At 73.3% G+C, this 55622-nt stretch carries 50 protein-coding genes and 4 pseudogenes (1 of these 54 running past the window's edge); 26 read left to right on the top strand and 28 right to left on the bottom strand.

Annotated elements, in window-relative coordinates; all coding sequences use genetic code 11:
• Positions 1–124: pseudogene (locus tag ACPT94_RS30230) on the top strand (MarR family winged helix-turn-helix transcriptional regulator); the annotation flags it as partial.
• 43 nt (positions 125–167) lie between these two features.
• Here ACPT94_RS30230 and ACPT94_RS30235 read toward each other — a convergent pair.
• Both ACPT94_RS30235 and ACPT94_RS30240 read right to left on the bottom strand, forming a co-directional pair.
• Positions 168–920 carry a maleylpyruvate isomerase family mycothiol-dependent enzyme gene (locus tag ACPT94_RS30235; protein ID WP_360331933.1) on the bottom strand — a complete coding sequence of 251 codons (753 nt, stop codon included), beginning with the start codon at positions 918–920 and terminating at the stop codon, positions 168–170.
• A 49-nt stretch (positions 921–969) separates the two neighbouring features.
• Positions 970–1938, bottom strand: a complete 969-nt coding sequence (locus ACPT94_RS30240) for an alpha/beta hydrolase (RefSeq protein WP_425247289.1) — start codon at positions 1936–1938, stop codon at positions 970–972.
• Between the two features lie 161 nt (positions 1939–2099).
• On the opposite strand from ACPT94_RS30240, the gene ACPT94_RS30245 reads away from it, so the two are divergent.
• A complete protein-coding gene (locus ACPT94_RS30245; RefSeq protein WP_360352188.1) occupies positions 2100–2582 on the top strand; it encodes a MarR family winged helix-turn-helix transcriptional regulator in 483 nt (160 codons plus the stop codon).
• A 59-nt stretch (positions 2583–2641) separates the two neighbouring features.
• Here ACPT94_RS30245 and ACPT94_RS30250 read toward each other — a convergent pair.
• Positions 2642–3442 (bottom strand): annotated as a pseudogene (locus tag ACPT94_RS30250) (prolyl oligopeptidase family serine peptidase); the annotation flags it as partial.
• A 44-nt stretch (positions 3443–3486) separates the two neighbouring features.
• Between ACPT94_RS30250 and ACPT94_RS30255 the strand changes: the two are divergent.
• The 3 genes from ACPT94_RS30255 to ACPT94_RS30265 all read left to right on the top strand — a co-directional run bounded on the left by ACPT94_RS30255 (position 3487) and on the right by ACPT94_RS30265 (position 4804).
• Complete coding sequence (locus ACPT94_RS30255) at positions 3487–3783, top strand: hypothetical protein (RefSeq protein WP_360352191.1); 297 nt, start codon at positions 3487–3489, stop codon at positions 3781–3783.
• Between the two features lie 122 nt (positions 3784–3905).
• On the top strand, positions 3906–4082 hold the full coding sequence (locus tag ACPT94_RS30260) for a hypothetical protein (RefSeq protein ID WP_360352194.1): 177 nt from the start codon (positions 3906–3908) through the stop codon (positions 4080–4082).
• Entirely contained in the window at positions 4079–4804 is a 726-nt protein-coding gene (locus ACPT94_RS30265) for an SDR family NAD(P)-dependent oxidoreductase (RefSeq protein ID WP_425247290.1), read from the top strand. Before ACPT94_RS30260 ends, ACPT94_RS30265 begins: the two co-directional genes overlap by 4 nt.
• 108 nt (positions 4805–4912) lie before the next feature.
• Here ACPT94_RS30265 and ACPT94_RS30270 read toward each other — a convergent pair whose 3' ends face one another.
• Complete coding sequence (locus ACPT94_RS30270) at positions 4913–5902, bottom strand: aldo/keto reductase (RefSeq protein ID WP_360352199.1); 990 nt, start codon at positions 5900–5902, stop codon at positions 4913–4915.
• A gap of 2 nt (positions 5903–5904) precedes the next feature.
• Positions 5905–6810 (bottom strand): helix-turn-helix transcriptional regulator, encoded by a 906-nt coding sequence (locus tag ACPT94_RS30275; protein ID WP_360352202.1) that lies wholly within the window; start codon positions 6808–6810, stop codon positions 5905–5907.
• Positions 6811–7155: 345 nt separating this feature from the next.
• Here ACPT94_RS30275 and ACPT94_RS30280 point away from each other — a divergent pair, with 345 nt between their 5' ends.
• Entirely contained in the window at positions 7156–9582 is a 2427-nt protein-coding gene (locus ACPT94_RS30280; RefSeq protein WP_360352204.1) for an MFS transporter, read from the top strand.
• A 290-nt stretch (positions 9583–9872) separates the two neighbouring features.
• Here ACPT94_RS30280 and ACPT94_RS30285 read toward each other — a convergent pair whose 3' ends face one another.
• The 6 genes and pseudogenes from ACPT94_RS30285 to ACPT94_RS30305 all read right to left on the bottom strand — a co-directional run.
• The gene (locus tag ACPT94_RS30285; RefSeq protein ID WP_425247291.1) at positions 9873–11444 is read right to left on the bottom strand and encodes an FAD-dependent monooxygenase; all 1572 of its coding nucleotides are present in this window, start codon (positions 11442–11444) and stop codon (positions 9873–9875) included.
• Between the two features lie 100 nt (positions 11445–11544).
• Positions 11545–11661, bottom strand: coding sequence for an LWPPW motif RiPP peptide (locus tag ACPT94_RS42135; RefSeq protein ID WP_463403347.1), 117 nt, complete (start codon positions 11659–11661; stop codon positions 11545–11547).
• A gap of 82 nt (positions 11662–11743) precedes the next feature.
• Positions 11744–12127: a hypothetical protein gene (locus tag ACPT94_RS30290; RefSeq protein ID WP_360351614.1), complete on the bottom strand. Its 384-nt coding sequence runs from the start codon at positions 12125–12127 to the stop codon at positions 11744–11746.
• A complete protein-coding gene (locus ACPT94_RS30295) occupies positions 12120–13277 on the bottom strand; it encodes an aKG-HExxH-type peptide beta-hydroxylase (protein WP_360351611.1) in 1158 nt (385 codons plus the stop codon). Before ACPT94_RS30295 ends, ACPT94_RS30290 begins: the two co-directional genes overlap by 8 nt.
• A gap of 363 nt (positions 13278–13640) precedes the next feature.
• Positions 13641–13739: pseudogene (locus ACPT94_RS30300) on the bottom strand (MerR family transcriptional regulator); the annotation flags it as partial.
• 1 nt (position 13740) lies between these two features.
• Positions 13741–13990, bottom strand: a pseudogene (locus ACPT94_RS30305) (VOC family protein); the annotation flags it as partial.
• A 163-nt stretch (positions 13991–14153) separates the two neighbouring features.
• Between ACPT94_RS30305 and ACPT94_RS30310 the strand changes: the two are divergent.
• Complete coding sequence (locus ACPT94_RS30310) at positions 14154–15035, top strand: SIS domain-containing protein (RefSeq protein WP_425247292.1); 882 nt, start codon at positions 14154–14156, stop codon at positions 15033–15035.
• A 28-nt stretch (positions 15036–15063) separates the two neighbouring features.
• On the top strand, positions 15064–15924 hold the full coding sequence (locus ACPT94_RS30315; protein ID WP_425247293.1) for a class II fructose-bisphosphate aldolase: 861 nt from the start codon (positions 15064–15066) through the stop codon (positions 15922–15924).
• Here ACPT94_RS30315 and ACPT94_RS30320 read toward each other — a convergent pair.
• The gene (locus ACPT94_RS30320; RefSeq protein WP_360351622.1) at positions 15911–17047 is read right to left on the bottom strand and encodes a methyltransferase; all 1137 of its coding nucleotides are present in this window, start codon (positions 17045–17047) and stop codon (positions 15911–15913) included. The two genes, ACPT94_RS30315 and ACPT94_RS30320, sit on opposite strands and share 14 nt — an antisense overlap.
• A gap of 67 nt (positions 17048–17114) precedes the next feature.
• Here ACPT94_RS30320 and ACPT94_RS30325 point away from each other — a divergent pair, with 67 nt between their 5' ends.
• The 3 genes from ACPT94_RS30325 to ACPT94_RS30335 are packed head-to-tail and all read left to right on the top strand — an operon-like array spanning position 17115 to position 19261.
• Entirely contained in the window at positions 17115–17777 is a 663-nt protein-coding gene (locus ACPT94_RS30325; RefSeq protein ID WP_360351603.1) for an alpha-ketoglutarate-dependent dioxygenase AlkB family protein, read from the top strand.
• 28 nt (positions 17778–17805) lie between these two features.
• Positions 17806–19050, top strand: coding sequence for an ROK family protein (locus ACPT94_RS30330; protein ID WP_360351600.1), 1245 nt, complete (start codon positions 17806–17808; stop codon positions 19048–19050).
• On the top strand, positions 19031–19261 hold the full coding sequence (locus tag ACPT94_RS30335) for a hypothetical protein (RefSeq protein WP_425247333.1): 231 nt from the start codon (positions 19031–19033) through the stop codon (positions 19259–19261). The genes ACPT94_RS30330 and ACPT94_RS30335 overlap by 20 nt, the downstream gene beginning before the upstream one ends.
• A gap of 49 nt (positions 19262–19310) precedes the next feature.
• On the opposite strand, the gene ACPT94_RS30340 is transcribed toward ACPT94_RS30335, so the two are convergent.
• Entirely contained in the window at positions 19311–20267 is a 957-nt protein-coding gene (locus ACPT94_RS30340) for a LysR family transcriptional regulator (RefSeq protein ID WP_360351598.1), read from the bottom strand.
• Positions 20268–20413: 146 nt separating this feature from the next.
• Here ACPT94_RS30340 and ACPT94_RS30345 point away from each other — a divergent pair, with 146 nt between their 5' ends.
• Both ACPT94_RS30345 and ACPT94_RS30350 read left to right on the top strand, forming a co-directional pair.
• The gene (locus ACPT94_RS30345; protein ID WP_360351595.1) at positions 20414–20944 is read left to right on the top strand and encodes an SRPBCC family protein; all 531 of its coding nucleotides are present in this window, start codon (positions 20414–20416) and stop codon (positions 20942–20944) included.
• Positions 20945–20953: 9 nt separating this feature from the next.
• Positions 20954–21838, top strand: coding sequence for an NAD(P)-dependent oxidoreductase (locus tag ACPT94_RS30350; RefSeq protein WP_360351593.1), 885 nt, complete (start codon positions 20954–20956; stop codon positions 21836–21838).
• Positions 21839–21863: 25 nt separating this feature from the next.
• Here ACPT94_RS30350 and ACPT94_RS30355 read toward each other — a convergent pair whose 3' ends face one another.
• From ACPT94_RS30355 to ACPT94_RS30370, 4 genes are all read right to left on the bottom strand, one after another.
• Positions 21864–22049 (bottom strand): DUF1272 domain-containing protein, encoded by a 186-nt coding sequence (locus tag ACPT94_RS30355; RefSeq protein WP_360351590.1) that lies wholly within the window; start codon positions 22047–22049, stop codon positions 21864–21866.
• Positions 22050–22167: 118 nt separating this feature from the next.
• Positions 22168–23076 (bottom strand): phosphotriesterase family protein, encoded by a 909-nt coding sequence (locus tag ACPT94_RS30360; protein WP_360351620.1) that lies wholly within the window; start codon positions 23074–23076, stop codon positions 22168–22170.
• The gene (locus ACPT94_RS30365) at positions 23073–23666 is read right to left on the bottom strand and encodes a DUF4865 family protein (RefSeq protein WP_360351587.1); all 594 of its coding nucleotides are present in this window, start codon (positions 23664–23666) and stop codon (positions 23073–23075) included. The genes ACPT94_RS30360 and ACPT94_RS30365 overlap by 4 nt, the downstream gene beginning before the upstream one ends.
• A gap of 12 nt (positions 23667–23678) precedes the next feature.
• Positions 23679–24272 carry a TetR/AcrR family transcriptional regulator gene (locus ACPT94_RS30370; RefSeq protein ID WP_425247294.1) on the bottom strand — a complete coding sequence of 198 codons (594 nt, stop codon included), beginning with the start codon at positions 24270–24272 and terminating at the stop codon, positions 23679–23681.
• A 187-nt stretch (positions 24273–24459) separates the two neighbouring features.
• On the opposite strand from ACPT94_RS30370, the gene ACPT94_RS30375 reads away from it, so the two are divergent.
• Entirely contained in the window at positions 24460–24741 is a 282-nt protein-coding gene (locus ACPT94_RS30375) for an SHOCT domain-containing protein (protein WP_425247295.1), read from the top strand.
• 33 nt (positions 24742–24774) lie between these two features.
• Here the strand turns inward: ACPT94_RS30375 and ACPT94_RS30380 are convergent, their stop codons facing one another.
• Positions 24775–25317: an ATP-binding protein gene (locus ACPT94_RS30380; protein ID WP_360351579.1), complete on the bottom strand. Its 543-nt coding sequence runs from the start codon at positions 25315–25317 to the stop codon at positions 24775–24777.
• Positions 25318–25529: 212 nt separating this feature from the next.
• Entirely contained in the window at positions 25530–25853 is a 324-nt protein-coding gene (locus ACPT94_RS30385; protein WP_360351576.1) for a hypothetical protein, read from the bottom strand.
• A gap of 343 nt (positions 25854–26196) precedes the next feature.
• Between ACPT94_RS30385 and cds1 the strand changes: the two genes are divergently transcribed.
• Complete coding sequence (cds1, locus tag ACPT94_RS30390) at positions 26197–27321, top strand: L-cysteine desulfhydrase Cds1 (RefSeq protein ID WP_360351573.1); 1125 nt, start codon at positions 26197–26199, stop codon at positions 27319–27321.
• A gap of 241 nt (positions 27322–27562) precedes the next feature.
• On the opposite strand, the gene ACPT94_RS30395 is transcribed toward cds1, so the two are convergent.
• Together ACPT94_RS30395 and ACPT94_RS30400 are read right to left on the bottom strand one after the other, a co-directional pair.
• Positions 27563–28039, bottom strand: coding sequence for an SRPBCC family protein (locus ACPT94_RS30395; protein ID WP_425247296.1), 477 nt, complete (start codon positions 28037–28039; stop codon positions 27563–27565).
• Between the two features lie 56 nt (positions 28040–28095).
• Positions 28096–28926, bottom strand: coding sequence for a DeoR/GlpR family DNA-binding transcription regulator (locus tag ACPT94_RS30400; RefSeq protein WP_360335902.1), 831 nt, complete (start codon positions 28924–28926; stop codon positions 28096–28098).
• 303 nt (positions 28927–29229) lie between these two features.
• Here ACPT94_RS30400 and ACPT94_RS30405 point away from each other — a divergent pair, with 303 nt between their 5' ends.
• Positions 29230–31626: an alpha/beta hydrolase family protein gene (locus ACPT94_RS30405; protein WP_425247297.1), complete on the top strand. Its 2397-nt coding sequence runs from the start codon at positions 29230–29232 to the stop codon at positions 31624–31626.
• A 93-nt stretch (positions 31627–31719) separates the two neighbouring features.
• On the opposite strand, the gene ACPT94_RS30410 is transcribed toward ACPT94_RS30405, so the two are convergent.
• The 4 genes from ACPT94_RS30410 to ACPT94_RS30425 all read right to left on the bottom strand — a co-directional run bounded on the left by ACPT94_RS30410 (position 31720) and on the right by ACPT94_RS30425 (position 36368).
• The gene (locus tag ACPT94_RS30410) at positions 31720–34161 is read right to left on the bottom strand and encodes a right-handed parallel beta-helix repeat-containing protein (protein WP_425247298.1); all 2442 of its coding nucleotides are present in this window, start codon (positions 34159–34161) and stop codon (positions 31720–31722) included.
• Between the two features lie 108 nt (positions 34162–34269).
• Positions 34270–34875: an Rv1733c family protein gene (locus tag ACPT94_RS30415; RefSeq protein WP_360335899.1), complete on the bottom strand. Its 606-nt coding sequence runs from the start codon at positions 34873–34875 to the stop codon at positions 34270–34272.
• 191 nt (positions 34876–35066) lie between these two features.
• A complete protein-coding gene (locus tag ACPT94_RS30420; protein WP_425247299.1) occupies positions 35067–35891 on the bottom strand; it encodes an MOSC domain-containing protein in 825 nt (274 codons plus the stop codon).
• Positions 35892–35933: 42 nt separating this feature from the next.
• Complete coding sequence (locus ACPT94_RS30425) at positions 35934–36368, bottom strand: DUF6643 family protein (RefSeq protein WP_360335895.1); 435 nt, start codon at positions 36366–36368, stop codon at positions 35934–35936.
• 304 nt (positions 36369–36672) lie between these two features.
• Here ACPT94_RS30425 and ACPT94_RS30430 point away from each other — a divergent pair, with 304 nt between their 5' ends.
• Positions 36673–37956, top strand: a complete 1284-nt coding sequence (locus tag ACPT94_RS30430) for a TerD family protein (RefSeq protein WP_489686598.1) — start codon at positions 36673–36675, stop codon at positions 37954–37956.
• Between the two features lie 15 nt (positions 37957–37971).
• Here the strand turns inward: ACPT94_RS30430 and ACPT94_RS30435 are convergent, their stop codons facing one another.
• Positions 37972–39165, bottom strand: a complete 1194-nt coding sequence (locus ACPT94_RS30435) for a glycosyltransferase (RefSeq protein ID WP_425247300.1) — start codon at positions 39163–39165, stop codon at positions 37972–37974.
• A gap of 39 nt (positions 39166–39204) precedes the next feature.
• Here ACPT94_RS30435 and ACPT94_RS30440 point away from each other — a divergent pair, with 39 nt between their 5' ends.
• Together ACPT94_RS30440 and ACPT94_RS30445 are read left to right on the top strand one after the other, a co-directional pair.
• The gene (locus ACPT94_RS30440; protein WP_360335889.1) at positions 39205–39990 is read left to right on the top strand and encodes a glutamate racemase; all 786 of its coding nucleotides are present in this window, start codon (positions 39205–39207) and stop codon (positions 39988–39990) included.
• 105 nt (positions 39991–40095) lie between these two features.
• Positions 40096–40644 (top strand): hypothetical protein, encoded by a 549-nt coding sequence (locus ACPT94_RS30445; RefSeq protein ID WP_360335887.1) that lies wholly within the window; start codon positions 40096–40098, stop codon positions 40642–40644.
• 2 nt (positions 40645–40646) lie between these two features.
• Here ACPT94_RS30445 and ACPT94_RS30450 read toward each other — a convergent pair whose 3' ends face one another.
• Entirely contained in the window at positions 40647–41732 is a 1086-nt protein-coding gene (locus tag ACPT94_RS30450; RefSeq protein WP_425247301.1) for an O-antigen ligase family protein, read from the bottom strand.
• A 223-nt stretch (positions 41733–41955) separates the two neighbouring features.
• Here ACPT94_RS30450 and lnt point away from each other — a divergent pair, with 223 nt between their 5' ends.
• From lnt to ACPT94_RS30470, 4 genes are all read left to right on the top strand, one after another.
• A complete protein-coding gene (lnt, locus tag ACPT94_RS30455; protein ID WP_425247302.1) occupies positions 41956–43563 on the top strand; it encodes an apolipoprotein N-acyltransferase in 1608 nt (535 codons plus the stop codon).
• A gap of 67 nt (positions 43564–43630) precedes the next feature.
• Entirely contained in the window at positions 43631–44110 is a 480-nt protein-coding gene (locus ACPT94_RS30460; protein ID WP_360335881.1) for an NUDIX hydrolase, read from the top strand.
• Positions 44111–44164: 54 nt separating this feature from the next.
• Positions 44165–44965, top strand: coding sequence for a 3-hydroxybutyrate dehydrogenase (locus tag ACPT94_RS30465; RefSeq protein WP_360335879.1), 801 nt, complete (start codon positions 44165–44167; stop codon positions 44963–44965).
• 76 nt (positions 44966–45041) lie between these two features.
• Positions 45042–46991, top strand: coding sequence for a helix-turn-helix domain-containing protein (locus ACPT94_RS30470; protein WP_360335878.1), 1950 nt, complete (start codon positions 45042–45044; stop codon positions 46989–46991).
• A 51-nt stretch (positions 46992–47042) separates the two neighbouring features.
• On the opposite strand, the gene ACPT94_RS30475 is transcribed toward ACPT94_RS30470, so the two are convergent.
• A complete protein-coding gene (locus ACPT94_RS30475) occupies positions 47043–48437 on the bottom strand; it encodes an MFS transporter (protein ID WP_425247303.1) in 1395 nt (464 codons plus the stop codon).
• Positions 48438–48833: 396 nt separating this feature from the next.
• On the opposite strand from ACPT94_RS30475, the gene ACPT94_RS30480 reads away from it, so the two are divergent.
• The 3 genes from ACPT94_RS30480 to ACPT94_RS30490 all read left to right on the top strand — a co-directional run.
• Positions 48834–52055 (top strand): FtsX-like permease family protein, encoded by a 3222-nt coding sequence (locus ACPT94_RS30480; RefSeq protein ID WP_425247304.1) that lies wholly within the window; start codon positions 48834–48836, stop codon positions 52053–52055.
• Positions 52052–54826, top strand: a complete 2775-nt coding sequence (locus tag ACPT94_RS30485; protein WP_425247305.1) for an ABC transporter permease — start codon at positions 52052–52054, stop codon at positions 54824–54826. Before ACPT94_RS30480 ends, ACPT94_RS30485 begins: the two co-directional genes overlap by 4 nt.
• A 74-nt stretch (positions 54827–54900) precedes the next feature.
• Positions 54901–55622: the 5' portion of an ABC transporter ATP-binding protein gene (locus tag ACPT94_RS30490; protein ID WP_360335871.1), read on the top strand. The gene runs 274 nt beyond the window's last position; the window shows 722 of its 996 coding nt (coding positions 1–722); it begins with the start codon at positions 54901–54903; its stop codon lies beyond the right edge, outside the window.

The following is a 55622-nucleotide window of genomic DNA, read 5'->3' on the forward strand; positions in this document are numbered from 1 at the left end:
GCGCGGCTGGGGCCCCGAGGACCGCAGGGGCGTCCAGGTGGTGCTCACGGGCAAGGGGCGCGCGCTGCACGGCGAGGTGCTGCCGGTGCAGCGCGCGGTGCTGTCGAGGATGCTCGCGAACTGACGGCCGGGGGAACTCGTGCTTCCCGGCCGCCGGTTCGGGGGGATCAGCTCATGACGATGGCGGACTTCTCGTGCCACAGGTCGGCGAGCGCGAGGTCCCCGATGACGGAGGGGAACGGCAGCCGGTTCCACAGCGCCAGGTGGAGCTGCGCCACCGTCCCCGTCACCTCGCAGTCGGCGTCCCCCGCCCCGCCACGCTCCGCGGCGGGCGGCTCCGACGACAGCCGTACGGTCCACACGGCGTCGTCCATGTCGGTCGCCCGCACCCGCAGGACCCGGGGTGTCTCCGTGCGCACCCTGCTCTTCGCGCGCGCGTGGAAGGCGAGGAGCAGCTCGTCGACGCCGTCCGCCGCGAACTCGCGGGACACGGCGGCGGCGAGCTCCTCGGGTGCCGTACCGCGCGCCGACTCCGCGTCCACCCGGTGCACGGCCGTCTCGTGCGCCTGCCGCCTGGCCCAGAAGGCGAGCGGCGAGGGCGCGGGCAGGAAGTGCCAGCACTCCACGTCCGGCGGGGCGGCGGACAACGTGTCGACGAGCCGCCGGTGCCCTTCCTGGAACCAGTCCAGCAGCGCGGTGCCGTCGAGGTCCGGGAGCGCCTCCGGTGGGCGGGGGGTGGCGTGGCCCTCGGCGATGAACGACCGCGCCCAGCGGTGCACGGTGCCCGTGTGCCGCAGCAGGTCCCGGACCTGCCAGTCCGGGCAGGTCGGGACCTTGGCGTCGGGCCCCGCCACGGCCGCCGCGGCGGCGAGGGACCGGCCCTCCTGATCGAGGATGCGGATGAACTCGGCAGTCTCCATGCGGGTCATGCGGTGAGTGTGCCGGATGGAGTGCACTCCACGGCAAGCGTCAGGCGGTGGCGAAGGCCGTACGCAGGGTGCCGACGGCCTGGTTGACGGCGGCCTCGGCGGCGGGGGTGGGGCGCAGGGCGTTGAGCATCACGAAGTCGTGGATGATGCCCTGGTAGCGCACGGCGGTGACGGGGACGCCGGCTTCGCGCAGCTTGTTGGCGTACGCCTCGCCCTCGTCGCGCAGGACGTCGGCCTCGGCGGTGATGACGAGGGCCGGGGGCAGGCCGGTGAGCTGCTCGGTGGTGGCGCGCAGCGGGGACGCGGTGATCTGGGCGCGCTCGGCCTCGTCGGTCGTGTACTGGTCCCAGAACCACTGCATGGCATCGCGGCGCAGGAAGTAGCCGGTGGCGAACTGGTGGTAGGACGGCGTGTCGAAGCTCGCGTCGGTGACCGGGTAGAACAGCACCTGCTGCACCAGCGGCACGTCCCCGCGTTCCTTGGCCATCAGGGTCAGCGCGGCGGTCATGTTGCCGCCGACGGAGTCACCGGCGACGGCGATGCGGGTGGCGTCCAGGCCCTTCGACGCGCCCTGCTCGACGACCCACCGGGCGACGGCGTAGTTCTGCTCGATGGCGACCGGGTAGCGGGCCTCGGGCGAGAGGTCGTACTCGGGGAAGACGACGGCGGCCTCGGCGCCGACGGCGAGTTCGCGGACCAGGCGGTCGTGGGTGTGGGCGTTGCCGAACACCCAGCCCGCGCCGTGGATGTAGAGGACCACCGGCAGGGTGCCCTGGGCGCCGGCGGGCTTGACGATGCGGGCACGGACGGAGCCGGTGGGGCCGCCGGAGACGGTGATCCATTCCTCGTCCACGTCCGGCTTGTCGATCTCCCCGGACTGGACCTCGTCGACGGTCTTGCGCCCTTCGACCGGACCGAGGTCGAACAGGTACGGCGGGTTCGCGGTCGCCTCGGCGAAGGATTGGGCGGCGGCTTCGAGGACGGGGCGGGTGGGGGTGGTGTCGGTCATGGCGACCTCCTCGGTTCGGGTGCCCCGGGCAGCTTCCGACGCTAGTCGTGACCGGAAGCGGTGGCACACCGAGAAGAGTAGCGCGCTATTAAGTCGTGCACAATCAATTAGCTCACGACAGAATCGGGAGGACTCGAACGCTAGGCTGGGTGACGCACGCGATGACCAGCACAGAAACCAGGAGCCGTGCCGTGGACCGAGCCGCCGAAGCGACCGACGGATCGCTGCTCCTGGACGACCAGCTCTGCTTCGCCCTGTACGCGGCCTCGCGCGCGGTCACCGCGCGCTACCGGCCCCTCCTCGAGGAACTCGGGCTGACCTACCCCCAGTACCTGGTCATGCTCGTGCTCTGGGACCAGGACTCCGTCTCCGTACGGGATCTGGGAGCCGCGCTCCAGCTGGAGTCCAGCACGCTGTCACCTCTGCTGAAGCGCCTGGAGGCGGGCGGCCTGCTGCGCCGCGAACGCCGGCCGGACGACGAGCGCTCGGTCGCCATCCGCCTCACCGACGCCGGGGCACGACTCAAGGAGCGTGCCCACACGGTCCCGCTCGCCATCGGCGACGCCATGGGGCTGACCGCCGAGCAGGACGCGATGACCAAGCAGCTGCTCCGCCTGATCAGCTCGAACGTCACCGATGGCTGACCGCGTCGGCGGCCACCCCGCAGGGCGCCGCCGACGCTCCGTCCTGTGGCCCAACGGCGCTAGCGCAGGTGCTGGTTGAGGAAGGAGACGATGGTCTTCCAGGTGGGGGTCACCGGGCGGGCGGGGGTGGAATGTCCGCCGTGTGCGGTCTCCTCACAGGCGCCGGCGTGGGTCGTGTCGTCGCTGAGCATGTCGAACAGGGTGCCGTGTGCCGCCCTCGGGAAGAGGAGCAGGCGTGCGTCGTGTCCCGTGGCGACCAGCTTGTCGTAGAGCAGACGGCCCTGGTGGTAGGGCACGAGGGCGTCCGGCTCGCCGTGGAAGATCATGACCGGCGGGACGGGGCGCTTGCCGACGTGGGTGAGCGGGTTGGCGGGGGCGATCTTGTCCGGGGGGCATCGCGTGATGGTGCAGCCGAGCAGCCGCGACTCGGGGGAGTCCGGGTCGTTGTGGCAGCCGGTGATTCCCATGATCGCGTTGAACTCCTCGCAGCCGTCCGGCATGTGCGCGTCCATCTGGAGGAAGTCGGTCGGCGGGTAGAACGGGATGGCCGCCTGCACGGCGCTGGAGGGGCCGCGCACTCCGACGTCGCCTTCCAGCGCGGGGTTGTCGCCGGTGACGGCGGCCATCGCGGTGGTCCAGCCGCCGGACGAGTCGCCCATGATCGCGACGCGCTCGGGGTCGAGGTTGTACTTCTTCGCGTTGGCGCGCAGCCAGCGGATGGCGCCCTTGATGTCGTGAAGCTGGGACGGGAACCGGGCCTGGGAGCTGGAGCGGATGGACACGCCGGCAACCGCGTACCCGTGCGGGTTGAGCTCGGCGGCGACCCTGTCCGCGTCCCGGCGCCCGTTGTCGGCCAGCCAGGCGGAGCCGCGGGTCGTCGTCCCTGCTCACCATGGTCAGCGGCGTGGCCGCCACCACCCCGCCGTCCACCTCGCTCGCCCTGGCGCACTACCCCGAGATCGCGGGGACCGCGTCGTCACTCCTCGGCATGGCGCGCTTCGCGTTCGGCGGGCTCGCCGCCCCGCTCGTCGGACTCGGCGGCGCCGGCACCGCCGTCCCGCTCGGGCTGGTGACGGTCGCCTCCGCCGCACTCGCGGCGATCGTCCACGCCCTTGCGATCCGCCACCGCACCCACGCCCACGCCCGCGACCGCACCGTCGCCTCCGGCAGACCGCTCGACACCGCGACGACGAATCACTGACCCGCACCGCGGCCGGCCGGCCCGGTACCGCCGGCCCGGCCGAGCGGGAGCGACCGTCCCGGGAGGTACCCGAAGCATGACCGAGTCCGGGTGGGCGACCATGGACGGAAGGAGACACTCCCATGCGAGGAGCAGTCATGTGCGGTGCCGGCGACATCCGCGTCGACGAGCGGGGCGGGCCGACCGGCCGAGTGCCTCTCGCCGCGACCACACTCCCGGCGGTGGTACGCGCGGCACTCGAGCCCGACGTCATGGCGCCCGCCCGGACCTCGCGTGTCCGAGAGGCGGTGCGATCGTGACCCGGATCCTGGTGACCGGTTCCGCGGACGGTCTCGGACGTGCCGCGGCGGATTCACTGTTGTCCGCGGGACACGACGTGGTGGTGCACGCCCGGAACCGGGAGCGCGCGGCGGGCCTCGCCGCACTGGTCGACCGTGGGGCGCACCTCGTCGTGGGCGACTTCACGGAGCGCGACGCCGTACGCCGCATCGCCGCCGAACTGAACGACGCCCAGCCGCTCGACGCCGTCATCCACAACGCCGGCGTGTGGAGCGGACCGGCGGTCATGCCGGTCAACATCATCGCGCCGTACCTGCTCACGGCCCTGCTCCGCGGACCGCGCCGGCTGGTCTACCTGAGCAGCGGCTCGCACTTCAGTGGGCGCGACTCGCTCGCCGGGGTCGACTGGCTGGGCCGGAGTCCGGGGTCGTACTCGGACAGCAAGCTGTTCGTCACGACGCTCGCGGCCGCGGTAGCCCGCCTGCGCCCCGGGGTGCTGAGCAACGCCGTCGATCCGGGCTGGGTGCCGACGAAGATGGGCGGACCGGGCGCACCGGACGACCTCGAGCTCGGTCATCGGACGCAGGAGTGGCTCGCGTCCAGCGACGATCCGGAAGCCTTGACCACCGGCGGGTACTGGTACCACCGCCGACGGCTGCAGCCGCACCGCGCGGTCCACGACGAGGCGTTCCAGGACCGCCTCCTGCGGACGTTGGGCGAGGAGACGGGCGCCGCGCTCTGACGGAGCGCGGCCATGGGGTGCCGCCGTACGGTGTGTTCCTCGTCGGAGTGCTGATGCGCGGCACGACCCCGCCCCTCTCGTGGGGGCGACGGGAGTCGAAGCGCGCGGCTACCAGGCGTATGCCTCGGGGGCCTCGCCGCCCGGGCCCGGCCAGATCTCGTCGAGCTTGCGGAGCGTGTCCGGCGACAGGGTCACGTCGAGGGCGCGCCGGCTGGTGGCGAGCTGTGCCGTGGTGCGGGGGCCGACGATCGTGGCGGTGACGACCGGGTTGTGCAGCAGCCAGGCCAGGGCGACGTCGGCGGGCTGTTCGCCGAGTTCCGCACAGAGCTTCTCGTACGCCTCCAGCTGGGGACGGCGGCGCTCGATGACCTCCTGCATCTGGGGTGTCATGCGGCGACCGCCCTGGATCTTCTGCAGGACGCCGCCGAGCAGTCCGCCGCCGAGCGGGCTCCACGGGATCAGGCCGAGGCCGTAGTGCCGCAGCGCGGGGATCACCTCGAGCTCGACGGTGCGGGCGGACAGGTTGTACAGGCTCTGCTCGGACACCAGGCCGAGGAAGTTGCGGGCGGCGGCGGTGCTCTGCGCGGTGGCGATGTGCCAGCCGGCGAAGTTGCTGCTGCCGACGTAGATCACCTTGCCCTCACGCACCAGCTGCTCCATCGCCTGCCAGATCTCCTCCCACGGGGTCGACCGGTCGATGTGGTGCATCTGGTAGAGGTCGATGTGGTCGGTCCGCAGACGCCGCAGGCTGTCCTCCGCGGCCCTGCGGATCCTGTACGCGGACAGGTACTTGTCGTTCGGGCCGGTGCCCATCGGCTGGTACGCCTTGGTCGCCAGCACGATCTGCTCGCGCCGGCCGCCGCCCTGAGCGAGCCAGCGCCCGATGATCTCCTCCGACAGGCCGTAGCCCTGCACCATGTCAGGAGACTGCGGCCCGCCGTAGACGTCGGCGGTGTCGATGAGGTTGACGCCCGACTCCAGCGCGGCATCCATGATCTCGAAGCTCGTGGCCTCGTCGGTCAGATGCCCGAAGTTCATCGTGCCCAACGCGAGACGACCGACCTTCAGACCGCTGCGACCCAGGTGCGCGTACTGCATGTTCACTGACCTTCTTCGTGGGAGGTGCGGACGGACGGGGTGGGCGGGCCGGCCTCTCGGGTGGCGGCCCAGGAGGCGAGCAGGCGCAGCCGCTCCTCGGAGGGCGAGCCGGGCTCGGCCGTGTAGACGGTGAGGGTGAGGCCGGGTTCGGCGGTCATGTCCAGGTCCTCGTAGGCGAGGGTGAGCTCGCCGACGACCGAGTGGTGGAACCGTTTCGTCCCGGTGCCGTGATGGCGCACGTTGTGGGCGCCCCAGCGGGTGCGGAACTCCTCGCTGCGGGTGGACAGTTCGCCGATGAGGTCGTGCAGGTCCCTGTCGTGGGGGTTGCGGCCGGCCTCGGTCCGAAGGATGGCGACGGCGAAGTCGGAGAGGATCTCCCAGTCGGGGTAGAGGCGGCGCGAGGCCGGGTCCAGGAAGTTGAAGCGGGCGAGGTTCGCCTGGTTGTCGGCCGTGGCGTAGAGGTCGGTGTAGAAGGCGCGGGCGAGCTGGTTGGCGGCGAGCACGTCCAGGCGGCCGTTGCGGACGAAGGCGGGCCCGGCGGTGATCGCGTCCAGGGTCCACCGCAGGCTGCGGTGCGGGGTCCACTGCCGGCTGGTGCGGCGCCGGCGTCGGGTGAGGGCGTCGGAACCGTCAGCGGCCTGGGCCAGGTTGAGGAGGTGGGCGCGTTCGGCGTCGTCCAGTTGGAGGGCGCGGGCGACGGCTTCGAGGACGGCCGGGGAGACGCCGGCGAGATTGCCCCGTTCGAGCTTGGCGTAGTACTCGACGCTCATGTCGGCCAGGGCCGCGACCTCGCTCCTGCGCAGCCCGGGGACGCGGCGCCCGGAGCCGGCGGGCAGTCCGGCCCGTTCCGGGGTGATCTTCGCTCGCCGCGAGGTGAGGAACTCGCGGACTTCGTCACGGTTGTCCACAGCTCGACCGTACGGCCTGCACGTCGCGGGAGGGATGCACTGGCAGTACACCCCTCGCCGGCGATGCGCCGCCCGCGAGGGAAGCCGGTCACCCGGACGGCGCGGCATCCCTCGCCCCGACGTGACGGCGCCGCACGTCGGTCCTCGACGGGTCGGCGAGCGCGAGGCGTCAGCCGTTGCCCAGGCGGTCCGTCAGACAGGCGAGGTAGAGGACCAGGGTTCCGGGCTCCCGGTGCGCGCGGAATCTTCACGGCTCGCTCACCGAAACCGCTAGTTGCTTAAGTCAATCAATGGGGAATAGAGTCGGGTGGTCGCGCAAACCGCATCCCCTCGGAGGCCCGACCGATGACCCCTGCGCACCCCACGCCCGCCGAGACGAGCGGATCCGCCGTGCCGCGGGCCGGGCTCGTCGTCGCGGTGCTGGCCTTCGGCGGGATCGTGGTCTCGCTGATGCAGACCCTGGTGATCCCGATCGTCCCCGAGCTGCCGAAGCTGCTGGACGCCTCGGCCTCGGACACGGCGTGGGCGGTCACCGCCACGCTCCTCGCGGCGGCCGTCGCCACCCCCGTCATGGGCCGGCTCGGCGACATGTACGGCAAGCGCCGGATGCTGCTGGTCAGCCTGGTCATGCTGGTCGCCGGGTCGGTCACCGCCGCCCTCAGCGACACGCTGACACCGATGATCGTCGGCCGGGCGCTGCAGGGCCTGGCGTCCGGCGTGATCCCGCTGGGCATCAGCATCATGCGCGACGAACTGCCCGCCGAACGGCTCGGCTCGGCCACCGCGCTGATGAGCGCCTCCCTCGGCGTCGGCGGCGCGCTCGGTCTGCCCGCCGCCGCGCTGATCGCCGACCACTTCGACTGGCACGTCCTCTTCTGGACGTCGGCCGCGCTCGGTGTGGTCGCCGCCGTGCTGGTGCCGCTGATCGTGCCCGAGTCGGCGGTGCGCAGCGGCGGGCGGTTCGACCTGGTCGGCGCCGTCGGGATGGCGGCCGGCCTGGTCTGCCTGCTTCTCGGCGTCTCCAAGGGTGCCGACTGGGGCTGGACCAGCGCCACCACGCTCGGCCTGTTCGCCGCCGCGGTCGTCGTCCTGTCGGCGTGGGGCTTCTTCGAACTGAGTGTCAGGGAGCCTCTGGTGGACCTCAGGACCACCGCCCGCCGTCAGGTGCTGGTGACCAACCTCGCCTCCATGGCGTTCGGGTTCTCCATGTTCGCCATGTCCCTGGTCCTTCCGCAGCTCCTGCAGTTGCCCGAGGCGACCGGCTACGGTCTGGGCAAGTCGCTGCTGGACGCCGGCCTGGTCATGGCACCCACGGGCCTGGTGATGATGGCCATGGCCCCGGTCTCCGCCGCCATCTCCAAGGCGCGGGGCGCGAAGGTGACCCTGATGCTCGGCGCCGTGATCGTCGCCGTCGGATACGGCCTCAACATCGTGCTGATGGACGCCGTCTGGCAGCTGGTTCTGGCGTCCTGCGTCATCGGCGCGGGCATCGGCTTCGCCTACGGCGCCATGCCCGCGCTCATCATGGGCGCGGTGGACCCCTCCGAGACGGCCGCCGCGAACAGCCTCAACACCCTCATGCGGTCCATCGGCACCTCCACCGCCAGCGCCGTCGCCGGCGTGATCCTCGCCCAGATGACCACCACCTTCGGCACCGCCGCCCTGCCCTCCGAGAACGGGTTCAAGGTGGTCATGGCCGTCGGGTCGGGCGCCGCGGTGCTCGCCTTCCTCGTCGCCGCCTTCATCCCGCGGCAGCGCACGGCCGCCGCACCGGCCACGGAACCCGACCGGGAGAACGCCGGTACGAGCGCGCCCGATCCGGTCACCGGCAAGGAGAACGCGGGTACGGCGAAGCTGGTCAGGGCCGAGGAGAGCGCGGGTACGGCGGAGCCGGTCAGCGCCGGGGTGAAGGAAGAGGTCGTGGGCGCCGCCGTCGCCGTCCCGCTGGCCCGGGCCGTCGCGGACCTGGTCGGCACCGTGCCGGGACTGGCCGACGGGGAACCGGCCGGGGGCGGTCGTCCGGTGCGCGGCCGGGTGCGGGGCGCGGAGGGCGCCCCGGTGGGCGGCGCCGCGATCACGCTGATCTCGCTGGGCGGCCGGCAGTTGAGCCGCGCGGTCGCCGGTCCCGACGGCTCCTACACGGCAGAGGCGCCCGGGGAGGGCACCTACGTGCTGATCGTCTCCGCCGACGGCCACCAGCCGCGGGCGACGACCATCGTGGTCGGTGCCACACCGGTGACCCACGACGTGCTGCTCAGCGGCAGCAGCGGGCTCGCCGGGACGGTACGGACGGCGGACGGTGGGGTGCCGGTCGCCGGGGCGGCCGTGATCGTCACGGACGTCCGGGGCGATGTGCTGGCGACCGCGCAGACCGACGGCGGCGGTGAGTTCTCCCTCGCCGACCTGGTGCCGGGGCCGGTGACCCTCGCGGTCAGCTCGCCCAAGCACCGGCCGCTCGCGCTGCCCGTCCAGATCGGCGCCACCGGGATCACGCGTGTGGACGTCGAGCTGCGGCCCGGCGCGCAGGTGCGGGGCACCGTACGCGGTGCGGGCGCACCGCTGGGCGACGCGCGGGTGACCCTGATGGACGCCGCCGGAAACGTCGTCGCCACCACCACGACCGGCAGCGACGGCGTGTACGCCTTCTCCGACCTGGACAGCGGGCAGTACACGCTCATAGCCACCGGGTACCCGCCGCGCGCCGAGGGCGTGAGCGTCTCCGGCGGAGACGTCGACGGCCACGACATCGAACTGGCCCACGCCATGGACTAGTGCCGCGGCAGGCAACGTTTGCCCGTTGAGGAGCGGCGTCGTGGGGGTACCTCCCGCCCGAGCCGCGAAGCCGGTTCGAGGGTGGGGGAGCGTGCTCTCGGTGTGCCGGCCGGAAGCCCTCGTACTGGATGTACTCGGGCTTTCGGCCGGTGCGGCGAGAGGGCGTGCCGGGCGTCGCGACGGGGCGAACGTTGCCTGCCGCGGCACTAGTTCGGTCGGGCCGCAGGCACTGGCGGCGCGACACCGGAGAGCCGGCATCCACCCCACGCGGGTGCCGGTCCTCCAGGCGGTCAGTCGGTTCGCGGGCGGGCGAGCAGTGTGCGCAGGGCGTGTGCGAACTCCGCGTCGGCTTCGGGTGATCCGTGCGGTGAGCGCCAGGCCACGTATCCGTCGGGCCGCACGAGCAGGGCCCCCTCCGGGCCCAGCCCGTGCGGCTCGGCCAAATCCAGGTCCAGGTGATAGACCTCCACGGGCACCGCCAGCTCGTGCGCGGCGCGACGGGCCGCCGCGGCCCAGGGGTCGCCCTGCGGGCCGACCAGGACGACGAAGTCCGTGCCGTACAGATCGAGCGTGGAGACGGGCGCGTCCGCGTCCTGGGTCACAAAGACGTGCGGGGCGCGGGTGCCGGGGACGCCGTTCACCTCGTCCGGCGCGAGGAGCTGCTCCGGCGGGGCGCCGGGCGCCGCGCTCGAGTGGTAGACACCGCCGTGGGTGAGAACGTCCGGGTCCAGGAGCGGTTCGTCGTCCGCGTACCCGGGCAGGCGCCACCGGGCGCGGCCGCGCAGGTACGCCTGACGCATGTTGCGCTCGGCCACGGGCCGCCGTTCGCTCTCGTACGTCGACAGGAGTCCCGGACCTGCCGTGCCGCGCAGCACGCAGGCCAGTTTCCAGGCGAGGTTGTGGGCGTCCTCCATGGCCGTGAGGCCACCCAGGCTGCCGGTCGGAGGCATCAGGTGTGCCGCGTCGCCGGCCAGGAGAACACGGCCCGCACGGAAGCGTTCGGCGACGCGTGCCCCGAGCGGGAACGTGAAGACGCGGGCCGCGCCGGGGACCTGTTCGAGCAACTCGACGTCGAGGGCGGGCAGTCCGGTGGCCGACCGCAGCCAGGCCACCGGGTCCTGGGGTGCGTCCTCGGTCACCGCGGTGCCGAAGAACCAGTGCAGGCCGGTGTTGTCGAGCGGGCCGAGCACCGTTCCCGGCGCGGGCCGGTCGAGGTAGGCCATGCCGATGTCACGGCCGCGCAGTGCCGGGGCGAGGTCGGCCCGCACGTGCATCGTGGCCATGCGGAACAGCACCCCGGGGCCGTCGGAGGCGATGCCCAGGCGCCGGCGGATCCCGCTGGACGCCCCGTCCGCCGCGATCAGGTAGTCCGCCCGCACGCTCTCCTCGGTCCCGTCCGGGCCGCGCAGCCAGGCCGTCACGCCCTCGTCGTCCTGCTCGAAGCCGGCCAGTTCGGTGCTGAAGAGCACCTCGACGTCCTGCTTGCGCAGCCGTTCGACCAGCAGCGTCTCCAGTTCGTCCTGGCCGATGGCGACGAACGGGCACGGTGACGAAGAGGCCCGGTCGGCGTCGGTGCCCGGATCGCCCAGCAGTTCGTGCTCGTCGGCCAAGGTGCGGGCGCGCACGGAGACCAGGCGGTCGGCGGGCGTACCCGGCGGGCAGACCGCGAGGATGTCCTGCTCCAGCCCCGCCTGCCGGTACAGCTCCAGGGCCCGCGGCGACATCCCGCGCAGCCTGGGGTGGGGCAGGACGCCGGCCCGGCGCTCCACGACGGTCACGGGGATGCCGTGCAGGGTCAGGAACAGCGCTGCCGTCATCCCGGTCAGGGAGCCGCCCACCACGAGGACGGGGACCTGGCGCATCGACCGCCTTCCCGGGGCGCGGACACCGGTGCCCGACCCCTTCGACTTCACCGGAACGGGAGTGCCGGGACGCCCTGGGAGCGACCCGGCACCTGCCTCGTCAGTGCTTCTGCATGTACCACGGAGGCCACAGGCGCTGGTCCCGCGAGGGGGCCGCCGCCTTGGGCGGGTTCACGTTCTCCGCCTTGGCCAGCCTCTTCTTGAGCTGCTCGGTCATGGTTCACCTCCTTCGGGCAGGCAGGAGGAACCTGCGGCCGGACCGGCCACAGGAGACAGGGAGGACGGGACGGACGGCCGGGTCACGCCGCGACGAGGATGCCCCGCTCGACCAGGTCGGCCAGGCAGGTCCGGGCCTGCTCCACGGCCGTGTCGTGCGGCACCTGTCCGGCGACCGCCTCGGCGTACTCGGCGGCGATCCGTTCCCCGGGGGTGTTCTCGCTGAGCTCGAAGAGGTACCAGCCGGCCAGGTTCAGCCAGTGCACCTTGGGGCGCTCGGGCGTGAACACGATCAGGCAGCCGGCCGCCTCCACCGAACGCGTGCGCAGGCCGCGCGCCTTGGAGTAGCGGACGTCGGGCGCGTGGGCGCCGGACGTTCCGCCGTCGGACGCCGGGACGCCGGACGCCGGGACGTCGGACGCATGGACGTCGGACGCATGGACGTCGGACGCATGGATGTCAGACATGCACGGCCCCCTCCACGCGGTCCACGGTCGCCAGCAACCACTCGACGAACTCCCGCCCGAAGTCGGTGAGTTCACCGTCGCCGTGCTTCAGGATCTGCTCGCCGAGGTAGCGGGCGCGTTCGGCGCCGAAGCGGTAGAGGGACGGCGGGTCCTCAGCCTCCGGCGGGCCGAACCGCTCCAGCAGCTCCGGCGTGAGCCGGGTGCGCAGCGCCTGCCGGAACGGGACCAGGTGGGCGTAGACGTGGAAGGCGCCCAGCGCCCGGTCGAGGGCCCACTCGTTCGGCGCGACCATCGACGCCCACTTCAGCCAGGGCACCTTCACCTTGGGGCCGTCGGCCAGTCGCTCGGGCGCGGTGAAGATGCTGGCCGAGCGCTGGATGTCGAACAGCTTCAGGTGCAGCCCCTCGTGCAGGGCCGTCTCGGCGAACCGCCAGGGACCTGCCATGCGGTTGGGCGAGAAGAACACCACCCCGGGGATCCGGCCCACGTTTCCGGCGAGAAACGTTTCGCCTTCGGTCCGGACGTCGACGACGCCCACGCCGATGTAGTGCGCGCCGACGCTCGTGGCCAGCTCGGGGAGCAGGGCGTGCAGGGCGGCGAAACCGGTGTCCAGTTGGGCCCTGTACTCCGGTGTCGGCTGGAGCAGGTCGCCGGGGACGCCGCGCAGGAAGTCGCGTGCGAAGGTGTTCAGGAAGGTGCGGGTCAGCGGCTCGGTGCTGCCCTCGCCGAGGCCGCACAACCAGGCAGTCCGGTCCGGTGCGACGCGGACGACGCGGCCCTCGGAGAGGTCGGCGCCGGTCGGCGGGGCGTCGGTGCCGTGGGCGGCGAGGGCGTCGGCGACCAGACGCAGCATGGTCGTGACCTCGCTCCAGGCGGCCTCGTCGACGAGGCCCTGCTCGATGCGCGAGACGGCCTCGTCCAGGGTGACGCGGACCAGGGGATCCTCGGCGACCGCGACCGGAATCTGCCCGTCGCTGTCGCGGATGCCGGCCGCGAGCCGGTCCACGGTGGCCGACCGCTCGGCGAGCAGGTCGACGGCGAAGCGGTAGAACTCCACCGCCTTGAGCGTGATGAGCGAGGCGTCGCTGAACTCGGGGTGTGAGGAAAGCGCACGTTCTACGGAGACGAGGTCGTCGTCTGGGACGGACACGGAACCTCCTCGGTGAAAGGCTCGGCCGACGAAGGCACATCCAAAGCCGGAGCCGCTGCCCGAGTCAAGAGGGGTGAATCTGAGGCAAGTTGGGAAATGGCTGATTCCGGTGGGGTGGGTTTGTCTGCGGTGGTCGGTAGTCGGTGGGTGTCCCGTCGGGCAGGTGCCGCGCCCGGCTCGAGCCGGCGCTTCACACAGCGGCGAGCCCCCAGTGGCCGCAGCGATGTGCGCCTTTTTCCGGCCCGCACCGCTCGCAGCCGCCTCCCGCGAGGGGCCGGGCGGGCGTTGGCGTGAGTCAGGAGAACCTCCGGGTTCATCAAGGCGTCGCAGGCCCCCACGGGTGCGGGCCTGCGGACCCGCGCCCTACTGCCAGGTCGCGGTGTCGGGGTCGATGCCGTGGGCACGCGCGCCGGCGTCGATGATGCGACGGAACCACATGGCAAGGCCGGCGCGGATGCCGTCGCATGGCTTCAAGGTTCCGCGCCTCCTGACTGGCCGGATCGAAGGGCTTCGCCGCAGTGAAAACGCCGCGCCTTCTCGGGTGTGATCACCGTCAGGTCGCGGGTGTTCCAGGGAGTCTCCCGAGGACCGTCGACCGAGTTCGTCACGGACGCGGGCATTCCATAGATGCCACGGAACGGTTCCGGCGGAACCGCGTCAGGGCCGGGAGCGGGCACGGGACTCATCTCGAACGCGTTGTAGTAGTCGCTCATGGACCCCACCGTCGAGCCTCACGCAACGTGAGGGTCAAGCCGGGACCGTGAACCTCGTGCTACCCCGACGAAGTGACCGACGTCGTGGCCGGGTGCACCCGGGGCGCACACCTGCCGCGCGGTCTACTCTGCTGAACCATCACCGTCGCAGAGAGGTGGGGGCATGACCCACGTCGAGGACGAGTTGGCCGGCCAGCCCGACTGCTGGAACCGAGCCGCGAGCGAAGTCTCCCGATACACGGGGGAGTTGCCGACGCCGGGCGAGCGCGTCGCGATCGTCGGATGCGGCACCTCCTTCTTCATGGCCCAGTCCGCGGCCGCCCTGCGCGAGACCGCGGGCCACGGCGAGACGGACGCCTTCGCCGCCTCCGAGTTCCCGCACGGCCGCACCTACGACCACGTCGTCGCCCTCACCCGCTCCGGTACCACCACCGAGGTCGTCGACCTGCTCACGCGACTGCGCGGACGTACCCGCACGACCGCGCTGACCGCCGACCCGAACACCCCCGTCATGACGGCCGCCGACCACACCGTCGTCCTCGACTACGCCGACGAACGCTCCGTCGTGCAGACCCGGTTCGCCACCACCGCGCTCACCCTGCTCCGCGCCCACCTCGGCCTGCACACCGAGGCCGTCGTCGCCGACGCCCGCGCCGCGCTCGCCGAGCCACTGCCCCAAGGGCTCGTGGAACGCGGGCAGTTCACCTTCCTGGGCCGCGGCTGGACCGTCGGACTGGCGAACGAGGCGGCGCTGAAGAAGCGCGAGGCCGCGCTGGCCTGGACCGAGGCGTACCCCGCGACGGAGTACCGGCACGGCCCCATCAGCATCACCACCGAGGGCACCGCCACCTGGATGTTCGGCGAGCCGCCCGAGGGACTGGCCGAACAGGTCGGCGCCACCGGCGGGTTGTGGGTCTCCACCGGGCTGGACCCCCTCGCCGAACTGGTCCGCGCCCAGCGCCTCGCCGTCGCCCTGGCCGCCGCCCGCGGCCTCGACCCCGACCGGCCGCGCCACCTCACCCGCTCGGTGATCCTCGCCCCCTGACCCCGGCCCCCGCCGAGGAGGACACGCCGTGCCCCTCACCACCACCGGCGAGCTGATCACCCGCGCCCGCGCGGCCCGCACCGCCGTCGCCGCCTTCAACGTCATCACGCTGGAGCACGTCGAGGCCGTCGTCACCGGGGCGGAGAGCGCCGGCGCACCCGTCGTCCTCCAAGTCAGCGAGAACGCGGTCAGGTTCCGCCTGGGACGCCCGGTCCCGCTCGCCCGCGCAGCCCTCGCCGCCGCCGAGCAAGCCGCCGTACCCGTCGCCCTGCACCTCGACCACGTGCAGAGCGACGCCCTGCTCCGCCGGGCCGCGGACGCGGGCTTCAGCTCCGTGATGTACGACGCCTCACGTCTGCCGTACGACGAGAACCTCGCCGCCACCCGCGCGGCCGTCGACCGGGCACACGCCCAAAAGCTCTGGATCGAGGCGGAGTTGGGGGAGATCGGCGGCAAGGACGGCAGGCCGCCGCGGGACGCCCACGCGCCCGGGGCCCGCACCGACCCCGCCGAGGCCCGCGCCTTCGTCACGCACTCCGGAGTGGACGCCCTGGCCGTGGCCGTCGGCAGCGTCCACGCGATGACCACCCGCACCGCGACCCTCGACCACGACCTGCTCGAACGGCTCGCCACCACACTCGACGTTCCCCTCGTCCTGCACGGCTCCTCAGGGGTCCCGGACGGCGAACTGAGGGCCGCCGTCGCGGGCGGCATCGCCAAGGTCAACATCGGGACCGCCCTCAACCAGGCCATGACCGGCGCGATCAGGGAGTACCTCGGCGCTCACCCGGACGCGGTCGACGCGCGCACCTATCTGCGCGCGGGACGTGAGGCGATGGCCCGGACGGTCGAGCGGATCATCACGGGCGTGGGGCTCAGCCCCGCTTGACGGCCTTCAGCACCACGAACTTCGGGTCACCGGCGACCAGACGACTGTCGCCGAACAGCCGCCGCAGCTTCACGTGGTACCCGAGGTGCCGGTTGCCCACCACCCACAGCTCCCCGCCCGGCCGCAGCGCCCGCCACGCCCCGGTGAACATCCGCCACGCCGTGGCGTCCGTCGTGGCCTGGTGTGAGTGGAACGGCGGATTGTTCAGGACGACGTCCACACTGCCGTCCGGCACCCCCGCCAGCCCGTCCCCGACCCGGAACTCCGCGTGCCCCGGCACCCCGTTCGCCTTGTACGTCGCCTGCGCCGAGGCCACCGCCTGGAACGACTCGTCCGTGAACAGCACCTCCGCCCGCGGGTTGGCCAGCGCCACCGCCGTCCCGACGATGCCGTTGCCGCAGCCCAGGTCGACGACCCGCCGCACGCCACGCGTCTGAGGCAGGTGCCGCAGGAAGAACCGGGTGCCGATGTCGAGCCGGTCGGCGCAGAACACGCCCGCGTGATTGACGACCGGACGGCCGGAGAGCGGGCCGATGTCCTCAGGCAGGTCGTAGCCGTACGGCCACGGGTTGACGGGACGCTCCAAGGACGGATCCGGGGCGCAGAAGATCAGCCGGGCCTTCTGCTCGGCCAGGGAGGTCCGGGTCGGGCCGAGGATCCGCTCGAAGAGCCGCAGCGTGGAGGTGTGGATCTCCTTCACCATGCCGGTGCCGACGACGACCGTGTCCGCACGCACCGAGGGCGCGAGGCGCAGCAGTTGGTCCTCCAGGAGCGCGAGGCTCTTCGGCACCCGCACCAGCAGCACGTCGATCCGCTCCGGCGGCGGATCCTGGGTGGTGAGCAACCGGACGGAGCCGGGTTCGACGCCGTTGCGCAGGAGGTTCGCGCGGGTCGCCTCCTGCCCCAGCCAGGAGTCGGTGATCTGCGTCGGCCGGTGCCGCGCGAGCGCCGTGACCAGCGCGCCCCAGCGGTCGCCGAGGACGACGACCGTCCCGGACAGCGGGGTGCCCTGTTCCGCGAGATGCCGCAGCAGATACGCGTCGGAGGCGTCCCAGGCACGCAGCCTGTCGCGCGGATCGTCGGGATGGCGGGCCAGCGCGAGCTCGCCCCACGGCGTCGTCATACGGTCGTTCATCGTGCGTCAAGGCTAGCCGAGCCGCAGCTCAGACCCGCTGGGGGAGGATGGAGCCATGGACGCCGAGCTGTTTCCCCGGGAGCGCGCGGAGATCGCGCCGGGCGCGGTGCACGTCCCAGACTGGCTGGACGCGGCACACCAGCGCGAGCTGCTCGAAGCGTGCCGTGAGTGGGCCCGCCCACCCGCCGGCCTGCGCACGGTCCGCACGCCCGGCGGCGGCACCATGACCGCCCGCCAGGTCTGCCTCGGCTGGCACTGGTACCCGTACGCCTACGCCCGCACGGTCGTCGACGGGGACGGCACTCCCGTGAAGCCCTTCCCGGCCTGGCTGGGCGACCTGGGCCGCCGCGCGGTGACCGATGCGCTGGGCCCTGAACAGGCCCGGTCGGCCGCCTACGACATCGCGCTGATCAACTTCTACGACGGCGCCGCCCGCATGGGCATGCACCGCGACGCCGACGAGAGGTCCGACGCGCCCGTGGTCTCCCTCAGCCTCGGCGACACCTGCGTCTTCCGCTTCGGCAACACCAGGACACGCGCCCGGCCCTACACCGACGTCGAACTGCGCAGCGGTGACCTGTTCGTGTTCGGGGGGCCGTCCCGGCTCGCCCACCACGGCGTGCCGCGGGTGTGTCCAGGGACGGCGCCGGCCGGGCTGGGGCTGACCGGGCGACTGAACATCACCCTGCGGGTCAGTGGCTTCCCGGTCGCCACCTGACCAAGCGGATCATGGGAGACTCCCCCTCATGAGCGGCAAGGCGGACCCCCGGGCGGCGGGGGAAGGGACCACCTCGAGGGCGCGGTTGGACCGGGGGCGCGGTGCGCTCGGTCCCGCGTTGGAGCTCGTGCACACCGGGCGGGCACCCACCCGTGCGGTGCTCACCGCCGAACTCGGCGTCACGCGTGCCACGGCCGGCGCGGTCGCGGCCGAGCTGGAGGCACTCGGTCTGATCCGGGTCGACGCGCGCCCCGGTGCCGCCGCCGGCTCCCAGGGCCGCCCCTCCCACCGGCTCGAAGTCGCCGAGGAAGGGCCCGTCGCCCTGGCCGCCCAGGTGCACGCCGACGGATTCCGCGCCGCGCTGGTCGGCCTGGGCGGCCGGATCGTCGCCACCACGCCCGGCTGCGAGACCGTGGACGCCGACCCGGCCAAGGTGCTCGCCACCGTCGTGGAGGCCGGCGCCGAACTCCTGCGCGCCACCGGCCGCCGCTGTGTGGGCGCCGGACTCGCCGTGCCGTCCGCGGTCACCGAACCCGAGGGCCTGGCCCTGAACCCCCTGCACCTCGCCTGGCCGGTCGGGGCCCCCGTCCGGGAGGTCTTCGCCGAGCGGGTCCGCGCCGCCGGCATCCCCGGCCCCGCCTTCGCCGCCAACGACGTCAACCTCGCCGCCCTCGCCGAACACCGGCACGGCGCCGGGCGCGGCGCCCGCGACCTGCTGTGCGTGGCCACCGGGCACCGCGGGGTCGGCGGCGCGCTGGTGCTCGACGGGCGTCTGCACACCGGCAGTTCCGGCCTTGCCCTCGAAGTCGGCCACCTCACCGTCAACTCCGAGGGCCGCCCCTGCCACTGCGGCAGCCGCGGCTGCCTCGACGTCGAGGCCGACCCGCTGGCCCTGCTCACCACCGCGGGCCGTGAGCCCGGCCCCGAGGGCTCCCTGCTCCAGCAGGCCAACGAACTCATCCGCGAGGAGTACGCCGACCCGGTCGTCCGCACGGCCACCGAAGCCCTGATCGACCGGCTCGGTCTGGGCCTGGCCGGCCTGGTGAACATCCTCAACCCCGACCGCATCATCCTCGGCGGGCTGCACCGCACCCTCCTCGACACCGACCCCGACCGCCTGCGCGCGGTCGTCGCCGACCGCAGCCTGTGGGGCCGCAGCGGCGGCGTCCCCATCCTCGCCTGCACCCTCGACCACAACAGCCTGGTGGGCGCGGCCGAGCTGGCCTGGCAGCCGGTGCTCGACGATCCGCTGGGTGCGCTCAGCGGGGTCTGAGGACAGTGAGTGCGGGCGCTGCGGGGCGGCACTCGCGTGTCCCGGACCCTCACCACGCGGACGCCGCGACCCTCAGCCGGTCGCGGACCCGCAGCACGTCCGGATCGGCGTCTGCGCCCGGCCGCTGGACGAGGAAGGCCTGGTGGGCGCGGCCGAGCTGGCCTGGCAGCCGGTGCTCGACGATCCGCTGGGTGCGCTCAGCGGGGTCTGAGGACAGTGAGTGCGGGCGCTGCGGGGCGGCACCCGCGTGTCCCGGACCCTCACCACGCGGACGCCGCGACCCTCAGCCGGTCGCGGACCCGCAGCACGTCCGGATCGGCGTCTGCGCCCGGCCGCTGGACGAGGAAGAGCGTGTTGAGGGGCGGCTCCTCCGGCGCGTGGAGCCGGGCGAGGCGGCCCGCGTCCAGGTACTCCTGGCACAGGGAGTGCGGCAGGACGCTGTAGCCGGCGCCCGCGTTGACCGCCGCCAGCACCGCGTACAGGTTCGGCACCGTGACCGCGGCCCGGGCGGTGAGCTGCTTGCCGAAGACGGTCCGCCAGTAGCGGCGGGCGATGGGCAGATCCTCGGCGTAGGTGACCAGCGGGACGTCCCGCAGCGCGGCGCACGGGTCACCGGCCTCCGGGTGCGCGGCCACCCGGCGGGCCCAGTCCGGGGAGGCGACCAGCACGTACTCCTCGTCGGCGAGGGGCACCGAGTCCAGGGCGCGCCCGCGCGGCCGGCGCGTGGCGATCACCAGGTCGTGCCGGCCGGCCCGCATCTCCTCCAGGAGCGGCTCCGTCAGCCCCTGGGTGACCCGCAGCTGCAGCCCGTCGGCGACGAGCGGCGCCAGCGCGGGCAGCACCCGCACGCACAGCAGCTCCGACGGCCCCGCCAGATGCACGGGCGCCGTCTGCCCGGCCAGTGTGCCACCGCCCTCCAGCGCGGCGAGCGCGTCGAGCGGAGCCGCGACCTGGCGCGCCAGCTCGTGCGCCGGCGGCGTCGGCTCCACCCCGCGCGGCAGCCGCGTGAACAGCTCGCGGCCGGTCTGCTGCTCCAGCGTGCGGATCTGAGCGGTCACGGTGGGCTGCGAGAGCCCCAGCCGCGGCGCGGCCGCCGTGAACGAGCCGGAACGGTACACCGCGAGGAAGGTCCGCAGCAGGTTCAGATCGGCGTGCGAAGGGAGCTGCCGGGCACTCTCACCCGTGGCCTCGCCGATGTCCGGGGTCCGGTTCTTCATGCCGGCCAGCGTAATGCGCGTACGCATCGGGGCCCCGATGGCAGGCATCGGCATCCCTATTGGTTTCCCGATGGACGGCGAACCTATCGTCGAGGACGTTCGAGCCCGTCACCACGTGACGGCACCCCGTCCCCGAAAGACCCCCGATGACCATGCAGCAGACGACCACGCAGAACGCGATCAACTGGCCCGAGAAGTACCTGCCCGGCACCGGCGACAACTTCGTCTCCAACGAGGTGATCGTCCAGGGCCTCACCGCGGCGGCCGTGTGGCACTACCTGACCGACACCTCCGAGTGGGAGGGCTACTACGACAACGTCGCCGACATCTCCTTCCCGCGGGGCGGCGGCCCCGAGCTCACCGACGACCTGGTCTTCAGCTTCGGCACCTTCGGCTTCCCGCCCCTGGACGCGCACGTGGTGGAGTTCCGGGCCCCGGCCGAGGGCGTTCCCGGCCGGCTGTCGTGGACGGCGAAGCAGGACGGCACCCCCGAGGAGCGGCTGGACGTGCTGCACGCCTGGCTGGTGGAGGACCTGCCCGGCGGCCGGGTGCGCATCCTGACCCAGGAGACGCAGATCGGCCGGCCCGCCGCCGCGCTCGCGCAGGAGCGGCCGAACCCGATGCTCAACGGCCACCAGGCCTGGCTCGACGGCCTCGTCCGTGCCGCCTCGAAGTAGGTTGACGTCATGACCGACAAGCTGACCGTGAGTGTCCTGGGCACCGGCATCATGGGTGCCGCGATGGCCCGTAACCTCGCCCGCGCCGGACACGCCGTCCGCGCCTGGAACCGCACCCGCGCCAAGGCCGAACCGCTGACCGCCGACGGCGTCACCGTCACCGACACCCCCGCCGAGGCCGTACGGGACGCCGACGTCGTCCTGACCATGCTCTACGACGGTCCCGCCGCCCTAGAGGTCATGCGGCAGGCCGCTCCGGCCCTGCGCCGGGGTGCCTCCTGGGTGCAGTCGACCACCGCCGGAATCGAGGCGATCGGCGACCTGGCGGCCTTCGCCCGCGAACACGACCTGGTGTTCTTCGACGCGCCGGTGCTCGGCACGCGTCAGCCCGCCGAGGCCGGACAGCTGACGGTGCTCGCGGCGGGGCCGACGGCCGACCGGGACGCGGTGGCACCCGTCTTCGAAGCGGTCGGCGCGCGGACGGTGTGGACCGGCGAGGACGGCGGCGCGGGCAGCGCCACCCGGCTCAAGCTGGTGGCCAACAGCTGGGTGATCGCGGCCACCGCCGCCGCCGGTGAGGTGCTGGCCCTGTCGCAGTCCCTGGACGTCGACCCGAACGCCTTCTTCGACCTGATCGAGGGCGGCCCGCTGGACATGGGCTACCTGCGGGCGAAGGCCGGCCTGGTCCTCGACGGCCGGCTCTCGCCCGCCCAGTTCGGTGTGGCGACCGCCGCCAAGGACGCCCGGCTGATCGTCGAGGCGGGCCGCAGCCACGGCGTCCGCCTGGACGTGGCGGCCGCGAGCGCCGACCGCCTGGAGCGGGCCGCCGCGCAGGGCCACGCCGACGAGGACATGGCCGCCGCCTACTTCGCCAGCTTCGACGACAACGCCTGACCCCGGCCAGCCGCGCCGACGGCCGTCACGCCGGGACGGCGCGACGCGGCCGGGGCACCAGCTCGCCCCCGCAGTTGGGGCAGACGTCCCGCATCGCCTCGCTGCACGGCACGCAGAAGGTGCACTCGTAGGAGCAGATCCGGGCCGGCGCGTCGTGCGGCAGGGCGGTCGTCGTACAGCGCTCGCAGTGGTCGCGCATCTCCAGGGCCATGGTGCTCCTCCTCGGCGGGGGTGACGTTCGTGGCCCCCATCCTCGGCGTGCCCGTCACCGGCGGCAGTGGCGCGGCGGGTCAGAGATCAACACGATCGGGCCACTCCTCGCCCGGACCTCACCGCCACTCCACGCCGAAGGCCCGCGCGGGATTCTCCGTCAGGATCCGCGTCACGAGCGCCTCGCCCACGGCGAGCGCCAGCCGCGGCCGCACCCGGCGCAGCAGATACGGCATCCCGGGCCCGCCGTCGACCGAGCGGGCCGCGGCGGTCGTGGTGTCGCCGCCCAGCAGCAGCCGGTCGCCGAACCCGGCCTCGGCGAGGGCCCGTACGGCGTCCGGCATCCGCCAGTCGGTGGCGTGGTTCGCCCGGGACGGACCGTCGAACGCCAGATAGCACCCCGACTCGGCCGCCTGCCGGTGCACCGCGCCGTCGGGGGAGCGGTTGAGATGCCCGAGGATCACCCGGTGCGGCGGTACGCCCAACTCCCCGCACAGCAGGTCGAGTACGTCCAGCGCGCCGGTCCCCAGCTCCAGGTGGACGGCGATGGGCGCCCCCGTCGCACGGTGGGCCTCGGCCGCGGCGGTCATCGTCCAGCGGGCGTGTGCGTCCAGGGCGTGGAACCCGCCCGCGACCTTGACGAGCCCGGCCCGCACGCCCGACGTGCCGATGCCCTCGGTCAGTTCGGCCACGAACACCTCGGCCAGCCGCCCGCGCAGCCCGCCCAGCGTCGCGTCGTCGTAGTGCACGCCCTGGTGCAGTCCCGTCGCGGCCACGAGGTGCACCCCGGCCTCCCGGGACAACGGCGGCAGATCGGCCGCCCGCCGCCCCAGCCCGTACGGCGTCCACTGGACCACCGCACCTCCGCCCTGCGCCCGGAACGCGGCCAGTTCGGCGCGCGCCGCGGACACGCTCCCCAACTCCTGGCCGGGCAGCAGCGGGCTGCCGAAGAAGAGGTGGTCGTGCGCGTCGCAGACACCGAGCCGCTCCGGCGGTACGTCCCCGAGCACCGTACGGACGGCGTTCACCACTGCCGGCCTCCGGGCAGGGCGGACCGCCCCGGCGCCGACACGTGCAGCACCTGGAACAGCTCGCCGCCGTCCTTCGTCGCGTCAGGTTCCCCCTGCTCCCACAGCGAGAAGTGCACGGTCTCCCACCGGCTCGTGTCCACGGCCGCCGCCGCGAGCACCGCTCCGTCCGCCCGCGCCAGCCGCCGGGCCTCCTCCACCGCCTCCCGCGCGGCCTCCGCGTACACCACCCCGTCCGGCACCGGCCGCCGCTGTCGTAGCGCGAACCGGGCGGGGGAGCCGGCGGCCACGCCCTCCTCGTACGCCAGGCCCGTCCACTGCCGCACCGCCGGGCGCCCGAAGTCGTCGCTCAGCCCCTGGAAGGCGCCTCCCCACAGGAAGGCGTTCATGCCCTCCAGGGTGTTCCACAGATAGAACGGCGCGTACTGGTTGACCGGCGAGCCGTGCACCCCGCGCTCGCGCAGGAGGTATGTCTTCAGGCCGAGGCCGGCCCAGTCGTCGAGCTTGTGGCCGACGCGGGACACGCGCGCGCGGATGATGCCGGTGTCGTAGTCGGCGGGCAGCGTCAGTTCGTACTGCATGGCGTGCATCGGGACTCCTCGTCAGGCGGCGGGGCGGTCGGGCGGGAACTCCTGTCGGGGCCGAGGCGACAGAAGGGCGAGCAGCCCCTGGACGCCGGCGTCGAAGGCGGCCGGGGAGCCGCAGGCGCGGGCGAGCACATAACCGCCCTGCACGGTCGCGAGTACGGCCGCGGCGATCTCCGCACCGTCCAGCTCGGCTCCGAACTCGCCCTGTTCCTTGCCCTCTTCGACGATTTCGGCGAGCCGCCCGCGCAGCCAGCCGATCGTCTCGTCGACCGGCGCCCGCAACTCCTCGCTGGCGACGACGTCCGGGTCCATCGTCAGCCGGCCGATCGGACAGCCGCGCAGCACGTCACGCTCGCGCAGCAGATAGCTCCTGATCCGCTCGTACGGTGTGCCCGGCCCGCTCAGTACTCCCTCGGCGGTGGCCCGCATCTCCTCGGCCGTCCGCCGGATCGCCGCCAGCGCGAGGTCGGGCTTGCCGTGGAAGTGGTGGTACATGCTGCCCTGCCCGGCACCGGCCCGCTCCAGGATCGCCTTGGGGCTGGTGCCCACGTAACCGCGCTCCCAGAGCAGCTCCCGGGTGGACTCGATCAGTCGCTCCGATGTGCTCATGCGCCTACTGTACATACTAGTAGTTACAGAAATCGACACCCGGCCGAGCGTCCAGCCGACCACTCAGGGCCGCCCGCGTACTCCCCAGGAGGTACCCGCACTGCCGCTGCCCGTACGACGACCCGGCACCCTCCCCGGGGCCAAGCTCGAGGCGTCAACGGAAGACCGACCTGGGAGTTGAACCGAGATGCAGAGCCTGGCGAACCGGGACGGCGGCCCCGGCCCGTGGATCCTGTTGTTCCCGCTGATCTGGGCGGCCGTCGTGGCCGGCGCCGTGACCCTGCTGCGCCGCACGGTGTGGCGCGGCCGCGGCCGGCCCGGGCGGGTGACGGACGACCGCCCCGCCGGCGACTCGCCCCTCGCCGTCCTCGGCCGCCGCTTCGCCTCCGGCGAGATCGACGAGGACGAGTACTGGCGCCGGCTGTCCGTCCTGGACGAGCAGTTCGGCCGCAAGGACGGCGGGGCATGACCCCTGCCGAGGGCGAAGGGAGTCACCGCCCGGTCAACCCACGACGGCGGACCGGGCGGGAGCGTGTGCCGGGCTGCGGTCGTCGGCCGTGACGACCTCCGGGAACAGACGGGCGGCCGCCTGGTCGCCCGCCACACGGCGAGGCGGCCGCGCCGCCCGCTCGCGCGCCGAGCCGATCGCCGGGAGCGTGAACCACACGACCTTGCCGCAGTCGCCGTCGGGCCGCGCCCCCCAGCTCTCGCTGAGCGCGGCCACCATCGCGAGCCCACGTCCGCACGTGGCGAGGCCGTCGGTGTCGACGCCGTTTCCCACCACCGGAAGCCGCGGGTCGTGGTCGCGCACGGAGACGGTGAGCCGGCCGAGCAGCAGCTCCATCTCGACGATGCACGTCTTGTCGGGCTGGGCATGCCGGTGGACGTTGGTCAACAGCTCGGTCACACCGAGCGCGGCCCGGTCGATCAGGGCATCCAGATGCCAGTAGCGCAACTGCGCCGATACGATTCTGCGGACCTGGCCGATCCGCGACGGCAGGGCTTGAAGCTCCACCGTGCAGTGCCTGCTTGGGTTACTGATCACGGCTGCGACTCCCCGACGTGAGGTCCGGAAGAACACGGAGTTCGGATCGATCGGAGCAGTGCGTCTGCGCGAGGCGGCCGCCTGCTGTCGTGGCCGGCGGGCTGGTTCGCAGCGTTGTCGCCGGTACACCCAGAGTGACGTGAGACCAGCGTGACGCAAGGGGTTGGGGACCGCAACTCGCCGTCAGGGTCCGCCACCCTCCGTGGCCGCGCTCAGTCCTCGCGCCCGGCCGCCCTGCGCACCGCCTCGATGAACCGGCGTGCCGCGGGCGGTCCCGGCTCGCCCGGCGCGGGGTCGCGCTCGCCGAGGGTCAGCAGGTACCGCTTGCCGTTGAGGTCGGCCAGCGCCCGGTCCTCCGGGGCGAACCAGGGCCGGGAGGCACGGACCGCCTGCACCGGCGCACTGTCGATCTCACTGCCGTAGCTGGTGAGCAACTCCAGCCTGCCGTCGTTGATCCGGACCTGCCCGGCCCGGGTGAGCGAGCGCAGTCGCTTCCCGATCCGCACGCCCGTCGCCGTGAACTCCGGCTCCGCCATGCCCGCCCCCTTGCCCGTGGGTGTGCCGGCCCGAACTTCCGTACGGGCCGGAACCAGCTCGTGTCGTGATCCAGTGTGCGCCCCCGTCCGGGACCTCCGCCCCGCCGGGTGCAGTCTGCCCGCGCACGGCGTCGAGCACCAGTGCGCGCGACACGCGGTCGGGGGCGCCCGGAGCACTCGCGCGAATGCGCCCCCACCGGACGCGCCCCCCTCGCTCCCGAGGGCCGCCTTTGAGTTCCCCAAAGATGCGTTTATGCAGGTGAGCGGCGGTGTGACAGATGCATATGATCGAGGCATCGGCCGCCTGAGGCGCCGTCGGCGCGAAGCACGAAGGAGTCCCGCCGTGACCATCCCCCAGCAGACCCTGACCGGCGCCACCCTCGACGTCGACCGCAGCGACACCGCCTACCGCACCTGGCTGAAAGAAGCCGTCCGCAAGGTCCAGGCCGACGCCAACCGCTCGGCCGACACGCACCTGTTGCGCTTCCCGCTGCCCGAGCGGTGGGGCATCGACCTGTACCTCAAGGACGAGTCGACCCACCCCACCGGCAGCCTCAAACACCGCCTCGCCCGCTCCCTCTTCCTCTACGGACTGTGCAACGGCTGGATCCGGCCGGGCCGCCCGGTGATCGAGGCGTCCAGCGGCTCGACGGCCGTCTCCGAGGCGTACTTCGCCAAGCTGATCGGCGTGCCCTTCATCGCCGTCATGCCGCGCACGACGAGCGCCGAGAAGATCCGCCTGATCGAGTTCCACGGCGGCCGGTGCCACTTCGTGGACGACTCACGGAAGATGTACGAGGAGTCCGCCCGCCTCGCGGGGGAGACCGGCGGCCACTACATGGACCAGTTCACCTACGCCGAACGGGCCACGGACTGGCGCGGCAACAACAACATCGCCGAATCCATCTTCCGGCAGCTGGAGTTGGAGCGCTTCCCGGAGCCCACCTGGATCGTCGCGACAGCCGGCACCGGAGGCACCTCCGCGACCATCGCGCGCTACGTCCACTACATGCAGTACGACACGCGCGTGTGCGTCGCCGATCCGGAGAACTCCTGTTTCTTCGAGGGCTGGACCACCGGCGATCCGGACGTCACCTGCGACTGCGGCTCCCGCATCGAGGGCATCGGCCGGCCCCGTATGGAACCGAGCTTCGTGCCCGGAGCCGTCGACCGGATGATGAAGGTCCCCGACGCCGCCAGCGTCGCCGCCGTCCGCGCCCTGGAGCGGGCCATCGGCCGCAAGGCGGGCGGCTCGACCGGCACCGGCCTGTGGAGCGCGCTGAAGATCACCGCCGAGATGGTGACCGAGGGACGCCAGGGCAGCGTGGTCACCCTGCTCTGCGACCCGGGCGACCGCTACCTCGACAAGTACTACTCCGACACCTGGCTCACCGAACAGGGCCTGGACATCGCCCCGTACACCGCGGCGATCGACACCCTGCTGACGACGGGCGTCTGGCCGGACTGACGAAGCCGGTGAGGCCGACCGTGCGCCCGCACTGCGGGAGCCGGTGCGGGCGGAAAGCGGCTGAACGGAACGAGGCGGGGGTCGGCGGCTGGGTCGGCGGAGTCGGTGCCGGCGGGGGCCTGGCTGGACAGGCGGAGTCGGTGGTCGACGGGTTCGGCCCCACTGCCGCGGCCGCCGGGGGGCGAGCGCCGGTCGGATCGGCGGAGCGGCCGGGCGGGGCCGTGCCGCGCCGGCCCGACAGCTACGCCCCTGCCGTCAGCCGCCGCTCCAGCAACGCCACCGCGTCCCGGAAGGTCCGCCCCATCCCCGCCCGGGCCGGCCGCAGGAACCCCCGGAACGCCGCAGTTCCGTCCGCCGCGAACGTCCACCGCACCCGCGTCCCCGCCCCGGCCGGGGTGAGCCGCCACTCCTCGACCAGCGCCCGTACCCCGGGCGCGTTGGTGACGTCGACGCGGTAGGCGTACACCTCCGGCTCCTTCGCCGCCAGAACCGTCTCCCGCATGCGGAGGCCACCCCTGAGACGCACGTCGCGGCCGGCGCCGCCGTCGACCGGTCGCGCGGACGTCACTGCGGGGAACCACACGGCCCAGCCGGGCACGTCCTCGGCGAGCGCGCGGAAGACCCGTTCCGGGGGAGTGGAGACCTCCCGCGCGAAGACCAGCCGTACGGGCGCGGTAGCGACGAAGTCGAGCCCTTCGGGCCGCAACCGGTGAACCATGCGCGCAACCTCCTCAGCACCGAGGAAACGGGTGCGTCACCCTAGCTGAGGTCCCGTCAGCTGTCTGCATCCTCGTCGGGCTCGCCCGCGACCACCAGCCGCCGCAGATGCTCGGAGATCTCCGCGCGCGCCGCGGCCGGCAGACCGGAGTCCGTCACCAGCGTGTCGACCTGTTCCAGCGCCGCGAAGGAACTCAGTCCCACCACTCCCCACTTGGTGTGGTCGGCGACCACCACGACCCGGCGCGCCGACTGCACCAGACGCCGGTTCGTCTCGGCCTCCGCCAGGTTCGGCGTCGACAGACCGGCCTCCGCCGATATCCCGTGCACGCCGAGGAACAGCAGGTCGAAGTGGAGGGCGGCGATGGCCTGGTCGGCCACCGGACCCACCAGCGAGTCGGACGGTGTGCGCACCCCACCGGTCAGCACCACGGTGGCCGCGCCCTGCCGGGGACCCGTGGCGCGCTGCGCCATATGAAAGACGTCGGCCACCCGCACCGAGTTGGTCACCACCGTCAGATCCGGCACGTCGACCAGCTGATGTGCCAGCGCGTACGTCGTCGTACCGCCCGACAGCGCGATCGCGCTGCCCGGAGCGACCAGCTCCGCCGCGGCCCGCGCGATGTCCTCCTTGGCGGTCAGCTCCAGGCCCGACTTGGCCTCGAAGCCCGGCTCGTGCGTGCTCGCCTCCACGATCGGCACCGCGCCGCCGTGCACCTTCTCCAGGACGCCCTGGCGGGCCAGCGCGTCGAGGTCGCGGCGCACCGTCATGTCCGACACGCCGAGCTTGCGGGTCAGCTCGTTGACGCGGACGCCGCCACGGCGCCGGACCTCGTCCAGGATCAGGGCGCGGCGCTGCTCCGCGAGGAGGTTCTGATTCTCACTCACGTACGCTCCGGTCCTCTCGCCTCAAGCCGATCCACTCCGTCCGACACGCCCGCACACCTGCCACGACGAGGGTGTTCCCCCGGTCGGCGGGGGTGCGGCGTCCCATCCTCGCATGGGCCCCCGCCCGTCGCGCCACCACCCACCCGACGCGCGCATGCCACGCTCGCGACACCCGCCGGTCCCGTTCGTCACACGGTCGGGGGGAGATTCGGTGACAAGGGGTGTACAGAGGCCGTTCAGCGGACATCCTGGTGCCCGCACGCACACATTTCGACAGCGCGTCACGGGGGAAGTGCGAGAACAGTGGAACGTGCGCAGGAACATGCCGTCACCGGCCCGGCGACCGGAGCCGCCCTGGAACTCCTGGTCCACGGCGTGGGCGGGGCCAGTCCCGAGAAGATGCTCAACGATCCGCGAACGGTGCGGATCACCGGCGACGACACGGCCGCCGTGTTCCGGCGCGCCGACGACGCGGACGCCGACCGTCCCGACCGAGTGGCCACCGCGACCGGCGGTCCCCGCGACCGGCCGGTCCGCGAGGCCTACGTCTGGTGCAACCTGACCTCCGGCAACGGCACACGCGCCCTGTGGCTCCTGCTGCTGCCGTTCATGGTCGTCAACCTCGCACACTGGATGCGCCCGGCGGCACGCGAACGCACCCGCGCGGTCCGCCTCTACGGGCTGCTGGTGCGGCTCACGGGACTGACCCTGACGGTGCTGCTCGTCGCCGCGGCCTGCGAGGTCGCCCTCGACCTCACGGCGTGGCAGTGCGCGGGCACGCGCGCGTGCGCCGAGCGGCACTCCTGGCTGGGCTTCCTGTCGCCGGCGGTGTCGGAAGGCGGCTGGTGGACGCTGCCCGGTCGCCGCCTCGCCCTCGCGGCCCTCGCCCCGACCGCCCTCACGGGCCTCCTGTGGTACCTCTCGCACCGCACCTGGCGGGCCTACGAGTCCCAGGAGCCGCCGAACGGCAAGCCCGAGCCCGAGGACGTACTCGGCCACACCGCTCTGGGCCGGCCCGGCTTCTGGTACGGGCGCCGCCTGGTGGCGCGGCTGCGCGCCGCCCACACCGCGGCGGGCCTGCTCACGGTGGCCGCCGCGGTCGGCACGGCCGCCGCCCGCCACGACCGCGGACCGGGCGGCCCCGCCCTCCTCGACGTCCTCGGCCGGCTCCTGGTGGCGGCCACGGCCGCCGGAGCGCTCGCCACGGTCTGGGTGGTCTGCCGCCGGGGCCGCAGCGAACACCGCCTCGACCGCGCACTCGACGCCCACCTCGTACGGCGCCTGCCCCTGGCCGCCCTCGTCCTCCTGGCCCTCACCCTGGTCCACGCCGGCTGGGAACGCCCCGGCTGGCAGTCTTCCGGACGCCTCCAGGGCGACCTGACCTTCGGCGGGATCGCCCTGACGCAGGGGGCGCTGGTGATCGCGCTGGCCGTCGTCGCCTCCGTCCTGTACCGCCGGTCCGGCCGTGATCCGCAGGGGCGTGCCGCGCTGCGGGGCCTGGAGGGGCCCGCGGTCGCGATGCTGGCGTGTGCGCTGGGCGGTGTGATGTCCGGCGGTGTGTCCCAGCGCGTCTCGGACTGGCTGGACGGCACCGGCACCTTCCTCGCCGGACCGCCTGTCCTGCTGACCTGGCAGGCGTCCGTGATCCCCCTGCTGTTGATCGTGCTGCTCGCGCTGTGCGCGCTGCTCGGCCGCGGCGCCCTGCGACGTGCCCGCGCCGAACGCGCCGCGGTGACCCGCGACTACGACGTCGATCCCGGCGACCCGGCCCGCACCCGGAGCATCGCCCGCGCCCGCGCCATGGCCACCCTCACCGACCGCGCCCCGCTCCTCGTCGCCGCCACCTCCACCACGACCCTGTTCCTCGGCGCGGGCGCCCTCGTCGGCGCCTTCACCACGGGGAAGACCCCCGGCCGGGCCGCCGAGGGCACCCACCCCTTCCTCCACGGAGCCGCCCAGACCGGGCAGGCGCTCGGCTCCTGGCTGATCGGGCTCGGCTTCATACTCTTCGTCACCTGGGGCAGGCGCGCCTACAAGGACGCCTCCGCGCGGCGCACCATCGGCATCCTCTGGGACGTCGGCACCTTCTGGCCGCGCGCCGCCCACCCCTTCTCCCCGCCCTGCTACGCCGAGCGCGCGGTGCCCGACCTGACCTGGCGCATGGCCACCTGGACCCGCGCCACCGGCGGCCGCCTCGTGATCTCCGGCCACTCCCAGGGCAGCGTCCTCGCCGCCGCCGCGGCCTGGCAGCTGAACCCGGCCGACCGCGCACGGGTCGCCCTGCTCACCTACGGCTCCCCGATCGAGCGCCTCTACGGCCGCTGGTTCCCGGCCCACTTCGGCCCGGCCGCGCTGAACGCCCTCCACGACGACGTCGACTGCTGGCGCAACCTCTACCGCCTCACCGACCCCATCGGCGGCCCGGTCCGCCTCTCCGGCGACGACTGCGGCCCCGAGGTGGACCGCGCCCCTCTCGCGGATCCGCTCGCATACGGCCGCACCGAGGACCAACCCCTGCCCTCGCCCGTCCTGGGCCACTCCGACTACCAGGCGGACCCGGCGTTCGCGCAGGAGCGCGAGCGGCTCCTGGCCCGGCTGCAGCCGGACGTGCCCGAGCAGCGCGGGCGGCAGGCGCAGGCAGCGGAGCCGGAGGCCCACGGGAAGGCGGCGCCGGGGCCCGGCCCGACAAGAGCGCGGTGAGCCGGGCAGGGCCTGCCCGGCGGATCAGGGCCGCGGGACAGTGACGGCGCCTCACAGGCCCGGCGCGTCTGCGGCAGGAACCGCCGGACCGCCTCAGGCGAGCTCCGGCAGGTCCTCCGCATACAGCAGCGTCAGATCGTCCGTGCTCGGCTCCGCCACCTGCGCGACCCGGCTCGCGTGCCGCTCCACCATCGCCTCGAACGTCTGGCGGGCGGTGCGGCCGTTGCCGAAGGCGGGGCCCTTCGGGATGTGCGTGAAGTACTTCAGCAGCGCCTCCGCGGTGCCCGGCCCGAGCCGGTACTCGTGCTCCTCGGCCTGCTGCTCCACGATCCGCAGCAGCTCCTCGGGACCGTAGTCGCCGAAGGTGATCGTCCGTGAGAAACGGGACGCCACGCCCGGGTTGACCGAGAGGAACCGCTCCATCTCGGCGGTGTATCCCGCGACGATCACCACCACGGCGTCGCGGTGGTCCTCCATCAGCTTCACGAGCGTGTCGATGGCCTCCTTGCCGAAGTCACGCCCCGCGTCCTCCGGCGAGAGGGCGTACGCCTCGTCGATGAAGAGCACGCCGCCGCGGGCCCGCTCGAAGGCCTCCTGGGTGCGGATCGCCGTGGAGCCGATGTGCTCGCCGACCAGGTCGACGCGGGACACCTCGACGAGATGGCCCTTCTCCAGGACGTCCAGCGCGGCGAGGATCTCGCCGTAGAGGCGCGCGACCGTCGTCTTGCCGGTGCCGGGGGAGCCGGTGAAGACCAGGTGACGCTTGACGGAGGCCGCCTTCAGGCCCGCCTGCTGCCGGCGCCGGCCCACCTCGATCATGTCGGTCAGCGCCCGCACCTCGCGCTTGACGCTCTCCAGGCCGACCAGCGCGTCGAGTTCGCCGAGCACGTCCTTGGAGGTCCGTACCGGCTTCTCCGGCTCGGCGGCCGGCTGCGCCTCCGGCGCGGTGAGCCGCTGCTCGGGGAGCGCGCCGAGAAGCCCCGCCGACGGAGGCGTCGACTGCACCGCCGTCTCCCGCGCCGTCGCCGTCGGCGGGCGCAGGCCCATGCTCTCGTCGCTCGTGCAGCCCTCCACCACGGGACCCGCACCGGGCACCGCGTCCGCGCCGCCGTCCGCGAACTCGTAACCGCCGCGGGCACAGCGCTCGGTACGGCACTTGCGCAGCGTCGTACGGCAACCGTCTATCACGTGGAAGCCGTAGCCGCCGCTGTTGGTCACCCGGCAGTTGAGGAAGCTGCCGCGGCCGCCCGCCGACACATAGAAACCGGCCTCGGCGGGGGAGTCGACCGTGCAGCGCTCCACGACGGGATCGGCGCCCTTGGTGACGATCACGCCGGTCTGGGTGGCGTCCACGGTGCAGTTGTTGAGGGTGCCGCCGCTGCCGTGGTCGCGGAACCAGGCGCCGGTCGCCGCCTCCCGGATCCGGCAGTCGTCGAGCTGGGCGGTCGCGCCGTCGCTCACCGACACGGCCGTGTTGCGCACCTGCGACAGGTCGCTGTCGACGACGTCCGCGCGGGAACCGCGGTCGAGGACGAACAGCGCGTCCGGCACGTCGTGCACCCGGCAGGAGTCGAGCACCACGGTGGCGCCGTCGCTGACCCAGACGGCCGGATAGTCGCCCGTGCTGTCGAAGATCTCGCACTGGTTGGCGTCCACCCGCGTGCCCGGGTCCCACACCGACAGCCCGTTGCGCCCGAACTGACGCACCGTCGTCCGCGTGAGCGTCAGAACGGAGCGCGAACGCAGGTCGACCGCGTTCTCCGGGATGTCGTGGATACGGCAGTCGGCCAGGGTGAGCACGGCGTCCGTGTCGAGCGTGACGCCGTCGGCGGTGGTGCGGTGCACATCGCAGTCGGTGAGGTGGGCGGTGGCCCGGGTGGTGATCTGGACGCCGCTGCCCCGCACCTCGTAGACCTCGCAACCCACCGCCTCCAGCGCGGAGTTGTCGCCGGTCGCGCTCAGACCGGCGCCCGAGGTGTGGTGCACCCGGCAGCGCTCCAGGCGCGGGTGGGCTCCGCCGCGCACCGCGACGCCCGCCTGCCCGGCCGCGACGACCTCGCACTCCTCGAAGACACCGCCGCCGCCGTCGACCACCGCGATGCCGACGCCGGCCGGGTTGTCGACGGTGCACCGCCGGACGGTCGGCCGCGCACTGCCGCGCACCTCGATGCCGGCCGCGGACCGCGTGACGATCCGCACGTCCAGCAGCTCGGGCGTGCCGTCCTCGACGAGCACCGCGGGCGCCGCCGCGTCCTGGCCCTCCGCATGCAGGTCCTGCACCACGGCCGAGGCGCGCACGGTGAGCGGCACCCCGTCCACGGGCGCGATCCGCACGGAACCGGGCGAGCCCTCGGGCCCGCGCAGGGTCACGGCCCGCTGCACGACGAGGTTCTCCCGGTAGGTGCCGGGAGCGATGGTGAGGACGTCACCCTCGGCCGCGGCCTCCAGGGCGGCCGCGAGCGACGTGTACTCACCCGTGCGGCGCCGCCACCGCGATGTGCCGGTGTGCGTCACCTGGACCGTGCCCTGTGCCATGGCGTTGCTGTGCCCCCACCTCGTGATACGCGGGTTGGATGCCGAGTGCTTCGGCCGGTCCACCGTAGCGTGCGCGCGGGCGGTGGGTTGACCAGAGACGAAACGCCGTCAGCTGCCGGTGCCGGTGCGGCCCCAGTCCGGGCCCGCGCGGTCCCAGGCCTGGTCCCAGCGTGCGTACCGGCGGCGGACCATGCGCCAGACGATCACTCTTCGGCCGCCCTCGACGAGGCCGGCGGTGAGCAGGGCGGTGCCGAATCCGGCGAGGACGGCGTGTGTCGTCGCCGTGGCGGAGTCCAGCGGGCGGGCCACCGGACGGCCGTGCACGTCCGTCCATATCGCGAAGTGGTCGCCGCGCTGCGGGGTGTCGAGGTCGGCCGACACCGTGCCGTGGTGCGCGCTGCCGTCCGGGGCGGTCCAGTCGGCGATCACCCGGATGCGGGCGTCCCGCCCGGATGCGCTCTCGGGGTCCGCCTCCAGCAGTGAACCCTCCTGCTTGCGCACCACGGTGGCCGTGACCTGGTGGCGGGACGCGCGCTGGTCGCGGACCGACTGCTGCAACGCGTCCTGCGCGACGGCGCCGACGAGACAGCCCACGACGGGCGCGACGAGGACGATCAGGAGCAGCGCCGACAGGGCGACCCATGCCTCGACCAGATCTGTCGTACGGCGCAGCGGGTTGTGCCGCCAGCGCCAGAGTCCACCGATCGCTCGCACCGTCCCGCACCCCCTTCCCGCTCCGTGATAACCCCCCGTGGAGCCGTTCATATGCGGGTCCGGTCGAAGAGAGAGCGAAATCACCTGCGACCGGGACCTCTCATGAACTTCTCACGAGAGCACAACGGGCCAGGGGCGGGCGGAGGTTCCCGCCGCCGTGGGATCCGCGGAGCCCGGGATCCCGGCCGGACTCACTCGACGATGCCGACGGGGTCGCCGACCCGGATCGTGCCGCGGGACAGGGGCACCAGGTTCTGTCCGAAGACCAGCCTGCCGCCGAGGCGGCGGTGGCGGCCCAGCGTGTACAGGGGTTCCTTGCCGCGGGCCGCGGTGGCCTGGTCGGTCGTCGTCACGACGCACCGCCCGCAGTCCTTGGCGACACGGAAGGCGACCTCGCCGATGGTCAGTCGCGACCAGCCGTCCTCGGCCCACGGCTCGGTGCCCGTCACGACCACGTTGGGCCGGAAGCGGTTCATCGGCAGCGGGCCCTCCGCGGCGTGCTCCCCTTGCGCGATGAGGGAGTTCAGGGCGTCGAGGGACGCGGTGGTGGTGACCAGCAGCGGATAGCCGTCCGCGAACGAGACGGTCTCCCCGGGCAGCGCGTACTCCGGGTCGACGGGCCGGCGTGTCGCGGGATCGTCCAGGTGCACCAGACGCACATCGGCGCCGAGATACGCGCTGCACCAGGCGTGCGCGGCCGCGTCCGCGAGGACCGCCTCCACCTTGTCGCGGAAGATCTCCAGCGAGACCGTCCCCACCGGCTTCGGCACGGAGAGGGTCAACGGCTCCAGGCCGGGCGCGGACAGACGAAGGCCGCCGCCGGGCAGGAGCTCGGCGGCGGCCAGCGCGAGGCGCGGTTGCTGGCGTTGCGTGACGACCTTTCCCCCGTCGTCGATCAGCGCCCAGCGTCGGTCTCCGGCCGGCCCCCAGGGCTCCACGACGGCCTCCCGGGGCGACTGGCCCCGGAACGCCTTGACCGGATGAAGGTGGATCGACAGCAGTTCCGCATTCCCCATGAGGCCATCCTGCCAGGTGGCACGGACGACCCCCGGGTCGGCTCAGTAGCCGCGGTACTGCTGGTTGTTGTACGGATCCTGGTACTGCGGAGCGGCGGGCCGGGGAGCCGCGGGGCGCATCGCCTCGTAGCCCATGCCGGTCGCGGCGGGGCGTTGCGGCTGCTGCTGGGCCTGCGGGCCGGGGTAGCCGCGCGGCGCGGTGGCCTGCGGCGGGATGTAGGCCGCCGGTGCCTGCTGCAGCGGGGCGGGCTGCTGCGCCTGCGGATAGCCGTAGGAGGGCTGGGAGGGGGCCGCCGGGAGGGCGGGCAGCGCCGACGGCAACGCGGGCAGGCTGCTGCCCGTGTCGTAGGCGGCGGGGACCCGGATCGGGGCGATCTGCGGGGTACCCCGCTCGGCCACGAGCGAGTCGTAGATCGGGGTGTCCGGGAAGGAGGCGGAGTAGTAGCCGCCGCCATAGGTGGAGCGGGGGGAGGTCATGGCACATAAGTTAAGCCCACGATGTGCTGGTTGGGGAGACCGATAAGAGGGTTGTTTTCCGTGTCGGCGGTGACGTCGGATCCCCAATGGGAGCGAACTCGGGAAAAAGGGGCGGCGATCGTGGCCCGGATCGTGTAAAGGCCGAGTTCCGGGCGGGTTACCGGCCGGTCGGCGATTCGTCTTCCTGTGCTGCGGATGGGAGTTCGCTGTCCGGACGAATAGGTTGAACGGGTAGACAATCCGAGGGGTGCCGGGGGCGTTGCGGCCCGGCCCGGGAAACCCGTGATGGGGGGCGGTCATGTCAATGCCGAAGGGGTCCAACACTCCGGTGCCGACGACGGCGCTCAGGGTCGAGGTGGGCTGGCGTTCCGGGCCGGGCGTGCCCGACGCGGACGCCTCCGCGCTGCTCCTGGTCGGCGGAAAGGTCCGTTCCGACGCCGACTTCGTCTTCTACAACCAGCCGGCCCACTCCTCCGGAGCGGTCCGCCATGACGGGAAGCGGAACGCGGGTGGTCAGGTCACCGACACCCTCGTCGTCGACCTCGCGCGCGTGGAGCCCGCGATCGAGAGCGTCGTCCTGGCCGCCTCGGCCGACGGCGGCGCTTTCGGGCAGGTGCCGGACCTCTACGTCGAGGTGCGGGACGCGGCGCAGAACACCGTGGTGGCCCGGTTCGACAGCACCGGCGCGACCGTCGAGACCGCGTTCGTGCTGGGGGAGTTCTACCGCCGGCAGGGCGCCTGGAAGTTCCGGGCCGTCGGCCAGGGCTACGGCAGCGGCCTGGAGGGCCTGGCCACGGACTTCGGCATCACCGTGGACGAACCGCAGCACACGGCGCCCCCGGCGACCGCCACCACCGCCTCTCCGCCGCCCCCTCCGGCGATGCCCGCCACCGTGCCCCCGCCCGTCCGTCACACCCCGCCCCCGCCGCCGGCGCCGCCCACCGCACCGGTCCGCCTGACCAAGGTGACGCTCACCAAGGCCGCCCCGTCGGTGTCGCTGACCAAACAGGGCGGTACCGGGGGCACCATGCGGGTGAACCTCAACTGGGAGGTGCGCAAGCAGTTCTCGGGCTGGGGCAGCAAGCGCGGACGCGCGGTGGCACTCCACAACGACCTCGACCTCGACCTGTGCGCCCTGTTCGAACTGGCCGACGGCCGCAAAGGCGTCGTCCAGTCCCTCGGCAACGCCTACGGCGCCCTGCACCAGCCGCCGTACATCCACCTCGACGGCGACGACCGCACCGGTGCCGTGGCCAGTGGTGAGAACCTCACCGTCAACCTCGACCACAAGGACGACTTCCGGCGCATCCTCGTCTTCGTGACCATCTACGAAGGCGCCCGCTCCTTCGCGGACCTCCACGCCACGGTCACGCTGCAGCCCCAGCACGGAGCCACCGTCGACTTCTCCCTCGACGAGTGCACGGTCCCCTCGACCGTGTGCGCCCTGGCGCTGATCACCAACACCGGAGGCGACCTCGTCGTCCAGCGCGAGGCCCGCTACCTGGTGCCCGAGCGTGGCGTCAGCCCCCAACGCACCGTCGACCACGCCTACGGCTGGGGCATGAACTGGACGCCCGGCCGCAAGTAGGTCTCCTGGGCCGGCTCAGCCCTCGTCGGCCACCGTGTCCGGACGTGCGTAGGTGCGGCCCTTCCAGGCCGCGCCCCGGCCCCGGTAGTGCTGCACCGCCGAATCCACCGTCATCAGCAGATAGAGGAAGGCGGTGAACGGCAGCAGCGCGGCGAGCCCCGGCGGCAGGCGGTAGTAGCGGAGCATGGGCACGTACGTTCCCGTCATCACCAGCCACGCGAGGCCGCCGAGCGCCGCCGCGGCCATGTCGCCGAGGGCGAGCCCGGCGAGGAACGCCGAGGGCGGCACCAGGTACACCAGGGCCAGGCCCAGCACCGTGCCGGCCAGCACGAGCGGACTGTGCCGCAACTGGGCGTAGGCGCTGCGCGAGACCATCCGCCACAGGTCGTGCAGCCTCGGGTACGGGCGCACACTGTCCACGCGGTCGGCCAGCCCCAGCCAGATGCGCCCGCCGCTGCGCTTCACCGCGCGCGCGAGTGCCACGTCGTCGATGACGGCGTGCCGGATGGCGTCCGGGATCCGGGCCCGCTCGGCCGCCTCCGTGCGCAGCAGCACACAGCCGCCCGCCGCGGCCGCCGTCCGCGCCCCGGGTCGGCCGATCCACCGGAACGGGTACAGCTGTGCGAAGAAGTAGACGAAGGCCGGCACGACCAACCGCTCCCACAGGCTCTCCACCCGCAGCCGCGCCATCTGGGAGACCATGTCGAAGCCGCCGGTGCGCGCCGCCGCCACCAGCTCCCGCAGGCTGTCCGGAGCGTGCGCGATGTCGGCGTCGGTCAGCAGCAGGTACTCGGGGGCACGCGCGCGTGCCAGGCCGATGCCGTGCCGCACCGCCCACAGCTTCCCCGTCCAGCCCGCCGGCGGCTCGCCCGGCGAGTCCACGGTCAGCGGCAGCCCACCGTGCCGCCGCGCCAGCTCGCGGGCCAGCTCCCCGGTGCCGTCGGAGCTGCCGTCGTCGACGAGGAAGACCTCCGCCCGCCCCGGATAGTCCTGCGCGAGGAGCGACGGCAGGCTCGCGGGCAGCACCGCCGCCTCGTCGCGTGCCGGGACGACGACACAGACCGGCGGCCACTCCTCCGGCTCGCGGCGCGGCGGCAGCCGGACGTCCGTGCGCCAGAACAAGCCCTGACAGAGCAGCAGCCACAGCCAGACGACGAGGGATACGGCGGCGGTCCACACGATGGCGCTCACGCGCGCAGTCTGCCCCACCCGGCCGGGCCGCAAGAGCGCATCGTCTATCGTGGCCGGGTGAAGATCGCGCTCATGGACTCCGGAATCGGGCTGCTGGCGGCCACCGCCGCGGTACGGCGCCTGCGACCCGACGCCGATCTCGTGCTGTCCCTGGACCCCGACGGCATGCCCTGGGGACCGCGCACCCCGGAGGACCTCACCGCGCGCGCGGTGGCCGTCGCCGAGGCCGCCGCCGCCCACCGCCCCGACGCCCTCATCGTCGGCTGCAACACGGCCACCGTGCACGCCCTGCCGGCCCTGCGCGCCCGCCTCGAACCTGGCATCCCCGTGATCGGCACCGTCCCCGCGATCAAGCCGGCCGCGGCCGGCGGCGGCCCCGTCGCGATCTGGGCCACACCCGCCACCACCGGCAGCCCCTACCAGCGGGGCCTCATCGACGACTTCGCCGACGGCGTCACCGTCGCCGAGGTGCCCTGCTGGGGCCTGGCCGAGGCCGTGGAGCACGCCGACGAGGCGGCCATCGACGCCGCCGTCGCCGCGGCCGCCGCGCTGACCCCGGATGATGTAACGACCGTCGTCCTGGGCTGCACCCATTACGAGCTCGTCGCCGAACGCATCCGCACCGCCGTGCAGCGCCCCGGCTGCCCGCCGCTCGTCCTGCACGGTTCGGCCGGTGCGGTGGCCGCGCAGGCCCTGCGCCGCATCGGAGCCCGGCCCGAGCCCGAGGCGTCGGACCCCGGCACCGTGACGGTTCTGCTCAGCGGGCGGGAGGGCGTGCTTCCGGCGCCCGCTCTCGCCTACGCGGAAGGCCGGCTCCTCCAGGCGGTCACCCCCGCCCAGTGACCGCCGGCCGACGACCGGACACCCCGGCGCGCCTGTCGGCCGGCCGGCGCGGTCACCCTCCGCAACCCGGTACCGGCGGAGCGAAACCTGAGTAACCTCATCAATATGAGGGACCACCACCCCCGCGACGAGAACGCCCCGCATCCCGACGTCTGGCACGGACGCGCCACCAACCGCTTTCAGTGGCTGCTCGCGCTCATCGGTGCCGCCTGCATGGCGCTCGGTATCGAACTGGCGGTCGACTCCGCGTGGACGTCCGGTGCCGCGCCGCTGGTCATGTCCGTCGTCGGCTGCATCGCCGCCGGACTGCTGGTCCTCTTCGGCACCCTCGCCTTCGTCCACGTCGACCTCAAGCTCGACAAGGAGTGCCTGGAAATCCGCTGCGGCCACATCGGCCTGCCGCGCCGACGCATCCCGCTGGCCCATGTCGCCGGCGCCGACTTCGAGCCGCATGTCACCCCGCGCCACTGGGGCGGCTGGGGCTACCGCTGGCGACCCGAGAAGGGCACCGCCGTCGTCGTACGGCGCGGCGAGGGCCTGGTGCTGCGGCTCTGGGACGGACACACGTTCACGATCACCGTGGACGACGCCGAGTCCGCCGTACGCGTCATCAGGGACCGGCTGCGGCAGGGCACGCCCGGGGCGGCGCGCTGACCTCAGGAGGCCGGGCGGCCGTCACGGGGGCGCACCTGCCGCTCCGGCCTCGTCGGCGTCTCGGCCGCCACCGGTTCGAGGGCCAGTGGGCGGGCCGTGGCCAGGCCCGCCAGCAGGCCCGCGCCGACCGACACCGTGGTGAAGCTCAGCGCGTTGCCGACCGCGGCGACGGCCGCCAGCCCCGTGAGCGCGGCACCCGCCGTGAGCACGACCGGCGTGGGCCGCGGGGCATGCCAGAGGGCGAACAGCACCCAGCAGAAGGCCGCCGCGAGGAGGAGCACCCCGACGACACCCTGTTCCGCCGCCATCTGCAGCGGGGCGGAGTGCGGCTTGCCGTCGGACAGGGTGGACTGCGTGGCCGTCGCGCTGAGCTCCCCGAAACGCCCCGGGCCCACGCCCAGCCCGGGGGCGACGTGTGCCAGGTGCAGGGCGTCGCGCCACAGCTCGACCCGGCGGGGCGTCAGCTGGTCCTCCAGGGACGCGGCGAGCCCGCCGGGCAGCGCGTTGCCGGCGACGGCCCAGGTGAGGCCCGCTGTCAGGGCCGCCGCCAGGCCCAGTGCCACGAGGCTCGGCCCCCGGTGACGCACACGACCGGCGGCCAGCGAGCACAGCAGTACGGCGCAGCAGGTGACGACGGCCGTGGTCGAGCCCACGACAGCCCCGGCCACCGCCGTGCCGCAGGCCAGCCCGCGCAGCGCGAGCCGCAGGGCCCGCACGCGAGTCGCCCAGGCGGCGCAGCATGCGGCACCGGCCGACAGGGTCAGCACGGCGGCGGTCGCACCCGCGTGGCCGAGAGGTGCGGCGATCTCGGGCCCCGGACCGAACCGCGGCAGGGCCACCGTCAGGGTGAGCCCGGCCAGCGCCGCCGCACAGGGCGCGGCGACGGGCAGGAGCACTCCGCAGATCCGCCCGGCCGCGTATCCGGCGGCCACGGCCAGCACCGCGAGCAGGACGCCCTCGGGGCGCCCGCCGTGCGCGGTGGCGGTGATCAGGGACCATGTGGAGCAGGCCCCGAGCACGATCACGCCGGTCGCGTCAGAAACGATTCGTCTTTCCCCGTCCGCGTCCTCACCGGCCGCGGACGTCATCCCCGTGGACCCCACCCCGTCCCCCCGAACCCGGTCGCCCCCCGACCGTGACATGCTCTGGCCACCCCGCGCGACAGGAGCTCTGGCACACCGTAACCGCTGATGGGCGGTTTGTGGATGAGTCGTACCGGGTTGCGCGGGCCACGGAGCGGGCCGCCCTGCGGACCGTGCTGTCGGCGGACCGTGCTGTCGGCCAAAAGGTCACCCGCCGTACACTCCCGGAGTGACCGTCACCGCAACTTCCGTGGGCCGGCAGGACCAGCAGACGCCCTCGACCGCGCCCTCGCGCGGCGCGCGCCTTCTGCGTCTCGTCCCGGCCGCCGCAGCGGCACTCTCCGGAGTCCTGCTCTACGTCAGCTTCCCGCCGCGCACCCTGTGGTGGCTGGCCCTGCCGGCCTTCGCCGTCCTGGGCTGGGTGCTGCGCGGCCGCGGCTGGAAGGCGGCCCTCGGTCTCGGCTACCTCTTCGGCCTGGGCTTCCTGCTGCCGCTGCTGGTGTGGACAGGTGTCGAGGTGGGCCCCGGGCCCTGGCTCGCCCTGGTGGCCATCGAGGCGGTCTTCGTCGCGCTGGTCGGCGTCGGCATCGCCGCGGTGTCGAAGCTGCCGGCCTGGCCGGTGTGGGCGGCCGCGGTCTGGATCGCCGGAGAGGCGGCACGCGCGCGTGCCCCGTTCAACGGCTTTCCCTGGGGCAAGATCGCCTTCGGTCAGGCGGACGGCGTGTTCCTGCCGCTCGCCGCGCTGGGCGGCACCCCGGTTCTGGGCTTCGCGGTCGTACTCAGCGGCTTCGGCCTCGGCGAACTGGTCCGCCTCGGCCTGGAGCGCCGGCGCACCGGTGAGGTGCGCTGGCTGGCCGCCAACCTCGCACTGCTCAGCCTGGCCGTCCCGTTCGTGGCCGCCCTCGCCGCCCGCACGCTGGTGAGCGACAAGGCGGAGGACGGCACCGCGACGGTCGCCGTCATCCAGGGCAACGTCCCCCGGCTCGGCCTGGACTTCAACTCCCAGCGCCGGGCCGTCCTCGACTACCACGCGCGCGAGACGGAGCGGCTGGCCGCGAAGGTCGCGGCGGGCAAGGCGCCCCGGCCCGACTTCGTGCTGTGGCCCGAGAACTCCTCCGACATCGACCCCTTCGCCAACGCCGACGCGGCCGCCGTCATCGACAAGGCGGCCAAAGCCATCGGCGCGCCCATCTCGGTCGGCGGGGTCGTCGAACGGGACGGCAAGCTCTACAACGAGCAGATCCTCTGGGACCCGGTGAAGGGCCCCACCCAGACGTACGACAAGCGGCAGATCCAGCCGTTCGGCGAGTACCTGCCGTTGCGCTCGCTCATCGGGGCGATCAACAGCGAGTGGACGTCGATGGTCCGCCAGGACTTCAGCCGCGGTACGAAGCCGGGCGTCTTCACCATGGACAGCGCCAAGGTGGGTTTGGTCACCTGCTACGAGGCCGCCTTCGACTGGGCCGTGCGCTCCGAGGTCACCGACGGCGCCCAGATGATCTCCGTGCCCAGCAACAACGCCACGTTCGACCGCAGCGAGATGACCTACCAGCAGCTCGCCATGTCGCGCGTCCGCGCCGTCGAGCACAGCCGGACCGTCACGGTGCCCGTGACCAGCGGAGTCAGCGCGATCATCATGCCGGACGGGAAGATCACCCAGAAGACCGGCATGTTCGTGGCGGACTCCCTGGTCCAGAAGGTGCCGCTGCGCTCCTCCGAGACGCCCGCGACGCGGCTGGGAATCCTCCCCGAGATCGCCCTGCTGCTCGTCGCCGCGGGCGGTGTGGGCTGGGCGATCGGCGCCGGGGTGCGCGGGCGGCGCGCCGGTGGCGTGTAGCGGTACGCCCGTCGGCCGCCCCCTGAACTCGCCCGGCGTCACGGGACCGGCCCGTTAGGGTCGGTCCATGGCTACTCCTGACTTCATCCGTACGCTCCGGGCGTCCGCCGGGAACCAGCTCCTGTGGCTGCCCGGCGTGACCGCCATCGTCTTCGACGACGAGGGCCGTGTACTGCTGGGCCGCCGTACCGACACACGCAAGTGGTCGGTGATCGGCGGCATCCCCGACCCGGGAGAGCAGCCGGCGGCCTGTGCGGTGCGGGAGGTCTACGAGGAGACCGCGGTGCGGTGCGTGGTCGAGCGGGTCGTCCTCGTCCAGGCGCTGGATCCGGTCACCTACGCCAACGGCGACGTCTGCCAGTACATGGACGTCACCTTCCGCTGCCGGGCGGTGGGCGGGGAGGCCCGCGTCAACGACGACGAGTCGCTGGACGTGGGGTGGTTCGCGGTGGACGCCCTGCCGGAACTGAGCGAGTTCGCGCTCTTCCGGATCAAGCAGGCACTGTCGGACCAGCCCACATGGTTCGACACCACGAGTTCCGGCTGAAGTATGGGGTCTGACCATATGGGGCGGGGGTCGGACGCTGCCTAGGGTCGAGGCATGACCACGCCCCCCGCCGCCCCTGGTCCCCACGCTCCCTCGCTCGACCTCGGCGGTCGCACCGCCCTCGTCACCGGCGCCGCCGGTGGTATCGGCCGCGCCTGCGCGCTGCGGCTGGCGGCCGCCGGGGCCAAGGTCCGGGCGGTCGACCGGGACGCCGCGGGCCTGGAGGCACTCACCGAGAGCGCCGTCGGCCTACCGGGTACCGTCGAGCCGCACGTCCTGGACCTGACGGACCTGGACGCCGCCGAACTCGCCGCCGCCGGAACCGACGTCCTCGTCAACAACGCCGGACTGCAACTCGTACGGCCCCTGGAGGAGTTCCCGCCCGACGTCTTCCACACGGTGCTCACCGTGATGCTGGAGGCGCCGTTCCGGCTCGTCCGAGGCGCCCTGCCCCATATGTACGGGCAGGGGTGGGGCCGTATCGTCAACGTCTCCTCGGTCCACGGGCTGCGCGCCTCGGCCTACAAGTCGGCGTACGTGGCCGCCAAGCACGGTCTGGAGGGCCTGTCCAAGACCGCCGCCCTCGAAGGCGCCTCCCACGGCGTCACGTCGAACTGCGTGAACCCCGCCTATGTGCGCACCCCCCTGGTGGAGAAGCAGCTCACCGACCAGGCACGGGCGCACGGCCTGCCCGCGGAACGCGTGCTGGCCGAGGTGCTCCTGCGGGACAGCGCCGTCAAGCGGCTCATCGAACCGGAGGAGGTCGCCGAGGCCGTCGCGTACCTGTGCAGCCCGCAGGCGTCCTTCGTCACCGGCAGCTCACTCGTCCTCGACGGCGGCTGGACGGCGCACTGAGCCGCCCGGCGGCCGGCGGATCCGGAGTTTTCCACAGGGCTGACGGGCCGGCCCGGACATGAGGAATCCTGTGAGCATGTCCCGCGATCACGTGGAGCCGGTCGAGCGCTCCGTCAGCGACGCCGAGACGCCCGCGGGCGTTCCGGAGAGCGCCGAGGCGCCGTTCCTGAAGCTGCTCGCCCGAGGCGCCGCGGCCGAGGCGTACGAGCGCCCGGTGCTGCTCGCGCGCGCCGAGGGCCGGCCCGCCGAGCGGATCGCCGACCTCGAACACGCCAAGCTGCTCGCGCTGAGGGTGCGCGCGGAGCTGGAGGGCCGCAGGCGGCGGGAGGCCGAGCTGTCGGCGCTGTTCGAGACCGCCCACGACCTGGCAGGCCTGCGCGACGTGGACGCCGTCCTGCAGGCGATCGTGCAGCGGGCCCGCTCGCTGCTCTCCACGGACGTCGCCTACCTCAGCCTCAACGACCCGGTCAGGGGCGACACCTACATGCGGGTCACCGAGGGCTCGGTCGCCGCCCGCTTCCAGCAACTGCGCCTCGGTATGGGGGAGGGACTCGGCGGCCTGGTCGCCCAGACGGCCCGCCCGTACGTCACCGACGACTACTTCCGCGACGACCGCTTCCGGCACACGGCGGCCATCGACGCGGGCGTGCGCGACGAGGGCCTGGTGGCGATCCTCGGAGTGCCGCTGACCCTGGGGGCGAACGTCATCGGGGTGCTGTTCGCCGCCGACCGCCGCGCGCGGGTGTTCGAGCGGGAGCAGATCGCGCTGCTCGGCTCCTTCGCCGCACTGGCCGCGGCCGCCATCGACACCGCCAACCTGCTCACCGAGACCCGCTCGGCCCTGGCCGGCCTGGAGCGCGCCAACGAGATCATCCGGGACCGCAGCGCGGTCATCGAACGGGCCTCCGACGTCCACGACCGGCTCGCCGAGCTGGTCCTGCGCGGCGGCGGGGTGCACGACGTGGCCGCCGCCGTGTCCCAGGTCCTCGACGGCACCGTGGAGTTCACGGAAGGCGCACCCGGCAGCGCCCTGGAGGCGTCACGCGCCGAAGGACACGCCGTGCGGCACGAGGACGACTGGATCGCCGCCGTCGCCGCCGGCGGCGAACTGCTCGGCGCGCTCGTCCTGCGCGGCCACCCGGGCCTCGACCCCGTCGACCAACGCACCCTGGAACGCGCCGCGATGGTCACCTCGCTGCTGCTCCTCGCCCGGCGCTCCGCCGCCGAGGCCGAACAGCGCGTCCGCGGCGAGCTGCTGGACGACCTCCTCGACGCACGCGACCGCGACCCGCGCCTGCTGCGCGAGCGCGCCTCCCGGCTGCACGCCGACCTCGACGCCACCCATGTCGTCCTCGCCGCGCGCCTGGACGCCGCCGCTGCCGACGCCGACCACGAGGCGGCGGCCCGCCGGCGCCTGTGGTCCGCGGCCTCGCACCTCGCCGCCACCCGGCACGGCCTGGCCGCCGCCCGCGACGGCGGCACCGTCCTGCTGCTGCCCCTCGAACCAGGCGACACCGCGACCGAACTGGCCCGCCGCACCGCCGGCCACCTCGGCACCGCCGTCCACGAGGCCGTCACCGTCGGCGCCTCCGCCCCGGTCCGCGACCTCACCGCCCGCCCGGACGCGGTCGTCGCCGGATACGAGGAGGGCCGCCGCTGTCTGGACGCCCTCAGACTGCTGGGCCGCTCCGGCGACGGAGCCGCCGCCGAGGACTTCGGCTTCCTGGGACTGCTGCTCGCCGGCGACCGGGACGTCGCGGGCTTCGTGGACCGCACCATCGGCCAGGTCGTCGCCTACGACGAACGGCGCGGCACCGAGCTGCTGCGCACCCTCGACGCGTACTTCGCCTGCGGTATGAGCCCGGCCCGCACCAAGGACGAACTCCACGTCCACGTCAACACGGTGGCCCAGCGCCTGGAGCGCGTCGGCCGCCTCCTGGGCGAGGACTGGCACAGCCCCGCTCGCGCCCTGGAAATACAACTGGCCCTGAGACTGCACAAGTTGTCGGCCCCCCTACCGAACTGACCCCCGTACGCGGGGCGGCGTACGAGGGTCGGTGCCGTAGGGCAGGGCGGATCAGACGACACGTGCGTCCGCAGCCGGGGCCTGCGTGTGCTCCGCGTCGTCCGAGGGGCCGATCTCGGCCAGGTCGCGGTGGCGGGTCTCCTTGGCCGCGCCCACGGCGACGACCGTCAGCAGGGCCGCAGCGATCACGTACAGGGCGATCGGGGTGGAACTGTCGTAGTCGGCCAGCAGCGCGGTGGCGATGAGCGGCGCCGGCGCACCGGCCGCGACCGAGGCGAACTGGGCGCCGATGGAGGCACCGGAGTAGCGCATCCGAGTCGCGAACATCTCGGAGAAGAAGGCGGCCTGAGGCGCGTACATCGCGCCGTGCAGCACCAGGCCGACGGTCACGGCGAGGACGAGACTGCCGAAGCCACCCGTGTCGACGAGCGAGAAGAAGGGGAACATCCACAGGCCGACGCCCACCGCGCCCAACAGGTACACGGGACGCCGTCCGATGCGGTCGGACAGCGCGCCCCAGGCCGGGATCACCGCGAAGTGCACGGCCGAGGCGATGAGGACGGCGTTGAGCGCGGACTGCTTGGAGACGCCGGCCGAGGTCGTCGCGTACACGAGGATGAACGCGGTGATGACGTAGTAGGAGATGTTCTCCGCCATGCGCGCCCCCATCGCGACCAGCACGTCACGCCAGTGGTGGCGCAGCACGGCCACGAGCGGCAGCTTCTCGGCGGCGGCCGCCCGCGTCGCCCTGCGGGCCTCGGCCTGTGCCAGGGCCTGCTTGAAGACGGGCGATTCATCGACAGACAGACGAATCCACAAACCGACGATCACCAGCACACCCGAGAGCAGGAACGGGATCCGCCAGCCCCAGCTGCCGAAAGCGGCGTCCGACAACACGGCGGTGAGCAGCGACAGCACACCGGTCGCGAGCAACTGCCCCGCCGGCGCCCCGGTCTGCGGCCACGAGGCCCAGAACCCGCGCCGCCGCGCGTCCCCGTGCTCGGACACCAGCAGCACGGCCCCGCCCCACTCACCACCGAGCGCGAAGCCCTGGACCAGACGCAGCAGCGTCAACAGCACCGGTGCGGCGGTCCCGATGGTCGCGTGCGTGGGCAGCAACCCGATCGCGAAGGTCGCGCCACCCATCAGCAGCAGACTCAGCACCAGCAGCTTCTTGCGCCCGAGCCGGTCCCCGTAGTGCCCGAAGACCAGCGCCCCGAGCGGCCGCGCGGCGAACCCGACGGCGTACGTCAGAAAGGACAGCAGCGTGCCGACGAGCGGGTCGGAGTCCGGAAAGAACAGCTTGTTGAAGACGAGCGCGGCGGCGGAGCCGTAGAGGAAGAAGTCGTACCACTCGACGGTGGTGCCGATGAGGCTGGCGGCGACGATGCGTTTGAGGTCGGCGGGGGTTTCCGGGGACGGGCGAGCGGTTGCTGCGGAGGCCATGTGCGCCACTTCCTCGTGTGCGGTGGGGACGGGTACGTGTTCGCACACGGTAGGAATCTGCAGGTCAGGGGCACATGTGGTGGGACTACACAGTTCGGTGGCGGGGTATGCGTGTTGCCCCTATGCCAGCTGACCGGGGAGCGCCGTTCCGCGATAGGTGATCGGCGCCACCCGGCTTGACCCCTGCTCCTGTCCCGCACGTTCAGGGCAGGCCTGTTCGACGGCAGGACCCTCAAAAACCGCCGACACTCGATCACAAGGCGACCGCAGTCCGTCCTACAATTCCCTCTTGCACCCGCACGCCACCGACGCCGCATCGCGTCCCGGTCCGTGTGGTGGAAAACGGGGGGTTTGGTGAGGGAACGAGCCGTGCCTGCGGGCGTGTTGCGATTAGTCGTGCTGCGAGCGTGGGCGTATCGCGCGCTTCTCGGTGCCGTGCTGCTGACCGTGCTGCTGACCACGGTCGTGCTGGCCGCGCTCACCGCCTACTCGGGCGCGACAGGCGATGCGGCGCTGCGGCGGTCGCTCGCAGAGCAGCGCACCGCTGCCCAGGCCGCTCTGGTGCTCAAGGCCGACGTGCCGGCCGACGAGCGGCAGGCGGCCGACGACGCCGTGCGGGCGGGGGCCCGCACCATCTTCGCCGGGCTGCCCGTGCGGGTACGTACCCTGCTGCGGTCGGGGCCCTACGCCCTGCCGGGGGCGCTGCGGCCGCCCTCCGAGCGGGACGGAAACCCGAACCTCACGTACTTCGCGGCCCTGGACCGCACACAGGTGCGGACCGTCGCTGGGCGGCTCCCCCGTGAGGGGGTGACCGCCGGGTCCATCGAGGCCGCACTGCCGCAGAGCGCCGCCCAGCGGCTCGGTGTGGCGCCCGGCTCCCGGCTGACCGTCACCGACCGGCTGGACGGCCCGGCGGTGCGCGTGCTGATCACCGGCGTGTACCGGCCGGTGGACGTCCGGGCACCCTACTGGCAGTTGGACGACCTGGGCGGCCGCGGCGTGCAGGCGTCGGATTTCACGACGTACGGTCCCCTGCTCACCGCCCCAGGCGTGCCGGCGTCGGGCCGGGTGAGTGTCGGCGCGTCGGGCTGGCTGGTCTCGGCCGACTACTCCTCGCTGACGACGGAGCGGATCGGCCCGCTGCGCGAGGCTGCCCGCTCGGGGACCGCGGAGCTGCGCGAGCGCCCAGCGCTCAGCAGTGCGACCACAGCGGACACCGCGTTGCCCGAGGTACTGGACCGCATCGAACGCTCCTTGCTCGTCACGCGTTCCAGCATGCTGATCGTCGCCGGTCAGCTCGGACTGCTCGCGGCCTGCGCCCTGTTGCTCGTCGCACGGTTGCTCGACTCCGAGCGCAAGGCCGAGACCGGGTTGCTGCGTGCGCGCGGCGCCACCCGGGCACGGCTGGCGGGCTTGGCCGCGCTGGAGGCCCTGCTGATCTCCGTGCCGGCGGTGGTGGTGGCGCCGCTGGCGTCGGGGCCGTTGACGCGGCTGCTGGCCGGGCAGGGTGCCCTGGGCCGGACCGGGGTGCGCGTCGACGTGTCGGCCGGGGGGCGACTCGAGGTGTGGGCGGTCGCCGCGGGTGTGGCCGCGCTGTGTGCGCTGACCGTGGCTGTCCCGGCGTGGCGGGCGACCTTCGCGGGCACGTTCGCGGTGCGGGCGGGAGCGCTGCCCGCACCGTTACGTGCCGGGGCGGATGTCGGGTTGCTCGCTGTGGCCGGTGTCGCTTTCTGGCTGCTCGGCAGCCAGCAGTCCGGTGCTGTCACCGCCGACCGTGCGGGGGTCCTCGGCGTCGACCCGCTTCTGGTGGTGGCGCCCGCTCTGGTGCTGCTCGCCGGAACGGTTCTGGTACTGCGGCTGCTGCCCTTGCTGGCGCGTGTCGGCGAGCGACTTCTGACCCGCGAGCCCGGACTGACCGCGGCGATGGTCGGCTGGCAGTTCAGTCGCCGACCGATGCGGGGAGCGGGTCCGGTGCTGCTCCTGGTCATCTCCGTGGCGCTGGGTGTGGTGGCGATCGGGCAGGACGCGTCCTGGCACCGTTCCCAGGCCGACCAGGCCGACTTCCGCGCGGGTGCCGAGGTGCGCGTCCTGTCTTCCGGGGGCGGCGGTGTGGGCCGTGCAGATGTCTACGCGGACCTCCCACACGTGGACGCGGTCGCCCCCGCCGTCCGTGACACGGTGTTGCTCTCCGGGAGCCGCGAGGCGACCGTTGTCGCCCTGAACACGACGGAGGCCGCCGGGACAGTGCTGTCGCGGCGCGATCTGACGGACGGTCCGTTACTCGCCGGGCTCGCGCCGCGCGGGGCACCCGCGGGCATCGAGGTACCGAAGGGCACCACCCGGCTCACGCTGACCGCTGCCCTGCACAGCACCACGCCAGGGTCGGAGGCGGACGTCACGCTCACGGTGCGGGACCGTCAAGGAACCCTCTACGAGATACCGTCCGGCAGCCTCGCCGCCGACGGCCGCCCGCACCGGCTGATCCCCGATCTGAACGGCGCCCGGGGCCCGCTGGCGTTGACCGGGCTCCTACTGAGTACACCGCAGCCGACCGACCGTCCCCACCGGCACCGCCTGGTCCTCGGCGCGCTCACGGCGACAGTTGGCGACGGTGACGTCAGGCAGTTGACCCTGCCGACGAGGTGGACGACCGCGGTCGAGGCCGACGCGGCCGCCGCCCCACCCGACGACGACGCCCGGCCGACCCGTCCCCGGCTCACGTCGACGGCACCCGTCACCATGACGTACAGCACCGGGTACCAGCTGCCCGGCCTCTCGCCGCCCGCCCTGCCGCTGGAGGTCCGGCTGAAGGTCGCCCAGCCCGCGGCGCCTGAGATCGTCGCGGTCGCCACCGACCGGTTCCTCGCCGCGTCCGGTGCGCGCCAAGGCCAGCGCGTGGAGGTGACGTTCGGCGGCCGTTCCCTGCCCGTACGCATCGTCCGCACCGCGAGCGCCCTGCCCACGACGGAAGCCACTGCACACGACGGCGGGGCCCTGCTGGTCGATCTCCGGGCCGTCAACCGGGTGCTACAGGCCCGCTACGGAACCAGCCTGGAGCCCACCGAGTGGTGGCTGAACACGGCTGCGCCCGGCGCCACCGCAGCGGCCGCGCGCGCCCTGCCCGACGTCGATCCGGAGCAGGTGACGGTGCGCGACGAGATAGCGGCGGAGCTGCGCGACGACCCGTTCGGGGCCGCCCCGGAATCAGCGCTGATCGCGGCGGCAGCGGTGACGGTGCTCTTCGCCGCGCTCGGCTTCGCGGTGAGCGCGGCAGGGGCGATGCGAACGCGGGACGGTGAGTTCGCCGTGCTGCGCGCCCTGGGAACACCGCGCCGTCGGCTGGCCCGGCTGGTCGCCGTGGAGCACGGCGTACTGGTGGCCCTGGCGCTGCTGGTCGGCACGGTCCTGGGCACGGTGCTGACGCACGCGCTGGTTCCCCTCGTCGTCCTGACCGGGCAGGCCACCCGACCGCTCCCGCCGGTCCTGGTCGAACTCCCGCTCCCGCGTCTGGCCGCCCTGCTGGCGGCCCTCGCGGCGGGCCCCGCCCTCGTGACCGTGGCCCTCGCCCTTCGGCGGGCGAAGCCCGTGATGGCTCTCAGGGACGAGGTGACACTGTGACCACGCAGCCCGTGCCCCCTCAGGACGGGGGGACGAAGGCGGTGCCACCGCATGTGGGCGCCGGACTGCGGACCCGGCTGAGGGCCTTCGCCGGTACGTCCGTGGCCCTCGCGCTCCTGGTGGCCGTGACCGCGGCGCTGGCCGCCGCGTGTCCGCGTGCCGTCGACCGGTACGGGGACGCGGGGCTGCGCCGGGCGGTCGAGCAGGCCCAACCCGACCGGACGACCGTGCAGGTGCAGGTCCCGCTGCCCTGGATGGACACGGTCGAGGAGATGGAGGCTGCCCTGCGCGTCGGTCCGCTGACCGCGGCGCGGGCCGAGGTTCTCGCCACCGCCAAGGCGCCGCTGGTTCCCGACCCCGCGCAGTCGTCGTACGGCGTGCGCACGACCGTCGCCCTGGAGGCGTCCGATCCCTGGCTTCCCCGACCCGCCGGCCTGCCCGCCCAACTGGTGCTCGCCGCCCAGCAGGACCTGGCCTCCCACGCCCGGCTCAGCGCGGGCCGGTTGCCGCGCACCACGGGCGCACCGGTGACCGCGGCGACGGCGCAGGTCGAGGCCGCCGTCACCGTGGACACCGCCCGCACGCTCGACATCCGGGTGGGCTCGGTGATCCACGTACCAGGCTCGGAGCGCGCCCCGCTCGCCGTCCGGGTCACCGGAATCGTCGTCCCGCGCGCCCCCGAGGGCGCCTACTGGTCGGCACTGCCGGTGCTGCGCACCCCCGCGTTGAGCCGCCAACCCGAGCGTTTGCCGCAGGACGTCCACTGGCTCGGTGGCCTGCTTCTCGCCGCCGATGCCGGCCCGGCCCTCCTGGGCACCCCCGGCCGCCCGCACCGGTACTGGCATGTGGCCCCCGACGTCGCCACCCTGCGCGGCCACGATCTCGACCGTCTGGCGTCCGCCGTAGCCGCACTGGAGTCGGGGCCTGGAGTGCAGCGGCTTCGGGCGGTCGTCGACGAGAACCTGGAAGCCCAGACGGATCTCGACGAGGTCCTCGCGAACCATGCCCGACTACGGTCGGGGATCGACTCGTTGCTGCTCCTCGCCGCCGTCGGTACCGGCAGCCTCGCCCTGATCGTCCTGGCCATGGCCGGCGGCGTGGCAGCCGATCGCCGACACGCGGAGCTGGCCCTGCTGCGTGCCCGCGGCGCCTCACTGCCCGGCCTGGCCGTTCGGCTGCTGGCGGAGACGGCGGTGGTGGCCGTGCCGGCCGGCGCCCTCGGACTGACCGTCGCACTGCTCGTCCTGCCCGATGCCCGCACCGCACCCGCCCTCGCCGCCGCGCTCGCCGTCACCCTGCTCGCCTGTGGCGCGCTCCCGCTGCGCGCCGTGGTGGCGCACCGCACGGTACGGATGCACGACGGGCGGGAGGACCTCACCACCGCCCGGCCGTCGCGGCGCCGAACGGTGGCGGAACTGACCGTCCTGGTGATCGCGTCAGGGGCGGTCGCCGCACTGCGCCGACAGGGATCCGGCAGCACCGGTCTGGTGGCCGCCGCCCCACTGTTGACCGGCGTGGTCGCGGCTCTGCTGCTGGCACGCCTCCACACCCTGCCGCTACGGGCGCTGAGCAAGGCGACCGCTCGCATGCGCGGCCTGGTGATTCCGCTGTCGCTGGCCCATGTGGCTCGTGCCCCCGGCTTCGCCGTGCTGCCCCTGCTCGCCCTGCTCAGCAGCCTGACCATGGCCGCGTTCGGCGGCTCGGTCCTGGCAGGGGTCACGGCGGCCCGCGACCAGGCCGCGCTCCTCGACGTCGGCGCTGACGGCCGCATCGAGACCACCACCGGTGAACTCCCTCGTGCCCTGCCCGACCGAGTACGCCGACTGCCCGGCGTACGCGACATGGCGGAAGCAAGCGTCACCAACGAGGCGAAGCCCCCACTGGGCAGCCAGCCGGTATCACTGGCCGGTGTGGACCCTGACGCCTACTCGCACCTGTCGCACCACACGGGACTGGGGCCGTTCGACGCGGCGAGCCTCCGGCAGGCGGACGCCGGTACGACGGGCAGCGCCGACCGGCCCCTGCCCGCGCTGGCCTCGACTCGCGTGGCCGACGAGCACGGCACAGGCCCCTACTCCGTCCTGCTGCCGGACGGCACCTCCGTCACTGTCCGCATCGTCCTGGTCCGAGACCGCACCCCGGCAGTGCTCGGTGACGACTTCCTGATCGTGGACCGCGCCGGCCTTCCCCGCGGCGCGGCGCGTACGACGACCCTGCTGCTGACCGGTGACGCCCTGAACGGCCGGGCGCTGCGCTCGGTGGCGGAAGGCACGGCGGCGGCCGTCCGCCTGCGTGCCGAGGAACGCACGCGGCACGTCGAATCACCGCTGCAGTCCGGCGCGGAACGCCTGTACGGTGCCGCGGTCGCCGCGGGCGCTGGGTACGCGGTCCTCGCGCTCGTGCTGACCGTGCTGCGCACCGCGCCTGAACGCAGCGCCCTGCTCGCCCGGTTGCGCACGATGGGCATGACTCGGGCCCAGGGCCGCCGACTTCTGATCCTCACGGCCCTCCCACAGGCGTTCCTGGCCGCGGCCGGCGGCATGCTGACCGGCTGGGTCGGCATTCACCTGCTGTCGCCCGGCATCGACCTCACGACCATCGCCCTGGCCTCCCCGTCCGCTCTCGAAGGGGCCGTGCTGCGCACCGATCCGCTCTCGCTCGCGGTTCCGGCGCTCACCGTGCTGCTCCTGGCCATCGGTGTGCCCGCCGGCCAGGCCTGGTGGACCAGCCGACGTGGCTCGGTGCGTGAACTGAGGCTGGGTGACAACTAGACAGTGGGCAGAGCCTCGAGACAAAGCGCCCTCCGGAACCGGCCCGTGCCCCTCCGACCACCCAGGAGCAGCCGATGACCAGCAGCCCGACCTTCCACGACCTCGCCGACCGTGCCCTCGCCGCGCGCAACGCCGCTGCCTACGGTCACGACGCCCTCATCACCTGCGACCGGCTGGTACGGATCTTCTCCGCCGACGGCGTGGAGGTCCAGGCACTGCAAGGCCTCGATCTCCTCGTCCGCAAGGGAGAGCTCATGGCCCTGGTCGGCGCCTCCGGCAGCGGCAAGTCCACCCTCATGAACATCCTGGCCGGACTGGACAAACCCACCGCCGGCGCGACCCGTGTCGCCGACCACGACCTGGTCACGATGTCCTCCAAGGAACGACTCGCCTACCGTCGCAAGACCGTCGGCTTCGTCCGGCAGCAGACCTCCCACAATCTCCTGCCTTATCTCACCGCCGCGCAGAACGTCGCCCTGCCCCTGCAGTTGGCTCGCGCCCGAGGCCGGCGCCGAACCTGGGCCAACCGCGTCATGGAACTCCTCGACCTGCTGGACGTAGCCGAATGCCGCGACCGACGGCCGCACCAGATGTCCGGCGGCCAGCAGCAGCGCGTCGCCCTCGCCGTCGCCCTCGCCAACGATCCCGCGGTCCTGCTCGCCGATGAGCCCACCGGTGAACTCGACTCCCACACCGCCGAACAGGTCTTCGCCGCGTTCCGCACCGCCAACGAGGAGTTGGGGACCACCATCGTGATCGTCACGCACGATCAGTCCGTTGCCGGAGAGGTCCGCCG

The organism is Streptomyces aurantiaciflavus, assembly GCF_049808595.1.
In the GTDB taxonomy this organism is placed as follows: domain Bacteria; phylum Actinomycetota; class Actinomycetes; order Streptomycetales; family Streptomycetaceae; genus Streptomyces.

What these genes read in the sequence shown, in the direction of transcription:
- ACPT94_RS30290 (WP_360351614.1), bottom strand. Translation starts at nt 12,127, where the DNA reads ATGTCTGACATCCATGCGTCCGACGTCCATGCGTCCGACGTCCATGCG.
- ACPT94_RS30260 (WP_360352194.1), top strand. Translation starts at nt 3,906, where the DNA reads ATGCGAGGAGCAGTCATGTGCGGTGCCGGCGACATCCGCGTCGACGAG.
- ACPT94_RS30340 (WP_360351598.1), bottom strand. Translation starts at nt 20,267, where the DNA reads ATGAAGAACCGGACCCCGGACATCGGCGAGGCCACGGGTGAGAGTGCC.
- ACPT94_RS30345 (WP_360351595.1), top strand. Translation starts at nt 20,414, where the DNA reads ATGACCATGCAGCAGACGACCACGCAGAACGCGATCAACTGGCCCGAG.
- ACPT94_RS30355 (WP_360351590.1), bottom strand. Translation starts at nt 22,049, where the DNA reads ATGGCCCTGGAGATGCGCGACCACTGCGAGCGCTGTACGACGACCGCC.
- ACPT94_RS30445 (WP_360335887.1), top strand. Translation starts at nt 40,096, where the DNA reads ATGAGGGACCACCACCCCCGCGACGAGAACGCCCCGCATCCCGACGTC.
- ACPT94_RS30350 (WP_360351593.1), top strand. Translation starts at nt 20,954, where the DNA reads ATGACCGACAAGCTGACCGTGAGTGTCCTGGGCACCGGCATCATGGGT.
- ACPT94_RS30320 (WP_360351622.1), bottom strand. Translation starts at nt 17,047, where the DNA reads ATGACGACGCCGTGGGGCGAGCTCGCGCTGGCCCGCCATCCCGACGAT.
- ACPT94_RS30465 (WP_360335879.1), top strand. Translation starts at nt 44,165, where the DNA reads ATGACCACGCCCCCCGCCGCCCCTGGTCCCCACGCTCCCTCGCTCGAC.
- ACPT94_RS30310 (WP_425247292.1), top strand. Translation starts at nt 14,154, where the DNA reads ATGACCCACGTCGAGGACGAGTTGGCCGGCCAGCCCGACTGCTGGAAC.
- ACPT94_RS30245 (WP_360352188.1), top strand. Translation starts at nt 2,100, where the DNA reads ATGACCAGCACAGAAACCAGGAGCCGTGCCGTGGACCGAGCCGCCGAA.
- ACPT94_RS30325 (WP_360351603.1), top strand. Translation starts at nt 17,115, where the DNA reads ATGGACGCCGAGCTGTTTCCCCGGGAGCGCGCGGAGATCGCGCCGGGC.
- ACPT94_RS30470 (WP_360335878.1), top strand. Translation starts at nt 45,042, where the DNA reads ATGTCCCGCGATCACGTGGAGCCGGTCGAGCGCTCCGTCAGCGACGCC.
- ACPT94_RS30365 (WP_360351587.1), bottom strand. Translation starts at nt 23,666, where the DNA reads ATGCACGCCATGCAGTACGAACTGACGCTGCCCGCCGACTACGACACC.
- ACPT94_RS30425 (WP_360335895.1), bottom strand. Translation starts at nt 36,368, where the DNA reads ATGACCTCCCCCCGCTCCACCTATGGCGGCGGCTACTACTCCGCCTCC.
- ACPT94_RS30285 (WP_425247291.1), bottom strand. Translation starts at nt 11,444, where the DNA reads ATGCGCCAGGTCCCCGTCCTCGTGGTGGGCGGCTCCCTGACCGGGATG.
- ACPT94_RS30410 (WP_425247298.1), bottom strand. Translation starts at nt 34,161, where the DNA reads ATGGCACAGGGCACGGTCCAGGTGACGCACACCGGCACATCGCGGTGG.
- ACPT94_RS30420 (WP_425247299.1), bottom strand. Translation starts at nt 35,891, where the DNA reads ATGGGGAATGCGGAACTGCTGTCGATCCACCTTCATCCGGTCAAGGCG.
- ACPT94_RS30370 (WP_425247294.1), bottom strand. Translation starts at nt 24,272, where the DNA reads ATGAGCACATCGGAGCGACTGATCGAGTCCACCCGGGAGCTGCTCTGG.
- ACPT94_RS30395 (WP_425247296.1), bottom strand. Translation starts at nt 28,039, where the DNA reads ATGGTTCACCGGTTGCGGCCCGAAGGGCTCGACTTCGTCGCTACCGCG.
- ACPT94_RS30375 (WP_425247295.1), top strand. Translation starts at nt 24,460, where the DNA reads ATGCAGAGCCTGGCGAACCGGGACGGCGGCCCCGGCCCGTGGATCCTG.
- ACPT94_RS30430 (WP_489686598.1), top strand. Translation starts at nt 36,673, where the DNA reads ATGCCGAAGGGGTCCAACACTCCGGTGCCGACGACGGCGCTCAGGGTC.
- ACPT94_RS30385 (WP_360351576.1), bottom strand. Translation starts at nt 25,853, where the DNA reads ATGGCGGAGCCGGAGTTCACGGCGACGGGCGTGCGGATCGGGAAGCGA.
- ACPT94_RS30280 (WP_360352204.1), top strand. Translation starts at nt 7,156, where the DNA reads ATGACCCCTGCGCACCCCACGCCCGCCGAGACGAGCGGATCCGCCGTG.
- ACPT94_RS30270 (WP_360352199.1), bottom strand. Translation starts at nt 5,902, where the DNA reads ATGCAGTACGCGCACCTGGGTCGCAGCGGTCTGAAGGTCGGTCGTCTC.
- ACPT94_RS42135 (WP_463403347.1), bottom strand. Translation starts at nt 11,661, where the DNA reads ATGACCGAGCAGCTCAAGAAGAGGCTGGCCAAGGCGGAGAACGTGAAC.
- ACPT94_RS30475 (WP_425247303.1), bottom strand. Translation starts at nt 48,437, where the DNA reads ATGGCCTCCGCAGCAACCGCTCGCCCGTCCCCGGAAACCCCCGCCGAC.
- ACPT94_RS30240 (WP_425247289.1), bottom strand. Translation starts at nt 1,938, where the DNA reads ATGACCGACACCACCCCCACCCGCCCCGTCCTCGAAGCCGCCGCCCAA.
- ACPT94_RS30235 (WP_360331933.1), bottom strand. Translation starts at nt 920, where the DNA reads ATGGAGACTGCCGAGTTCATCCGCATCCTCGATCAGGAGGGCCGGTCC.
- ACPT94_RS30450 (WP_425247301.1), bottom strand. Translation starts at nt 41,732, where the DNA reads ATGACGTCCGCGGCCGGTGAGGACGCGGACGGGGAAAGACGAATCGTT.
- ACPT94_RS30460 (WP_360335881.1), top strand. Translation starts at nt 43,631, where the DNA reads ATGGCTACTCCTGACTTCATCCGTACGCTCCGGGCGTCCGCCGGGAAC.
- ACPT94_RS30330 (WP_360351600.1), top strand. Translation starts at nt 17,806, where the DNA reads ATGAGCGGCAAGGCGGACCCCCGGGCGGCGGGGGAAGGGACCACCTCG.